General features: G+C 63.2%; 45 protein-coding genes, 1 tRNA gene and 1 rRNA gene (1 of these 47 running past the window's edge). 24 read left to right on the top strand and 23 right to left on the bottom strand.

The features are described from left to right. On the top strand, nt 1-320 hold the final stretch of the coding sequence (locus tag KIH75_RS03890; protein ID WP_219055487.1) for an AEC family transporter. 691 nt of this gene lie to the left of the window's left edge; only the last 320 of its 1011 coding nucleotides appear in the window; the start codon falls outside the window, past its left edge; its stop codon occupies nt 318-320. A gap of 566 nt (nt 321-886) precedes the next feature. On the opposite strand, the gene KIH75_RS03885 is transcribed toward KIH75_RS03890, so the two are convergent. Beyond that, nucleotides 887-1546, bottom strand: a complete 660-nt coding sequence (locus KIH75_RS03885) for a non-canonical purine NTP pyrophosphatase (RefSeq protein ID WP_219055486.1) — start codon at nt 1544-1546, stop codon at nt 887-889. A 123-nt stretch (nt 1547-1669) separates the two neighbouring features. Then, nucleotides 1670-2434, bottom strand: coding sequence for a ribonuclease PH (gene rph / locus KIH75_RS03880; RefSeq protein WP_219055485.1), 765 nt, complete (start codon nt 2432-2434; stop codon nt 1670-1672). Between the two features lie 262 nt (nt 2435-2696). Here rph and KIH75_RS03875 point away from each other — a divergent pair, with 262 nt between their 5' ends. Together KIH75_RS03875 and KIH75_RS03870 are read left to right on the top strand one after the other, a co-directional pair. Continuing rightward, the gene (locus tag KIH75_RS03875) at nt 2697-4019 is read left to right on the top strand and encodes a nicotinate phosphoribosyltransferase (protein WP_219055484.1); all 1323 of its coding nucleotides are present in this window, start codon (nt 2697-2699) and stop codon (nt 4017-4019) included. A gap of 112 nt (nt 4020-4131) precedes the next feature. Next, a complete protein-coding gene (locus KIH75_RS03870) occupies nt 4132-5142 on the top strand; it encodes an aldo/keto reductase (RefSeq protein WP_219055483.1) in 1011 nt (336 codons plus the stop codon). A 156-nt stretch (nt 5143-5298) separates the two neighbouring features. On the opposite strand, the gene KIH75_RS03865 is transcribed toward KIH75_RS03870, so the two are convergent. Next, on the bottom strand, nt 5299-5583 hold the full coding sequence (locus KIH75_RS03865; RefSeq protein WP_219055482.1) for a DUF3039 domain-containing protein: 285 nt from the start codon (nt 5581-5583) through the stop codon (nt 5299-5301). Nucleotides 5584-5707: 124 nt separating this feature from the next. Between KIH75_RS03865 and coaD the strand changes: the two genes are divergently transcribed. The 7 genes from coaD (at nt 5708) to ilvN (ending at nt 11425) form a co-directional block, all read left to right on the top strand. Further along, complete coding sequence (coaD, locus tag KIH75_RS03860; RefSeq protein WP_219055481.1) at nt 5708-6208, top strand: pantetheine-phosphate adenylyltransferase; 501 nt, start codon at nt 5708-5710, stop codon at nt 6206-6208. Next, nucleotides 6201-7052: an ATP synthase subunit B family protein gene (locus KIH75_RS03855; RefSeq protein ID WP_219055480.1), complete on the top strand. Its 852-nt coding sequence runs from the start codon at nt 6201-6203 to the stop codon at nt 7050-7052. The genes coaD and KIH75_RS03855 overlap by 8 nt, the downstream gene beginning before the upstream one ends. 4 nt (nt 7053-7056) lie before the next feature. Then, the gene (locus tag KIH75_RS03850) at nt 7057-7653 is read left to right on the top strand and encodes a YceD family protein (protein WP_219055479.1); all 597 of its coding nucleotides are present in this window, start codon (nt 7057-7059) and stop codon (nt 7651-7653) included. A gap of 108 nt (nt 7654-7761) precedes the next feature. Further along, nucleotides 7762-7956, top strand: a complete 195-nt coding sequence (gene rpmF / locus KIH75_RS03845; protein WP_219055478.1) for a 50S ribosomal protein L32 — start codon at nt 7762-7764, stop codon at nt 7954-7956. Nucleotides 7957-8043: 87 nt separating this feature from the next. Beyond that, a complete protein-coding gene (gene rnc / locus KIH75_RS03840; protein WP_236028023.1) occupies nt 8044-8805 on the top strand; it encodes a ribonuclease III in 762 nt (253 codons plus the stop codon). Between the two features lie 171 nt (nt 8806-8976). Further along, nucleotides 8977-10857, top strand: coding sequence for an acetolactate synthase large subunit (locus KIH75_RS03835; protein ID WP_219055477.1), 1881 nt, complete (start codon nt 8977-8979; stop codon nt 10855-10857). Between the two features lie 13 nt (nt 10858-10870). Further along, complete coding sequence (gene ilvN / locus KIH75_RS03830) at nt 10871-11425, top strand: acetolactate synthase small subunit (RefSeq protein WP_033523350.1); 555 nt, start codon at nt 10871-10873, stop codon at nt 11423-11425. A 1086-nt stretch (nt 11426-12511) separates the two neighbouring features. Here the strand turns inward: ilvN and KIH75_RS03825 are convergent. Then, complete coding sequence (locus KIH75_RS03825; RefSeq protein WP_219055476.1) at nt 12512-13051, bottom strand: hypothetical protein; 540 nt, start codon at nt 13049-13051, stop codon at nt 12512-12514. Between the two features lie 322 nt (nt 13052-13373). On the opposite strand from KIH75_RS03825, the gene KIH75_RS03820 reads away from it, so the two are divergent. Next, complete coding sequence (locus KIH75_RS03820; protein ID WP_219055475.1) at nt 13374-14210, top strand: hypothetical protein; 837 nt, start codon at nt 13374-13376, stop codon at nt 14208-14210. 110 nt (nt 14211-14320) lie between these two features. Here KIH75_RS03820 and KIH75_RS03815 read toward each other — a convergent pair whose 3' ends face one another. Beyond that, nucleotides 14321-16513 (bottom strand): ABC-F family ATP-binding cassette domain-containing protein, encoded by a 2193-nt coding sequence (locus KIH75_RS03815; protein ID WP_219055474.1) that lies wholly within the window; start codon nt 16511-16513, stop codon nt 14321-14323. Between the two features lie 109 nt (nt 16514-16622). Then, nucleotides 16623-17351 carry a type 1 glutamine amidotransferase gene (locus tag KIH75_RS03810; RefSeq protein ID WP_219055473.1) on the bottom strand — a complete coding sequence of 243 codons (729 nt, stop codon included), beginning with the start codon at nt 17349-17351 and terminating at the stop codon, nt 16623-16625. Nucleotides 17352-17453: 102 nt separating this feature from the next. Between KIH75_RS03810 and cysS the strand changes: the two genes are divergently transcribed. The 6 genes from cysS (at nt 17454) to rimM (ending at nt 23889) form a co-directional block, all read left to right on the top strand. Further along, nucleotides 17454-19094 carry a cysteine--tRNA ligase gene (cysS, locus tag KIH75_RS03805; protein ID WP_219055472.1) on the top strand — a complete coding sequence of 547 codons (1641 nt, stop codon included), beginning with the start codon at nt 17454-17456 and terminating at the stop codon, nt 19092-19094. A 242-nt stretch (nt 19095-19336) separates the two neighbouring features. Next, on the top strand, nt 19337-20986 hold the full coding sequence (gene ffh / locus KIH75_RS03800) for a signal recognition particle protein (RefSeq protein ID WP_219055471.1): 1650 nt from the start codon (nt 19337-19339) through the stop codon (nt 20984-20986). A gap of 261 nt (nt 20987-21247) precedes the next feature. Then, nucleotides 21248-22273 (top strand): endonuclease/exonuclease/phosphatase family protein, encoded by a 1026-nt coding sequence (locus tag KIH75_RS03795; RefSeq protein ID WP_219055470.1) that lies wholly within the window; start codon nt 21248-21250, stop codon nt 22271-22273. A 206-nt stretch (nt 22274-22479) separates the two neighbouring features. Next, nucleotides 22480-22947: a 30S ribosomal protein S16 gene (gene rpsP, locus KIH75_RS03790; RefSeq protein WP_033523357.1), complete on the top strand. Its 468-nt coding sequence runs from the start codon at nt 22480-22482 to the stop codon at nt 22945-22947. Nucleotides 22948-22989: 42 nt separating this feature from the next. Beyond that, nucleotides 22990-23223 (top strand): RNA-binding protein, encoded by a 234-nt coding sequence (locus KIH75_RS03785; protein ID WP_003827435.1) that lies wholly within the window; start codon nt 22990-22992, stop codon nt 23221-23223. Between the two features lie 51 nt (nt 23224-23274). Next, nucleotides 23275-23889, top strand: coding sequence for a ribosome maturation factor RimM (rimM, locus tag KIH75_RS03780; protein ID WP_219055469.1), 615 nt, complete (start codon nt 23275-23277; stop codon nt 23887-23889). A gap of 18 nt (nt 23890-23907) precedes the next feature. Here the strand turns inward: rimM and KIH75_RS03775 are convergent, their stop codons facing one another. Beyond that, on the bottom strand, nt 23908-24819 hold the full coding sequence (locus KIH75_RS03775) for a LysR family transcriptional regulator (protein ID WP_219055468.1): 912 nt from the start codon (nt 24817-24819) through the stop codon (nt 23908-23910). A 121-nt stretch (nt 24820-24940) separates the two neighbouring features. Between KIH75_RS03775 and KIH75_RS03770 the strand changes: the two genes are divergently transcribed. After that, nucleotides 24941-26419: an aspartate ammonia-lyase gene (locus KIH75_RS03770; RefSeq protein WP_219055467.1), complete on the top strand. Its 1479-nt coding sequence runs from the start codon at nt 24941-24943 to the stop codon at nt 26417-26419. Nucleotides 26420-26506: 87 nt separating this feature from the next. Further along, nucleotides 26507-27412, top strand: a complete 906-nt coding sequence (gene trmD / locus KIH75_RS03765; protein WP_219055466.1) for a tRNA (guanosine(37)-N1)-methyltransferase TrmD — start codon at nt 26507-26509, stop codon at nt 27410-27412. 65 nt (nt 27413-27477) lie between these two features. On the opposite strand, the gene rsmD is transcribed toward trmD, so the two are convergent. The 3 genes from rsmD to rpmB form a co-directional block, all read right to left on the bottom strand. Then, a complete protein-coding gene (gene rsmD, locus KIH75_RS03760; protein ID WP_219055465.1) occupies nt 27478-28065 on the bottom strand; it encodes a 16S rRNA (guanine(966)-N(2))-methyltransferase RsmD in 588 nt (195 codons plus the stop codon). Nucleotides 28066-28075: 10 nt separating this feature from the next. Continuing rightward, nucleotides 28076-30490 (bottom strand): ATP-dependent DNA helicase RecG, encoded by a 2415-nt coding sequence (locus tag KIH75_RS03755; protein ID WP_219055464.1) that lies wholly within the window; start codon nt 30488-30490, stop codon nt 28076-28078. 162 nt (nt 30491-30652) lie between these two features. After that, nucleotides 30653-30847: a 50S ribosomal protein L28 gene (gene rpmB / locus KIH75_RS03750; RefSeq protein WP_219055463.1), complete on the bottom strand. Its 195-nt coding sequence runs from the start codon at nt 30845-30847 to the stop codon at nt 30653-30655. A 264-nt stretch (nt 30848-31111) separates the two neighbouring features. Here rpmB and KIH75_RS03745 point away from each other — a divergent pair, with 264 nt between their 5' ends. The 3 genes from KIH75_RS03745 (at nt 31112) to KIH75_RS03735 (ending at nt 34115) form a co-directional block, all read left to right on the top strand. Continuing rightward, on the top strand, nt 31112-32152 hold the full coding sequence (locus KIH75_RS03745; protein WP_219055462.1) for a PfkB family carbohydrate kinase: 1041 nt from the start codon (nt 31112-31114) through the stop codon (nt 32150-32152). A gap of 59 nt (nt 32153-32211) precedes the next feature. Next, the gene (locus KIH75_RS03740; RefSeq protein ID WP_219055461.1) at nt 32212-33423 is read left to right on the top strand and encodes a DUF2974 domain-containing protein; all 1212 of its coding nucleotides are present in this window, start codon (nt 32212-32214) and stop codon (nt 33421-33423) included. Nucleotides 33424-33494: 71 nt separating this feature from the next. Further along, on the top strand, nt 33495-34115 hold the full coding sequence (locus tag KIH75_RS03735; protein WP_219055460.1) for a TetR/AcrR family transcriptional regulator: 621 nt from the start codon (nt 33495-33497) through the stop codon (nt 34113-34115). A gap of 155 nt (nt 34116-34270) precedes the next feature. Here the strand turns inward: KIH75_RS03735 and KIH75_RS03730 are convergent, their stop codons facing one another. From KIH75_RS03730 to KIH75_RS03710, 5 genes are all read right to left on the bottom strand, one after another. Then, entirely contained in the window at nt 34271-35404 is a 1134-nt protein-coding gene (locus KIH75_RS03730) for a D-alanine--D-alanine ligase family protein (protein WP_219055459.1), read from the bottom strand. 16 nt (nt 35405-35420) lie between these two features. Further along, complete coding sequence (locus KIH75_RS03725) at nt 35421-36419, bottom strand: NAD(P)H-dependent glycerol-3-phosphate dehydrogenase (protein WP_219055458.1); 999 nt, start codon at nt 36417-36419, stop codon at nt 35421-35423. Between the two features lie 114 nt (nt 36420-36533). After that, entirely contained in the window at nt 36534-37415 is an 882-nt protein-coding gene (locus KIH75_RS03720) for a lysophospholipid acyltransferase family protein (RefSeq protein ID WP_219055457.1), read from the bottom strand. Between the two features lie 142 nt (nt 37416-37557). Continuing rightward, on the bottom strand, nt 37558-38883 hold the full coding sequence (murA, locus tag KIH75_RS03715; protein WP_219055456.1) for a UDP-N-acetylglucosamine 1-carboxyvinyltransferase: 1326 nt from the start codon (nt 38881-38883) through the stop codon (nt 37558-37560). Between the two features lie 185 nt (nt 38884-39068). Continuing rightward, nucleotides 39069-39779: a hypothetical protein gene (locus tag KIH75_RS03710; RefSeq protein WP_219055496.1), complete on the bottom strand. Its 711-nt coding sequence runs from the start codon at nt 39777-39779 to the stop codon at nt 39069-39071. Between the two features lie 251 nt (nt 39780-40030). Here KIH75_RS03710 and KIH75_RS03705 point away from each other — a divergent pair, with 251 nt between their 5' ends. Further along, nucleotides 40031-40885: a hypothetical protein gene (locus tag KIH75_RS03705; RefSeq protein ID WP_219055455.1), complete on the top strand. Its 855-nt coding sequence runs from the start codon at nt 40031-40033 to the stop codon at nt 40883-40885. A 98-nt stretch (nt 40886-40983) separates the two neighbouring features. Here KIH75_RS03705 and KIH75_RS03700 read toward each other — a convergent pair. The 6 genes from KIH75_RS03700 to KIH75_RS03675 form a co-directional block, all read right to left on the bottom strand. Next, nucleotides 40984-41057: transfer RNA gene (locus tag KIH75_RS03700), tRNA-Gly, on the bottom strand. Nucleotides 41058-41101: 44 nt separating this feature from the next. Then, nucleotides 41102-42109 carry a biotin--[acetyl-CoA-carboxylase] ligase gene (locus tag KIH75_RS03695; RefSeq protein WP_236028022.1) on the bottom strand — a complete coding sequence of 336 codons (1008 nt, stop codon included), beginning with the start codon at nt 42107-42109 and terminating at the stop codon, nt 41102-41104. A 113-nt stretch (nt 42110-42222) separates the two neighbouring features. Then, nucleotides 42223-42723 (bottom strand): holo-ACP synthase, encoded by a 501-nt coding sequence (locus KIH75_RS03690; RefSeq protein WP_219055454.1) that lies wholly within the window; start codon nt 42721-42723, stop codon nt 42223-42225. A 167-nt stretch (nt 42724-42890) separates the two neighbouring features. Beyond that, entirely contained in the window at nt 42891-52223 is a 9333-nt protein-coding gene (locus tag KIH75_RS03685) for a type I polyketide synthase (RefSeq protein ID WP_219055453.1), read from the bottom strand. Nucleotides 52224-52311: 88 nt separating this feature from the next. Continuing rightward, nucleotides 52312-53889 carry an acyl-CoA carboxylase subunit beta gene (locus tag KIH75_RS03680; RefSeq protein WP_420829170.1) on the bottom strand — a complete coding sequence of 526 codons (1578 nt, stop codon included), beginning with the start codon at nt 53887-53889 and terminating at the stop codon, nt 52312-52314. Nucleotides 53890-53894: 5 nt separating this feature from the next. Next, nucleotides 53895-55742 (bottom strand): ATP-binding protein, encoded by a 1848-nt coding sequence (locus KIH75_RS03675; protein ID WP_219055451.1) that lies wholly within the window; start codon nt 55740-55742, stop codon nt 53895-53897. Between the two features lie 167 nt (nt 55743-55909). Here KIH75_RS03675 and KIH75_RS03670 point away from each other — a divergent pair, with 167 nt between their 5' ends. Beyond that, nucleotides 55910-56506, top strand: coding sequence for a biotin transporter BioY (locus tag KIH75_RS03670; protein WP_219055450.1), 597 nt, complete (start codon nt 55910-55912; stop codon nt 56504-56506). Between the two features lie 880 nt (nt 56507-57386). On the opposite strand, the gene rrf is transcribed toward KIH75_RS03670, so the two are convergent. Beyond that, nucleotides 57387-57503: ribosomal RNA gene (rrf, locus tag KIH75_RS03665) — 5S ribosomal RNA — on the bottom strand. Then, nucleotides 57490-57671 (bottom strand): hypothetical protein (locus KIH75_RS03660; protein WP_219055449.1); only part of this gene is annotated, 182 nt, incomplete at its 5' end. The genes rrf and KIH75_RS03660, both read right to left, overlap by 14 nt.

Below are 57671 nucleotides of genomic sequence, written 5' to 3'. Positions count from 1 at the left end.
CGATGCTCATGGTGGGTATGCTGATGGACTTGCCCGCCTCGCACCGTGATGTGAAGGATGTGCTGACGGTGATCGGCTGGCGCGTGCCATTCGCGATCGCGTTCGCCGCCGCCGCATGGTTCCTGCTGCCGTTCTCCGCGTCGATCCGCGAAGCCGTGGCGCTGTGCTGCCTCGCGCCGATCGCCGTGTTCTCCACGCTGTTCACCGACCGGGTTCTGGGCAACGCCAAGCTCGCCGGATTCTCACTGACCATCACCGCCGTGCTGAGCCTGATCATGATGACCGGCGCGCACTATCTCTTCGCCGCAATGGGCATGTGATTCCGCGTCTCCCGCACTCCGACCCCACGCCCCGGCCCCGCATCTTCCTCTCCTCCACCCCAATCAAAATCAGACAAAAACAGCCCAAATCTGTCCGATTCCGGTAATGAGTGACACGAGGGGAATAGCACAGCTACAGGCTCACCCGCTTATTCAACCGAAATCAGACAAAAATGGGGGAAATTTGTCTGATTCCGGTAACGCACACCCCAACCGAAATCAGACAAAAACAGGGCGATTTTGTCCGATTCCGGTAATGAGTGGCACGGGAAATAGCACGGCTACAGACTCACCCGCTTATTCAACCAAAATCAGACAGAAATGGGGGAAATTTGTCTGATTTCAGTAACGCACACCCCAACCGAAATCAGACAAAAACAGGCCGATTTTGTCCGATTCCGGTAATGAGTGACACGAGGGGAATAGCACGGCCACAATTCACCCGCTTATTCAACCGAAATCAGACAAAAATAGGGGAAATTTGTCCGATTTCGGTAATGCACGCCCCAGCCGGAGCGACGCGCGAACCAGCGGAAGTTGGAATGACGCGCGAACCGGCGGATGTGTCAGAACAGGGCGCGGACTGCGGGGACCAGGGCCTTCAACGCCTTGCCGCGATGGGAGATGGCGTTCTTCTCCTCCGGGGTCATTTCGGCCGATGTGAGTCGTTCACCGGCCTCAACGGCGCGCGCGGGCTGATCGCCCGGCACGAACAGCGGATCGTAGCCGAAACCGTTCGTTCCGTGCGCCTCATGCAGCAGCACGCCCGGCATCTCGCCGAGCTCCACGGTTTCGGACGCGATCGGGTACGGCGCGGCATCGGCCTCGCCCGGCACCACCAGCGCGGCGGCGCAGCGGAAACGGGCGGTGCGCCTGGCGTCCGGAATATCGGCCAGCTGGGCCAGCAGCAGCGCGTTGTTGGCCTTGTCGTTGCCGTGTTCGCCGGCCCAGCGCGCGGACAGGATGCCCGGGGCCGCGCCCATCACATCCACGATCAGACCGGAATCGTCGGCGATGGCCGGGCAACCGGTACGGGCGGCCACGTCACGCGCCTTGAGCAGCGCGTTCTCTTGGAAGGTGACGCCATCCTCCACCGGGTCGGGAAGATTCAGCGAACCGGCGGAAACCAGTTCCACCTGCTCGGCCGTCTCGCCCAGATCCTCGGCGAGAATGCGGCGGATCTCCTTGAGTTTGCCTTCGTTATGCGTGGCGACGATGATGCGCATATTGTCTCCTTTGATTCCGTTTCCGTGATTCCGTGTGATTCCGTGTGATTCCGTTCGGCATTCTCACGACCATGAACGTCATGAACGTCATGAACGTAAACGCCGATAACGCCGAACCGGCGCTCAGTCCTCGGCGAGCGCCGCGCGCTGAGCCTCCTGCAGTTCCTTGTTGCCCTTCTCGGCCAGGTCGAGCAGCGTACCAAGCTCCTCGCGGGTGAACGGGCGATGTTCGGCGGTGCCCTGCAGTTCGATGAACGCGCCGGAACCGGTCATGGCGACGTTCATGTCGGTCATGGCGGAGCTGTCTTCCGTGTACGGCAGGTCGAGCATGGGCGTGCCGCTGATCACGCCGACCGACACCGCGGACACGCAATCAGTGAGCACCTTCTTGGCGGAACGGATGAGCTTATGCTGCTCCGCCCAGTCCAACGCGTCGGCCAGCGCCACGTACGCGCCGGTCACGGAAGCGGTGCGCGTGCCGCCATCGGCCTGCAGCACGTCGCAATCGATCTGGATCATGTTCTCGCCCAGCGCCTTCATGTCGACCACACCGCGCAGGCAACGCCCGATCAGACGGCTGATCTCGTGCGTACGGCCGCCGATCTTGCCGCGGACGGATTCACGGTCGGTGCGTTCGGCAGTGGCCCTTGGAAGCATCGCGTATTCGGCGGTGACCCAGCCCAGTCCGGAATCCTTGCGCCAGCGCGGCACGCCGGCGGTGAAGGTGGCCGTGCACATGACGCGCGTATTACCGCATTCGATGAGCACGGAACCTTCCGGAGCGTCCGTGAAATGACGCGTGATGCGCACCGGTCGCAACTCGTCGACCTTGCGACCATCCGCACGGACAATGGAACGTTCACCCAACATATCTGTGATTTCAACCATGCGCCCCAGCTTACGCGCACGCCGTCCTCACGCCGTCCTCACGCCGTCCTCACGCCGTCAAACCCCGCACGCCCGCGCCCACTTCCACACCCATGCCAACGCCCGCTCCCGCGCTCCCCGTTCGCGTGGCGAGCTTTCCCGTTGCGCGAGAGCGTTCCACGGCTTACAGTCTGAATAACATTTAGTCGGGGTGACTATCAGTCGCCCATCCGTCGCCTGACGGCCGCCCCGACCACCAGTCACCACGAGACAGGACAGAAGAATGGTGGATTATTCGCCGGCTCTTATGACCGACATGTATGAGTACACGATGTTGGACGCCTGCCTGAAGGACGGCACCGCGAACCGCAAGTGCGTGTTCGAAGTGTTCACCAGGCATCTGCCCGCGGGCCGGCGTTACGGAGTGGTCGCCGGAACCGGCCGTATTCTCGACGCGCTCGAGCGTTTCCATCTGGACGGCGAGGACCTGAAATTCCTGGCCGACCGCAAGGTGGTGAGCCCCGAAACCATCGACTGGCTGGAGAACTTCCACTTCTCCGGATCCATCAAGGGCTACCGCGAAGGCGAGATGTTCTTCCCGAACTCCCCGATCTTGCAGATCGAAGGCACGTTCGGCGAGTGCACCCTGCTGGAGACGCTGGTGCTGTCGATCCTGAACTATGATTCCGCGGTCGCCTCCGCCGCAAGCCGTATGGTCAGCGCCGCGAAGGACCGTCCGTGCATGGATATGGGCGGACGCCGCACGAACGAATGGTCGGCCGTGGCCGCCGCACGCGCCGCCGTGGTGGGCGGATTCCAGGGGACCGCCAATCTGCTGGCCGCACAGCTGTACGGCTTGAAGGCGATCGGCACCGCGGCGCACTGCTTCACGCTGGTGCATGACGATGAGCGCAGCGCCTTCGAATCGCAGATTGCCGCGCTGGGCAGGAACACCACGCTGCTGGTGGACACGTACAACATCGAGGAGGCCGTGAAGACCGCCGTCGAGGTGGCCGGCCCCGAACTGGGCGGCGTGCGCATCGATTCCGGCGACCTTGCCTCCCTGGCGCAGCGCGTGCGCAACCAGCTGGACGCGCTGGGAGCCACGAACACGCGCATCACCGTCACCAACGATCTGGACGAGTACGCGTTGGCCGCGCTGCAGACCGCGCCGGTGGATTCCTACGGCGTGGGCACCATGCTGGTCACCGGCTCGGGCGCACCCACCTGCGCCATGGTGTACAAGCTGACCGAGCGCGAGGGCGCGGACGGCGTGATGGCGCCGGTCATGAAGAAGAGCAAGGACAAGGCCACCACTCCGGGCCGCAAGCTCGCCTACCGTTCCTACGAATACAATCTGGCCGACGCCGAGCATGTGATCTCCGGTTCCGAGGAGAAGCTCGCCGGTTACACGCCGGATGAGGGTTGGAAGGATCTGCTGGTCGATTACGTCGATCATGGTCAGATCGATTCCAGCTGGCAGGGTCATGACGCGATCATGCGTGCGCACGACTACCGCGCCGCGGCGCTGAACGAACTGCCGATCACCGCGCAGAGCCTCATGAAGGGCGATCCGGTCATCCCCACCGAAATCACCGTGCTGTGACCGCCGCCGCGGGGAAGTCGGGAACCCATCGGGACACTCCCCGGCTTCCCCGCGGTCTCTCCCGCGCTACCATAGGTTCGTCCATCCGATCATTCCAATGAAGGATTGCATCATGTTCGAACCGACTACCGTATACACGCCTTCCCCCAGCCGTTACGACTCCATGGACTACCGCCATTGCGGCACATCCGGCCTGCGGCTTCCCGCCATCTCGCTCGGCTTCTGGCATAATTTCGGCGATCTGACCCCTTACGAGCATATGAAGCAGCTCGTGTTCACCGCCTTCGACAACGGCATCACGCATTTCGACCTGGCCAACAACTACGGCCCCGAACCGGGTAGCGCGGAACGCAACTGCGGCAAGCTGCTGCACGACTATTTCGGTCATCATCGCGACGAACTCATCGTGAGCACCAAGGCCGGCTATGAGATGTGGCCCGGACCGTACGGCGATCTGGGTTCGCGCAAATACATGCTCGCCTCGCTCGATCAGAGCCTGACGCGTCTCGGCCTCGACTACGTGGATATCTTCTACCACCATCACATGGATCCGGACACCCCGCTTGAGGAGACCATGGGCGCGCTGGCCACCGCGGTCGCCAGCGGCAAGGCGCTGTACGTGGGTCTGAGCAACTATGACGGTCCGACGCTGGAGAAGGCCACCGCGATCCTCGACGAATTGCATGTTCCGTTCATCATCAATCAGAACAAGTACAACATCTTCGACCGTACGGTGGAGCGGAACGGTCTGAAGGAGACCACCAAGCGGTTGGGCAAGGGGCTGATCACGTTCTCGCCGCTGGCCCAAGGTCTGCTGACGAACCGGTATCTCGACGGCGTGCCGGCGGATAGCCGTATCGCGTTGGATCCGCGATTCCTGCAGAATTCCGCGCTCACGCCGGAACGCCTGCAGCAGATCCGTGAGCTGAACGACATCGCCGCCGAACGCGGGCAGACGCTGGCCGAAATGGCGTTGGCCTGGCTGCTGCATGATGACGCCGTCACCACGGTGTTGGTCGGCGCTTCCAAGCCGCAGCAGATTCTGGACAATATCGGCGCGATGCGCAACACCGAGTTCAGCGATGAGGAGCTCGCCCGCATCGACGAGATCTCCCAGCGCTGACGCACGGCCGCACGGCGCAATCACCGCCAATCACGGCTGATAACCGGTCAGCAAACGGCCAACAACCGGCCAACAACGAACGAGGCCCGTTCGCGCACGGCATATGCGCGAACGGGCCTCGATTCGTCTTGGGGAGGTTCGCAAGCCCGGCGGGCGTCAGCGGAACATCTCCTCGTAGATGCGCTTGCAATCCGGGCACACCGGGAACTGGGAGGGGTCGCGCTTCGGCACCCAGATCTTGCCGCACAACGCCACCACCGGCCTGCCGGTCATGCGCGATTCGGCGATGCGATCCTTCGAAACATAATGCGCGTAACGGTCCGCGTCGCCATTGTCGGAACGCTGGGTCTCCTCCTTGACCTCGGGACGTTCCAGAACCGACGTGCCCGCGCCGGAATCCGGCGTGGACTGCGGATCGCCGTCATTGAGATACGTGTTCATTGCGATAAGCTCCTTACGCGTTCGTCATACCGACTCCATGTCATACCGACTTCCATCATAATGTTTTCTCGTCTCCCGCGTCGCGTACGCCGTATCCTGCCGTATGAAGAGGTAGGCTATTCGTATGACCAAAGCAGTATGCCCCGGCTCGTTCGACCCCGTAACCGCCGGACATCTTGACGTAATCGAGCGCAGCACGCGCTTCTTCGACGAAGTGCATGTGGTGGTCGCGGTGAATGCGGCCAAAACACCGATGTTTTCGGCGCAGGCCCGCGTGGACATCATCCGTAGGGCGTTGGCGGATCGAGGCTGCGGAAACGTGGTCGTCTCGTCCACCGACGGACTGATCACGGACTATTGCAGACAGGTGGGAGCCAGCGTGATCGTGAAGGGATTGCGCCAGAACGGCGACTATGAAGCGGAACTGGGCATGGCCCTGGTGAACCGTCAGATCGCCGGCATCGAAACGCTGTTCCTACCCGCGAATCCCGTGCTTGAACATATTTCAAGCTCCATCGTCAAGGATGTCGCACGCCACGGCGGCGATGTGACGGGCATGGTGCCGGATTGCGTGATACCGATGTTGGAAGAGGCGCTACAGAAGGAAAGGATCTCCCATGAGTGAGCAGAACGATGTCGAGCACCCGACCGGATATGTGGATCTGACCGGCGACCCGGTGGTCGACATGACGGATAACGAGAACGCGCCCGCACAGACCGGCGCCGCGCCCATGCCCCCGGCACCGGCGCCCATGCCGCCCACGGGCACGGCCACGCCGTTGAGCGAGACGGTCGCATCCGAACCCGCATTTGACGGCGACGCAACCGACGATGCGCCCAAGAGCGGCGAGCCCTCCTTCAAATCGCCGTTCCCGCTGCCCGACCTGCGGGAGAACGCCGAAGACGACGAGGATCCGAGCCACAACGAGTTCACCACCGTATACGACGTGATCGGCAAGCTCGAAGACACGCTGAACGAGGCGAAAGGCGGATTCTTCTCCCCCGGTCTGGTGAAGGTCGACCGCGACGCGCTCATGGCCAATCTCGACGAGTTGAAGAAGATGCTGCCCGTGCAGCTCGAACGCGCGTCCGCGCTGATGCGCGAGGCGGAACGCCGTTTGGAAAGCGCGCAAACCCAAGCGAACGCCATCGTCGCCGCCGCCCAAAGCCGCGCCGCCGACACCATCAAGGAAGCCAACGACCAGGCGCAGTTCCTCGCCGGTCAGGAAAACGTGACCGAATTGGCCAGGCAGAAGGCGCGCACCATCCTGAACACGGCACAGGCCAAGGCGGACCATCTCACGCAGGGCGCCGACGACTATTCCGCCAAGGTCATGGAAGGCCTGCGCCAGCAATTGACTAAACTCACCAGCGATGTGGATGCCGGTCTGAACGTGCTGCATGAACGCCAGCGCGCCGCAGCCGAGCAACTTCCGCACGTGGACCAGAACGACTACCCGGAGGCCTAGCACCATGCCGCATATCGAAAATTCACCTTGGACCGTACCCGTCGCGCAGGTCGCGTCGCGAGCCGGGCAATCCAAGCAGATCGACGCCGACTTCCCCGCGCCCAGCGGCATCGGCGACGAGATCATCGGCGTGAAGGAAGGCGAACCCGTGCACGTCAACGGGTCGTTCGACTCCATCGTCGACGGTCTGGTCTTCAACGCCAGCATCAACGCCCCCGTACACGCCGAATGCACCCGCTGCCTGAAGCCCATCAAGCGCGATTGGACCACGCATGTCACCGCGTTCTTCCCGTACAAGGACGAGCGTGACAACCGCAACCAGCCGGATGAGGTGGACATCATCGCCGGCGAGGAGGAGTCCGAAGACACCTACCCGCTGTTCGACAACGGCGCGTTCGCCAATCTCGAAGCACTGCTGCGCGACACGCTGGTGGACGAACTGCCGTTGCAGCCGCTGTGCCGCGAGGATTGCCGCGGCCTGTGCTCCCAGTGCGGCGTGGATCTCAACGAGAATCCCGATCACGCCCATGAGACGACCGACATCCGTTTCGCCGGATTGGCCGAATTCAAGGCGAAACTGGAAAGCGAACAGCAGGACTGACCGCGACACGCGTGCCGGCGCAAGGACACGAACGACATTTGTACGCACGTTGCGTTAAAGTACTGAACGCTTAAGCTCAAATGTTCGAACGAAACAGAGGATACTGAAATGGCACTGCCTAAGTACAAGACCTCGCGCGCCAACACTCATTCGCGTCGCGCGAACTGGAAGGCGACCGCTACGGCTACCGTGAGCTGCCCGAACTGTGGCGCTCCGTCCCTGCCGCACGTTGCTTGCCCGAGCTGCGGTTCCTTCCGCGGCCGCGTCTACCGTGAGGCTATCCAGTCGATCCACACCAAGTGAGTCACGCTGGACAAGCATGAATAAAGCCCTGCCATCGACGGGTGGCGGGGCTTTTCATTATTCCAAGGAAGCAGAAGACAGAAAATCATGACAGACGAAGCACAGCACAAGGACGAAGCACAGCACAAGCCGTCCGTGCGCACCTATAAGCGCGGCGACGACGACAAGCTCCCCACCGACGAACTGCTGGAGGCGCTCGGCACCACCATCAGCCCCGATCTGCTGGTCCAAGCGCTCACCCACCGCTCCTTCGCGCACGAGCACCCCGGTTCGAAGCATTACGAACGTCTCGAATTCCTCGGCGATGCCGTTCTGGAACTCGTGTCCACCGAAACGCTGTTCCGTCTGCATCCGGATATGAGCGAAGGCGAACTGGCGAAGATGCGTGCGAAGGCGGTGAGCGAGGAGGCGCTGAGCGCCATCGCCCGCACCAAACTGCATGTGGAACCGTACATTCTGCTGGGACGCGGCGAAGCGGCCCAGGGCGGCGCGCAGAAAAGCTCGATCCTGTGCGACATCGTGGAATCGCTGATCGGCGCGACGTTCCTCGAACACGGCATCGACGGCGCACGCGAAGTGGTGCATCGTCTGATCGACGATACGCTGGCCGAAGTCGCCACCGAAGGCCCCGCGTTGGATTGGAAGACCTCGCTGACGGTGAAGGCCCACCAGCTCGGCAAGGGCGAACCGGTGTACCATATGGCAGTTTCCGGCCCGGAATACGCGCAGATGTTCACCGCACGCGTCTCGCTGGGCGCCGAGGAGGAGATCCTAGGCGTGGGCAAGGGGACGTCCAAGCGTAAGGCGCAGCTGGCCGCCGCGGCGGACGCATGGAAGAAGCTCGGCTGAGCCAACCCTGTATTTTCCCTTGTATTGCGCGGCTTACGGCGTGAATGTCCACACCGTAAGCCGCGCAACGCAAATGTTGGCTCTTTGAATAGACTTGGAAGACAAAGCGCAACAACCGGCCACGAGCCGGCGGACGCATGAAACATAGCATAAAGAGATGTGAGAGGAACAATGGCTCTACCTACCCCTCTGCAGGCATTCAGCGCCGTGCCCAAGGAACCGCACGACGATACGCAGACCATCATCGATGGCGAGAAAATGACCGGCGCGCAGGCGCTGGTCCGTTCTTTGGAGGATCTGGGCGTCGACGACGTCTTCGGCGTTCCGGGCGGCGCGATCCTGCCGGTGTACGACGAAATCAAGGATGACACGAAGTTCCACTTCATGCTGATGCGTCACGAGCAGGCCGCCGGCCATGCCGCCGAAGGCTACGCTCTGGCCACCGGCAAGGTGGGCGTGTGCATCGTCACTTCCGGCCCCGGCGCGACCAACATGATCACCCCGATCGCCGACGCGAACATGGATTCCGTGCCGATGGTCGTCATCACCGGTCAGGTCGGCGTGAACGCCATCGGCACCGATGCGTTCCAGGAGGCCGACATCGTGGGCGCCACCTACCCGATGGTGAAGCACTCCTATCTGGTGACCAGCGCCCAGGATATTCCGCGCGTGCTCACCGAAGCTTACTACGTGGCCAATTCCGGCCGCCCCGGCCCGGTCGTGGTCGATGTGACCAAGACCGCGCAGACCGGCGACATGTACTACTCCTGGCCGCAGCGCATGATCCTGCCCGGCTACAATCCGACGACCAAGGCGCACGGCCGCGTGCTTTCCGACGCCGCCAAGCTGTTCTCGCAGTCCTACCGCCCCGTGCTGTACGTGGGCGGCGGCGCGACCCGTTCCAAGGCCGGCGATCTGATCAAGCAGCTCGCCGATCTGACCGACGCGCCCATCGTCACCACGCTTCCCGCCCGCGGCATCGTCCCCGATTCCGACCCGAAGGTGCTCGGCATGCTCGGCATGCACGGCACCATCGCGGCGACCGGCGCGGTGCAGCGCTGCGACCTGCTCGTCACCATCGGCGCCCGTTTCGACGATCGCGTGACCGGCAAGCTCGACACGTTCGCGCCCGCCGCGCGCGTGATCCACATCGACATCGACCCGGCTGAAATCGGCAAGAACCGTCAGCCCGACGTACCGATTGTGGGCGATGTCTCCACCGTGCTCAAGGATCTGATTCCCGAGATCGAACGCTCCCAGGCCATTCATGGCAAGCCGAATCTGAAGCCGTGGTGGAACGCCATCGACGAGTGGCGTGCCAAGTACCCGATCACGTGGGAGGAGCCTACGGACGGTTCGCTCGCGCCGCAGTGGGTGGTCAAGCAGCTGTCCGATCAGGCTGCGGACGATACGCTGTGGGTGACCGGCGTCGGCCAGCATCAGATGTGGGCCGCGCAGCTGATCGATTTCAAGCGTCCGAACTCCTGGATGACCTCCGGTGGTCTCGGCACGATGGGCTACGGCCTGCCCGCGGCCATCGGTGCCGCGGTCGGCGGCAATGGTCGTCCGGTGTGGCTGATCGACGGCGACGGCTCCTTCCAGATGACCTCCGAGGAGCTGGCCGCCGCGTTCTTCGACCATGCTCCGGTGAAGATCGCCCTGCTGAACAACTCCGTGTACGGCATGGTCCGCCAGTGGCAGACGCTGTTCTACGGCCAGCACTATTCCGCCACCAACCTGCTTGACGGTGAGGCGCACGGCGAGGATGGCGCGAAGATGGAAGCCAACGGCGATATGCCCGTCGAAGTGCCTGATTTCGTCAAGCTGGCCGAAGCGTACGGCTGCGTCGGCATGCGCGCGTTCAGCAAGGAAGACGCCATCGAATGCATCAAGAAGGCGAACGAGATCAACGATCGCCCGGTGCTGATCGACTTCCGCGTGTGGAAGGATGCCATGGTGTGGCCGATGGTCGCCGCCGGCGCCTCCAACGACGATGTGACGTACATGCCCGGTATCAAGCCGTTGCGCGAAGATATCGCCGGCGAGAACTGAGAGGAGAGAACCCATGCCTCAATATCCTGCATCCCAGCCTGGCTCCGAGCGTCACACGCTGTCCGTGCTGGTGGAGAACCGCCCCGGCGTGCTGGCCCGCGTGGCAGGCCTGTTCGCGCGTCGTGCGTTCAACATCAATTCGCTGTCCGTCTCCCCCACCGAGCGCCCGGACATCTCCCGCATCACGGTGACCGCCGACGTGGATGCCATTCCGCTGGAGCAGATCATCAAGCAGCTCAACAAGCTGCTGCATGTGCTGAAGATCGTGGAACTCGACCCGCGTTCCACCGTGGAGCGTGAACTCGTGCTCATCAAGGTCGCGGCCGACGTCTCCTGCCGTTCCGACGTGCTGGAGATCGTGCGCATGTTCCGCGTGCGTGTGGTCGATGTGAATCCTGAATCGCTGACCATCGAGGCCACCGGTTCCGAAGACAAGATCGAGGCGCTGCTCGGTCTGCTGGAGCATTACGGCGTGATCGAACTGGTGCGTTCCGGCGCGGTCGCCGTGACCCGCGGCCCGAAGGCGCTGAGCGAGAAGGTGCTCGGCTCCGAAATCACCGGTCGCTGATCAATTCGGCAAACCTATTCCTTAAGGCTTTCCCGTTCCATTCGGGAAAGCCTTTTTTGGTTGGTTCCGGTGAAGGTCGGGATGACCGGGAGGGCTCGGTCGGCCTTTGCGGGGGCTATCTCGCTTATTTATGGCGGATTTGGGGGTTGGGATTTTGCCAGGTGGCTTATCTATGGCACGTAAAGCGTGATACCGCGGGTACTGGGCGCGGAATTGCAACGTTTGTACTTGGGTTTTCCGGGTTTGGGTGCCATATATAAGCCACCTAGTATTTTGCAAACCCCGAAATCTGACCCGAATAAGCCAAGTAGCCGCCTGTCCGCCCCCTCGCCCCGTTTTCAGACAAGAATGGGGCAATTTTGTCTGATTTCGGGAGCGCAGGGGCCATTCAGGGAAAGTCATTCAGGGAAAGTACGGCAAGCTCAACCGGAATCAGACAAAATCGGGCCAAATTTGTCCGATTCCGGTAGCGGGGATTGTTCAAGGAGAAGCGGAACGAATCCGCTTGGGAAACCGAGGACAGATCACATACCGAAATCAGACAAAATCGGGCCAAATTTGTCCGATTCCGGTAAGGAGAGCCGTTCAGGAGAAGCTTAGGCTGGACTGAACCGGAATCAGACAAAAATAGGCTGATTTTGTCCGATTCCGGTAGTGAGGGCCATTCAGAAGGAAACGGGGCAGACCCTCTGAGGAGACCGAGGGCAGGCCACATACCGAAATCAGACAAAATCGGGCCAAATTTGTCCGATTCCGGTAGTGAGGGTCGTTCAGGAGAAGCTTGGGCTGGACTGAACCGGAATCAGACAAAAATAGGCTGATTTTGTCTGATTCCGGTAGTGGGGAGCTGTCCAGGAGAAGACGGGACAGATCCGCTTGGAAAACCGAGGGCAGGCCACATACCGAAATCAGACAAAAATGGGCCAAATTTGTCCGATTCCGGGAAAGTGGAGGCTGTCTGTTTAAAGAGTCTGGGATGAAGCCAACCGAAAGCAGGCCACATACCGAAATCAGACAAAATGAAGAATGGTCACTGTCCCTGATAATTCCGATAGCCCATCGAGCAAATTGAATTATCATTTCCATTTACTCATGATGGTTTTCCTTTACTTCATATACGGAAACGATAAGATCCGTATTGTCTATGTTGATAATGGATAATGAGGTTGCTTTAGGGAAATCCTTCGCCGGAAGGGAGATTGTTTCTATTCCGTTAGACGTGCAGGACTCCCTAGTGGTCAGCGTGTGTGGCTGTCCGTCTTTGTAGAGAACAAACGAATAAGGAGCTTGCTCCTTCTGTTTGCACATGGATACGACATAATACATGTTGTTGTCATCAACTGGTTTTGCAAACGAAATAGCGTCGTCGCCATGCACGGATTTCGCACCCAGCTTGTTCACTAGACTCAGTTCATCCGAATCATTGAGATCATCGATGGCAACACGGTCAAGAGCGTCCACGGTAAAGGCTTTATACGCCTGTTCTGTGGCATCATCATTCTTGCCGCTGCTCTGCACGGAGCCGTCGTTGGAACGTTCATGTGTGGCATTCGCGCAGCCGACACATGAGCACAATAACAAGGCAGACAACAAGCAACAGGCACTTCTTCGCGCCACTTGATTCATAATGCACCCCCATTGGTTTCCACAAGAACAGCTAAAGTTTCTTGTAACGACAAGAATATGGCATTGACGCATGGAATGCCACATCGCTGTCACACGAATGGCTAACTTTTCGGGCGCTAGACTGGATGGGGATTCCAGGGAGGGGATTCATATGCGTAATGGCTGTTTTCAGAAAAACGTCGCGTCTTTGTTATCCGCACTTAGTCGAGCTGAATTCCCTGTATCTCTCTGGCGTTCAGCAAATCTCAGCCGTTGCCGCGATGCAGGCATCGTTATCGGGACGGGTAAGCGGCCGGCTTATGCGTAGTTGGGGAATGTGACGATGACGATTGATTCCGTCCATGCGATTGCGGGGCTGTGCATCGGCCTCGCACTTATCGCGCTGCCTTGGCTGCTTCCATGGGATTCAGGGGAATATGTGCGGTGCACGCAATGCCTCAAATATCATCAGGCATGCAGCCGTATATGCCCAGCCTGTCTTGCACCCGATTCCGCAGCAACCAGCGGGCCGCGATATGCGCGCATTCTCACCGCACGCACGCGCGATACGCGCATTCAGCTGCTGCTTGCGGTCGTTGAGTTCCTTATCTGCGTGATGCAATGCGCATTGCCTTGCCTGATTATCGGAAGCACCGTCAGCAAAACCGGGTTGCCGGCGTCTTATGGCATTGATTGGAGTACCAAACTCGCGTTCGTTCTTATGATCGTTCCGTCTGCCGCCTGCTGGTATGCGTTTCTCGGATCCGGACTGCGCGGGGAACAAAGCTATTCGCCCACGCGCCCGATGATGCTCCGCCGCGGAACGCCGTCCGTTATCAAGGAGCTGCTTTCCGGCCTTTCCTATGCGATCGCGCAATTGGCCTTGCTGTGGTTCGTGTTCCGCCCCATGCTGATTGCCAACGGCGCATCGGCTCTCCTGTTGGAAAATGGCAGGCCTCTGGTCGCGTACGGTGTTGGAGCCATCTGCAATGTTGTCTTATTCACGATTTCCTGTTGCGTGGCACCTTGCACGTTCGGCACGTTCCAACACGTGCCGCGTGGAGGGTACAGCATCGACCCAGCGACCAACGCCATGGAAATCTCGCACGAACCCTCAGGGTTCAGCATCGCCAGTGCGCTGGACCTGGCACAGAACCTGCTCGACGATCTCCTTCGCTAGGTAATCGTCAGGCGCCCCATCAGACCGGCGGCGATGTCCTGATGGGGCGCCTGACCGCCGACTTCGCGAAAGCCTTCAGCCGAGATTTGAAGAAGAAGGCTGCGTAACAACTACTCCAGCTGCTCGGAGAGCTCCATCCACTCCATTTCCAGGGTTTCGGACTCTTCGGCGATCTCCTGCAGCTGCTCGTTGAGCTTGTTCAGGCCCTCGTAGTCGCTGGGATCGTGCGCGGCCATCCGCTGTTCAAGGTCGGCTTTCTGCTCTTCGAGTTTGGCGAGTTTGCGCTCGATCGCGGAAACACGACGGGACGCCTCATGGAAGGCCTTGCCGCTGAGCTTCGGGGTTGCGGAAGCGCTCTTCTGATCCTTCGCCGCACCCGTTTCGCCAGTTTCGCCGGAATCTCCGGAATCGGCGGAACTACCGGAATCGGCGGAAGCGTTGCCGGTGGCATTGCGCTTATTGTGCCCGCCCGTCTTCTCGTCCGCGAACGGATCCTTGCCGTTCTTGATGGCCTCGGTCATGTCCAGATAATCCTGCACGCCACCGGGCAGATGGCGGATCTTCCCGCCGATCAACGCGAACTGCTGGTCGGTGACACGTTCGAGCAGATACCGGTCGTGGGAGACGACGATCAGCGTGCCCGGCCAGGTGTCGAGCAGATCCTCCATCACGGCGAGCATATCGGTGTCGAGATCGTTGCCGGGCTCATCCATGATGAGCACGTTCGGCTCGTCCAGCAGGATGAGCAGCAGCTGCATACGGCGCTTCTGGCCGCCGGAAAGATCCTTGATCGGCGTCATGAGCTGCGCGGATTCGAAACCGAGGCGTTCCATCATCTGCCCTGGCGTGGTTTCCTTGCCGTCCACGATGTAGCTCGGCTTGTAGCGGCTCAGCACTTCCTTGATCTTGTACTTGCCAAGCTTCTCCAACTCGTCGAGGCGTTGCGAGAGCACCGCGAACTTCACGGTTTTGCCGATATTCACATGGCCTGCAGTCGGGGTGATCGTGCCGTCGAGGATCTTCAGCAGGGTCGATTTGCCCGCGCCGTTCGCGCCGACGATGCCGAAACGGTCGCCGGGGCCGATCAGCCAGGTCACGTCATCGAGGATCTTACGCCCGGTGACGGTGATCTTCTGTGCGGCGGAGGTGACTTCGGGCGCGGTCTGATCATCATCCTCACGGTCGGCGTCCTGCCGCTCCTCCGCTTCGGCCTGAGCGCTGTCCGCGGCCTGTTGCGCACCGGCCACTCCGGCGTCCACCAGGCGCGGATCGGCCAGATCATCGACCGCCACTTCGACGGAACCATGCACCTGCGGTTCGGCGTACATGGCCGGAACCACGTCCACGCGGGAGGCGGATTCCTCCATGCTGGCCACATCCGGGTCAAAGGACGCCTCACCCTGCGTATGTTCGAAGATCTGCGTCACGTCGATGAGGTCGACCACCTGCTTGCCGAGGCGGGACGTGGCCATCTGCTTCAGTTCGAGCGTATTGCGCATGGGCGGCACGTCGGCGATGAGCTCACGCGCGGCCTTCACATGGAATTTCTGCTTGGTGGAACGGGCGCGAGCGCCGCGCGACAGCCATGCGAGCTCTTTGCGGGCCAGATTGCGGCGCTTGGTTTCGCGCACGTCGGCCTGACGGTCGCGTTCCACGCGTTGCAGCATGTATGCGGAGTAGCCGCCTTCGAACGGTTCGATTTCGCCGTCGTGCACCTCCCACATGGATTCGCACACCTCGTCGAGGAACCAGCGGTCGTGGGTGACGAGCAGCAGTGCTCCCTGCCCTTTGCCCCAACGGTTCTTCAGATGTTCCGCAAGCCAGTGGATCGTCACGACGTCCAAATGGTTCGTGGGCTCGTCGAGTGCGAGGATGTCCCAATCCTTAAGCAGCAGGCGTGCCAGATCGGCGCGGCGACGCTGGCCGCCGGACAGCGATCCGATTTTCGCTTCCAGGCTGATGCCGCCGAGCAGCGCTTCGACGATTTCACGCGATTTCGTTTCCGCCGCCCACTCGTAATCCGCACGTCCTTCAAGCGCGGCTTCGCGCACGGTGGCGTTGTCGTCGAGCGGGTCACGCTGGTCGAGCATGCCGAAGGTCAGGCCGTTGCGCATGGTCACACGGCCGGAATCGGGTTCCTGGGTGCCTCGGAACAGGTGCAGCAGCGTGGATTTGCCATCGCCGTTCCTGCCGACGATGCCGATGCGGTCGCCTTCGAAAACGCCTTGCGTCACATCGGTGAAGATGGTTTTGGTGGCGAAGGCGAGCGATACGTGTTCAAGTCCCAAATCATAAGTCGGCATAATGCACCAATGTAGTGGTATGGCGGAACACCGCGCCTTGATGATTCCCTAACGCTTCCTATGCGTTTGTTCCCTGCTTCTTACGCTCACCGCGCACGGCGGCGCCGCGTTACCGTGCCAGGGACGCGGCGTAGGAGTTGCAGCGTGCCGCGAAGCCGGAGAACACCTGATCGGCGAGCGGCTGCAGTTGTGGATCGTATGCGGCGAAATCCTCGCGCAGTTTCGATTTCGACCCGCCTGCCGCTTTCAGCTCCTTGACCATGCTTGGTTCGTCGAGCCATTCCTCCAGCAGCGTGGGGGTGACTTCCAGATGGAATTGCAGGCCGAGCGCGGAACCGAATCTGAAGGCCTGATTCTTGGTGTTGGCGGAACGTGCGAGCGGCTGCGCGCCTTCGGGCAGCGATACCACGTCGTTATGCCAGTGCAGCACGTCGATGCTTTTGTTCCACATGGAGAAGTAGTCGTGCTTGTCGATGCGTTTGATGGGTGCGAAACCGATTTCCGGTTCCTTGCCTGATTTGAGTTTGGCGCCGAGCGCCGTGGCGATGATCTGATGCCCCAAGCAGATGCCCAATACCGGCTTGTTCACGGCGATCGCGGCGCGTACCAGTTTCGCTTCCGCCTTGAGCCCCGGGTATTTGTCGAAATCCTGCGCCCCCATCGGGCCGCCCATGAGCACCACTCCTGCGAGATCGTTGAAATTCGGCAAGTCCGGCTTTTTCGTTCCGGCGATGTTCACGATCTGATAGGGCAATTCCATGTCGTCAAGGCTGTCGAAGATACGCCCTGGTTTCTCCCACGGAACATGTTGCACAATCAGCACCTGCGGTTTCGTCATACCCCCTATTGTGACACGACCCACGTAAACTGCAAACGTTTGCCGTGGTAACGGGAGACCGCCCGCATGCCTTGTCTGGTTTCATGCCTAGGCTGGGGTGCTATGGCAAACACTCAGGAACCGCAGGATTTCAACGCTTCCGTCATGCCGAGCACGCTTGTCTCGGCCCGCGTGGCCAAGGCAGCCGCCGGACTGAAGCTGTACGATACGGCATCGCATGCCGTAAGCGCATTCACACCGATCAAACCTGGCGAAGTGGGCATGTATGTCTGCGGCGCGACGGTGCAGTCCTCGCCGCATATCGGCCATATCCGCGCGGCCGTGGCATTCGACATCGTGCGCCGCTGGTTCCTCAAGCTCGGCTATCAGGTGACGTTCGTGCGCAACGTGACCGATATCGACGACAAGATCCTCGACAAGGCCGCTGCGGCCGGCCAGCAGTGGTGGGCGCGCGCCTACTACTACGAACGCGAGTTCAACCAAGCCTACGCCGATCTGGGCGTGCTGCCGCCGACCGTCGAACCGCGTGCGACCGGCCACATGGCCGACATGATCGACATGATCCAGCGCATCATCGATAACGGCCACGCCTACGTGGTGCGCGACGAAAACGGTGAACCGACCGGCAACGTGTACTTCGACGTGGCGTCCTGGCCGCATTACGGCGAGCTGACCCACCAGAAGCAGACCGCCGTGGCCGACGCCGCCTCCGAAGTGGCCGACGCGATGGGCCCGTCCGTCGACAACGCGGGCGACGACAAGTACAACCCCGTCGACCCCGCGGACGCCTCCCCCGACAAGCATGATCCGCGTGATTTCGCACTGTGGAAGGCTCCGAAGGATTCCGACCCGCTCGACGCACGTTGGAACACCCCGTTCGGCACGGGCCGTCCGGGCTGGCATATCGAATGCTCCGCGATGAGCCACCGTTATCTGAAGGACGGTTTCGATATCCACGGCGGCGGTCTCGACCTGCGTTTCCCGCACCACGAGAATGAAATGGCGCAGACCCGCGCGGCCGGCTACGATTCCGCCGCCCGCTGGATGCATTCGGCATGGGTGACCGCCAAGGGCGAGAAGATGTCGAAGTCGCTGGGCAACGGCCTGTCCGTGCCGACCGTGCTGGCCGAGAATTCCGCTTGGGTGGTGCGTTACGCCCTGGGCGGCGTGCAGTACCGTTCGATGCTGGAATGGTCCGATCAGACGCTCGCCGAAGCGCAGTCCGCCTACGAACGCGTCTCGAATTTCATCGAACGTGCGGGCATCGCCGTCGGTGAACAGCCCACGCGCGCCGAAGTCGTATCCGTTCCCGCCGACGATCTGCCGGCCGATTTCGTCGCCGCGATGAACGACGACATCAACGTGTCTGGCGCCACCGCCGCCATCTTCACCGCCATCCGTTCCGGCAACACGCTGCTGTCGAAGCTGGCCGATCATGCCGATTCCGCCGAAGCCAAGGCCGAGGTGCGTGCCGCGCTGCTCAACGTGCGTGCCATGCTCGACACCTTGGGTTTGGATCCGCTGGCCGAACCGTGGGCGAACGGTGCCGCCGGTGGTGCCGGGGAAGGCGAATCCTCCGAGCATGATGCGCTCGACGCCCTGATCTCCGAACAGCTGCAGGCGCGCGCCGAAGCCCGCAAGGCCAAGGACTTCGCGAAGGCCGACGCGATCCGTGACGCGCTGAACGCCGCCGGTATCGCCATCGAGGACGGCCCGCAGGGCTCCACCTGGTCCCTGCAGTAACGGCAACACGGCAGGCATCCGCGAATTAGCGACCCATTTGGACGAAATCCGGCTCTTTTTCGTCCAAATGGGTCGCTTTATTATCGGTTTCGTCCGAATGGACCACACATTCGCCCATCCGGCCGCAGGTACCCGACGTCATGCGACCGCATGTGCCCAGCGCCACCCGACGCCACACGCGCCGACCACCGGCACGGCACGGGCCGGATATTTCCCGCGCGGCGGCTAGACTTGGGAACATTATGGCAGCATTTAGTTCTTTGACAGACAAGCTCTCCGGCGCGTTCAAGCACCTGAAGAGCAAAGGTAAGCTTTCCGAATCCGATATCGACGGCACCATCCGCGAGATCCGCCGCGCCCTGCTCGACGCCGACGTGGCGCTCGACGTGGTCCGCTCCTTCACCGCCCGCGTCCGCGAGCGCGCGCTCGGCACCGAGGTCTCCGAGTCCCTCAACCCCGCGCAGCAGGTCGTCAAGATCGTCAACGAGGAGTTGACGGACGTTCTGGGCGCCGGCGTGGACCGCCCGCTGAACTTCGCGAAGAATCCGCCGACCATCATCATGCTCGCCGGTCTTCAGGGTGCCGGTAAGACCACGCTTGCCGGCAAGCTCGGCTACTGGCTGAAGGATTCCGGCCATACGCCGCTGCTGGTCGCGGCCGATCTGCAGCGTCCGAACGCGGTGACGCAGCTGCAGGTGGTCGGCGAACGCGCCGGCGTTCCGGTGTACGCGCCGGAGAAGGGCGTGCAGTCCGATGGCGGCGAGGATGTGATGGTTCCGGGCATGACCACGGGCGATCCGGTGAAGGTCGCGCGTGATGCGGTGGAGCTGGCCAAGCAGAAGCTGTATGACACGGTGATCATCGATACCGCCGGTCGTCTCGGCGTCGATGAGGAGCTGATGAAGCAGGCCCGCGATATCCGCGATGCCGTGCAGCCCGATGAGATTCTGTTCGTGATCGACGCGATGATCGGTCAGGACGCCGTGCAGACCGCCAAGGCCTTCGATGAGGGCGTCGATTTCACCGGCGTGGTGCTTTCGAAGCTCGATGGCGATGCCCGTGGCGGTGCGGCGCTGTCCGTGGCGTCCGTGACCGGCAAGCCGATCCTGTTCGCCTCCACCGGTGAGGGTCTGAAGGACTTCGAGGTCTTCCACCCCGACCGTATGGCTTCTCGCATCCTCGATATGGGCGACATCATGACGCTTATCGAGCAGGCGCAGAAGCAGTTCGATGAGGAGGAGGCTCGTAAGGCCGCCGAGAAGCTGTCCGAGGGTTCCTTCGGTCTGGATGATTTCCTCGATCAGCTGCAGCAGGTGCGTAAGCTCGGCCCGATGAAGAACCTGCTGGGCATGATTCCCGGCATGGCCGCGCATCGTAAGGAACTTGAGCAGTTCGATGAGCGTGAGGTCGATCGTACCGAGGCCATCATCCGTTCCATGACGCCGGCCGAACGTCGCGATCCGAGCATCATCGACGGTTCCCGTCGCCGCCGTATCGCGTTCGGTTCCGGTGTGACCGTCTCGCAGGTGAATGCGCTGCTGCAGCGTTTCGAGCAGGCTGCGAAGATGATGAAGCGCGTGTCGAACAACAATGGTGGCGGACTGCCTGGATTCGGTGGCCCCGCCATGGGTAAGAAGGGTAAGAAGGGCAAGAAGAAGAAGGGTTCCAAGTCCGGTAATCCGATGAAGCGCGAGGCCGAGGAGAAGGCATTGCGCGACAAGCTGGCCGGCAAGCCCTCCGGTGGCAATGGCGGTTCCGCGTTCGCCAAGAAGCCGCAGAATCCGGCTCTGCCCGCCGGTCTGCAGGATCTGATGGGCGATGCCGATGAGAACGGTATGCCCGACCTGCCGCCGAATCTCGGTGGCGGTGTCGCGGGCTTGTTCGGTCGCTGATCGACCGCACGGCCGTAACGTATGGTAAAGCCGGATGGGGAGTCGCTCTCCATCCGGCTTTTGCATACCCCGCATTCCGGGCTTACGGCATTCCAGGCTTCCCAGACATTCCATGCATTCCAGACGGGTCGCCCGTACGCCGAAATCACCCATATCGTTCCCCTTCGGGCCGAGAACACAGATACCACACAAGCGAGCCGCTAGAATACCCAAAGGCGTGCGGCGAGAACCGTCCGCGCATTCCAACCGACTGGGGGTTGTATGACGATCGTGCTTGCGGTGCTGGCCGTACTGCTGTGGTGCTGGCTGCTGCTCAGCTGCCTGCCCGCCGGGGTCGAGGCCCATTTGCCGATGCCGTATCTCATCGCGCTGGTTCCGCTGCTGTGGGTGCCGTCGCTGGTGTTGGCGGCGGTGTCCGCATACTGCGGGGCGTGGGGGATGACGTGCGCGTTCCTGCTGGCCGCCCTGATGTCGGTGGCGCGTCTGTGGCCGTACTGGCTACCGAAGCGCAAGCGTGGAACATCCCGTGAAACATCTTCGTCGGTTGATGATGACCAAACCGCCGCAGCCGGAACGCTGCGCGTCATGACGGTGAACTGCCGATTCGGCCGCGCCGACGCGGAAGCCATCGTGCGCGAGGTGCGCGAACGGCATATCGACGTGCTCGCCACCCAGGAAACCACCGCGGGGCTCGTCTCCCGCCTGCGTGAAGCGGGCATCGACGACGTCCTCCCCTACCATCAGTCCGGCGACGACAAACCCACCGACAACGGCGGCTTCAACATGCTGTTCTCACGGTTCGCGCCAAACCGTTCCACCGCCAGCGCAATCGAGATTCCCGCGGCGGACGTGCCGTCGATGACGCTCGACCTGCTGCCCGAACCCGGCGGCACGGGAGCTGGCGAACCGCACCATGTCACGTTCGCGTCGGCGCACCCGAAGTCGCCGATGCGCGGGTGCCCGGAATGGTCCCAAGGCATCCGGGCCCTGGGATCGGTAGCGAAACTCGTCGCGGACGACCCGCAAGGCATCGCCGTGGTGATGGGCGATCTCAACTCCTCCATCGAACACCCCAGCTTCCGCGCCCTGCTCGCCTCCGGTTTCCGCGACGCGAGCCGCACCCAGGCGACCCGGTTCACCATCACGTTCCCCAGCTGGCTGGTATGGCCGCACATCGAACTCGACCACATCCTGTTCACCCCGGGCCTGCGCCCAAGCGGCGTGGAATCCTTCATCGTTTCCGGCACCGACCATTACGCGCTCACCGCCACGCTCACGCTCAGCTGAACCGCGCCATCGTCGCGCCATCGCCGCGTCATCGCGACGCCACCGGGCACCCGCGCCCACGTCCGCCCCCACGCGCTATAATAGGCCAGTTATTCACGTGCGCGTGGCGCCCTCTACACCCCGTGCCGTGAGGAACGAGTGGGTTTCGGATTCCGTGCCCCACACAGAAAACGAAACGCACACCCCTACATATAAGGAGAGCCATTTTGGCAACCAAGATTCGTCTGAAGCGCATGGGTAAGAAGTTCTACGCGTTCTACCGCGTGGTGATCATGGATTCCCGCCAGAAGCGTGACGGCCGTGCCATCGAAGAGATCGGTACCTACAACCCGAACACCCAGCCTTCCACCATCGTGATCGATTCCGAGCGTGCTCAGTACTGGCTTGGCGTCGGCGCCCAGCCGACCGAGCAGGTGAAGAAGCTCCTCCAGATCACCGGCGATTGGCAGAAGTTCAAGGGCATCGACGGCGCCGAAGGCACCCTGAAGACCGCTGTGGCCGGCCCGGATGCCGCCGCTCGCGTCGAGGCCGTGGAAGCCGAAGCCCAGAAGCTCAAGGCCGCCAAGTCCGAAGCCGAGGCCAAGGCCAAGGCTGAGGCCGAAGCCGCCGCTGCCGCCGAAGCTGAAGCTCCGGCTGAGGAAGCCGCTGAAGAAGCCCCGGCTGACGCCGAGTGAGCTGAGCCCTAGCGCAAAGCAAACGAGAAAGGCTGACTGATCATGCTTGAACAGGCTGTGGAGCACCTTATTAAGAACATCGTCGATTTTCCCGATGATGTGTCGGTGAAGTCCCGCGAGAACGCGCGCGGCGAAATGCTTCGCGTACGCGTGAACCCCGAGGACATCGGCCGTGTGATCGGTCGTTCCGGCCGTACCGCCAATGCGATTCGCACGGTGGTGCAGGCGTTGAGCGACCACAAGGTCCGCGTCGACATCATGGACGTGCGCCGCTGATTCCACGTCGGATCGGCGCCTCATCCGTACCGATGGGGTAGACTGCACAACATGGCAGATCAGAACATGCATGAGAACCCTCAGCAGCGTGAGCTGCTGAGGGTTTGTCGTATCGGCCGCGCCCAAGGTATGAAGGGCGAGGTCACCGTACAGGTATTCACCGACGAACCGGAATGGCGTTTCGAGCCCGGTTCGGAACTGTTCTCGCAGGACGGCGAACAGCGGTATGTGGTGGAACGTTCCCGTACGTTCAAGAACCGATGGATCATCAAGCTTGAAGGCTGCGACGACCGTGACGCTTCCGAAGCGTTGAACGGCCTCCAGCTGTACGGCGAGGCCGACGATCCGGAGGAGATGCTCGAAGCCGACGAATGGTATCCGAAGGATCTCATCGGCCTTGAGGCGCGTATGGAGGAAGACAACGAAATCGGCGCGCCCGCCGGCAAGACGATCGGCAAGGTGGTCGATGTGATCGACTCCCCCGCCCAGTCGCTGTTGAAGATCCGTTTGGCGGAACCGGTCGAAACCGGTACCGCGTCCGACGGCACGCCGATCGTGGAGAAGACCGCGCTGGTGCCGTTCGTGGACGAACTGGTGCCGCAGATCGACCTGGAGGAGGGCTATCTGACGCTCGACCCTCCGGGCGGTCTGATCCCCGGCCTGTGACGCACGGCGAAGCCCGTATCAGGCGGCTTCGCCGGTCACCTTGTTCAGCAGCATATTGACCGCGAGATCGGCGAGATGCGCGGCGATGGGCGAAAGCTCCCAATTCTCGCGCCGGACCAGCGCGAAAGTGTCGTAGATCGGGTACTGCAGGGTCGTGACGTGGATGTTCGACGGGAAATGCGCCGATTGCGCCACGGCCTGCGGCACGATCGAATCACCCAGTCCACGCGAGACGAGCGACATCGCCGCATCCACCGATTCGACTTCGATGTCGGGTTCCAGCGTCACACCGAAACGCTGCGCCTGCTGGGTGAGCTGCAGTCGCGTCGGATCCTCCTCGCCGTGGCGGGCATCATAGAGGATCAACGGTTCCTTGGGCATGTCGATCGGGCTCATCGGCTGCACGCAACGTTCGGGCTTGCTGCTGGCCCACAGGATCTCGTGGCGCATCAGCGGCTGGATGTGCAGGCCCTCGGTCGGCACCGGCAGGCAGAGCAGCCCGGCCTCAAGCACGCCGTTGCGCACGGCGTCGGCCACTTCGAAGGAGTTCTGGCCCAGCAGCCGGATGCGCACGTTCGGATGCGCTTCGCGGAACACCGCGGCCAGTTCGGAAAGATGATAGTAGTTGGCGTTCTTCAGGATGCCGAACGACACCGTGCCGCCTTCGCCGGTGCTCAACGCGGTCAACGCGCTGTCCGCCCCCAGTTCGGCGTCGAGCAGGCGCTTCGCCCACGGCATGAGCGCCTGGCCGGCGGTGGTGAGCACCAATCTTCGCCCTCGGCGTACGAACAACGCCATGCCGTATTGGTCCTCCACCTTGCGCACCAGTTCGGAGACCGTCGGCTGCGTAAGACCCATGTATTCCGCGGCTGCGGTGAAGGATCCCAGCGTCGCGGCAAGGTAGAACGCTCGTATCTGGGTAATAGTCATAGGTTAATCCTATGGGATACGAAGGATATCCACCTCTTGTACGATACATAACTTGCGCTTAAGGTGAGCCGTGTTTTCAGCAATCGTCCAAGCGACGCCACAAGCACGAGAGGACACCATCATGGCATTGGCACAGCACACCGCAACACGAACCGCAGCACGCACCGCGACCGCCGTCGAATCCGCGGACGCTTCGAGCCTCGAATCGCAGCCCACCCGAATCGAACACGACTGCATCGGTTCCATGGCGGTTCCCGCCAACGCCTACTGGGGCATCCACACCCTCCGCGCCATCAGCAACTTCCCCGTCTCCGGCATCACCGTCAGCGACCATCCCGAAATCATCCACGCCTACGGCAATGTGAAGCGCGCCTGCGCACGCGCCAACCGCGAGCTTGGCGGCATCGACGCCTACCAGGCCGAACTCGTCGACCGCGCCTGCGCCGACGTGATCGCGGGCAAACTCGACGACCAGTTCCCCATCGACGTGCTGCAGGGCGGCGCCGGCACCTCGACCAACATGAACGTCAACGAGGTCATCGCGAACCGCGCCCTGGAACTCGGCCACTACCCGCGCGGCGAATACGAGATCATCCACCCGAACGACACGGTGAACAAGTCGCAGTCGACCAACGACTCCTACCCCGCCGCCGCCCGCCTCGCGCTCATCGACGCCTCGCGCACCCTGATCGACAGCACCCGCAAGCTCAGCGCCTCGTTCTCCTCGCTGGCGCAGCGCACGATGACGGTGGTCACGATCGGCCGCACGCAGCTGCAGGACGCCGTGCCCATGACCTTCGGCCAGGAGTTCGGCGCGTTCGCCACGCAGCTCGGCTCCGACGCCGCGCTGCTCGAAAGCCAGCATGAACCGCTGAGCGTCGTGAACCTCGGCGGCACCGCCATCGGCACGGGCATCTGCGCCGACGTGCGCTTCCGCAATCTCGCGGCCAAGCATCTCGCCAAACTCACGGGTCTGCCGATCCGCCCGGCCTCCGATCCGGTCGGCGCGACCAGCGACGTAAGCGATTTCGTCACCCTGTCGGGCGTGATCAAGCGCACGGCGCTGCACTTGGGCAAGATCGCCAACGATCTGCGCCTGCTGGCCAGCGGTCCGCGCGCCGGCCTGTCCGAAATCCAGCTGCCGGCACGTCAGGCCGGATCCTCGATCATGCCGGGCAAGGTGAACCCGGTGATCCCGGAATGCGTGAACCAGACGGTGTTCATGGTGATGGGCATGGATACCACCGTTTCCTACGCGGCGGAGGCCGGACAGTTGCAGCTCAACGCGTTCGAGCCGGTGATGCTGCACGCGATGCTCGACGGCATGCATATGCTGGCCCGCGCGATGGATACGCTGCGCGAACGTTGCGTGAACGGCATCAAGGTGAACAAGGAGGTCGGCATGGAGGAAGCGATGCGCTCGTCCTCGCTGGCCACGTCGCTGGTCGATTACGTGGGCTATGAGAAGGCCGTGAAGATCGCCAAGGATGCGTTGGAGAAGGGCATTACGGTGCGTGCCGCGGCCGATCGCGACGGCAGCATCCGCCCGGAGATCCTCGATTCGATCCTCGACCCGCGCGACCTGACCCGCGTGTACTGACGCGCATAACCGAACCACACGTGGGGTGGCGGCTGCGGACCGGCCGCCGCCCCACGTATTCCTGCACTCCGGTTACTCTGGGAAACTATGAGAATCGACATCGTTTCCGTGTTCCCCGAGTATTTCGACGTGCTGAACCTGAGTCTGTTCGGTAAGGCGCAGACCAAAGGCCTCATCGAGGTGAACACGCATAACCTCCGCGACTGGACGCATGACGTGCATCATTCCGTGGACGATACGCCGGTGGGCGGCGGCGCGGGCATGGTGATGAAGCCCGTGGTGTGGGCGGAATGCCTTGATGAACTGCTGGGGCCGGATCTGCGGGAGCCGGTTCCGGTCGATGATTCCGACGAATCCGATACAGCCGAAGCGCCTGAACCTGCCGACGCAACCGAACCGACCGAATCGACCGATGCTATGGAAACCGCGGACACGACCGCGAAACGGCCGGTCCTGATCTTCCCGAACCCTTCCGCTCCCCTGTTCACCCAGCGTGACGCCACCGAGCTCAGCCGCGCCGACCATCTGCTGTTCGGCTGCGGGCGTTACGAGGGGTACGACGCGCGTATTCCCGACTACTACCGCATGCGCGGGGTGGATGTGCGCGAATATTCCATCGGCGACTATGTGCTCAACGGCGGCGAGGTCGCCACGTCGGTGATGCTTGAGGCGATCACGCGCCTGATTCCGGGATTCATGGGTAATGCCGAGTCGATCGTGGAGGAATCGTATACCGGCGACAACGCCCTGCTGGAACACCGCCAGTACACGAAACCGGCGGAATGGCGCGGCATTCGCGTACCCGACGTGCTGCTCTCCGGCGATCACGGCAAGGTGGACCGGTTCCGCCGCGACGAGGCGCTGACCCGGACGAACGAGATCCGCCCCGATCTGATCGAAGCCCTGGATTGCCGGAAGCTCGACAAGGCCGACCGCAAAACCCTTATGGCGCTCGGCTGGGAGGTCAGCGCCGAGCACCCGCGCAAACGCTAAGCCTTGCCTGTCTCAGAACCGGGTCAAACCCCGACAACAGCCGGAAACCGCCGCTTCCCCATCGTCTATTCCGTGCTCTCCTGCGCCGATTCGATGTAGAACACGGCGGTTTCGCCATAGGAACGCGACTGGGTGATCTCCCAGCCTTCGGGTGCCGTCGGTTCGTCGGACCGGGCGGAACGTTCAAGCATGATCACGCCATGCGCATCCACCCATCCGTTGGCGACCAGATCGGCCAGCAGCTGGTTGCATGCCTCGGTTTCGAACGCGTACGGCGGATCGATGAACACCACGTCGTACGGCGCGTCGGCGGTTGCGGCGGCGAGCGCCTCGGCTTTGCGCACCAGCACCCGGGCGCGCAGGTCGGCCGACCATGACCGGTTGCGTTTCAACTGTTTCAGGGTTCCGGCGACCAGTGCCGCCGCGGGTTTTGAAGCCTCCACGGCCACCAGTTCGCGGGCGCCACGGCTCAACGCCTCGATACCCAACGCGCCGGTGCCCGCGAACAGGTCGAGCACCCTCGCATCGTCCAACACACCCCACGAGTCCAGGTGCGAGAAGATCGCTTCCTTCGTGCGGTCGGTGGTGGGTCTGGTCCCCTGCTTCGGCGTCGCCAACGCCACGCCTTTGAATCGTCCTGAAATTACGCGCATACGCCTTAGCCTAGTTGCTAGTCAGGAAGGCCTCGTTGCCGCGCGTGAAATCGAGTACGGCGCCGGCGAGCTGTTTGCTGCCTTCCAACTGCGGATCCTCGGCCAGCAGTCGTTCGGCGCGGGAACGCGCGTCGACGATCAGATCGGCGTCCTGCACCACGCGCAACAGCTTCAGGCTTGAACGCATACCGGACTGCGTGTCGCCGAGCACGTCGCCGGCTCCGCGGAATTCCAGGTCGGCCTGTGCGATCTGCGCACCGTCGAGCGAATCATGGATGACCTGCAGTCGCGCTTCGGCGGGCGATCCCGCTTCGGCGCGGGAGATGAGGAACGCCCAGCTGTTGGTGCCGCCTCGCCCGACACGGCCGCGAAGCTGATGCAGCTGGCTCAGCCCGTACCGGTCCGCGTCGAAGATCACGATGCAGCTCGCCTGTTTGACGTCCACGCCGACTTCGATCACGGTGGTGGAGACGAGGACCGGCGTCTTGCCGGACGCGAAATCGGCCATGACCTGCGTTTTGACCTCATCCTTGTCGCGGCCGGTGAGCGTGGCGAACTTGATACCTTGGAATTGCGGCAGTTTCTGCAATCGTTCCGCGATTTCCGCAACCGTATGCAGCGGCGGGCGCGCCTGCGCCTCCTCGCCGTCATCGATCGCATACGGGTCGAGCGCCATATCGTCGTCGGTTTTGCCGCCTTTTTTGCCGTCGGACGTGTCGTCAATGCGCGCGCACACGATGTAGGCGCGTTCGCCCGCGTCGATATGCGAACGGATATGCGTGAACATGCTCGCCATGGTGCGCCCATCCTCCTCGTTGATGACGAAGGTGCGGATCGGCTTGCGCCCGCCCGGCAGTTCGGTGAGCCAGGAGATGTCGAGGTCGCCGAACCAGGTCATGGCGGCGGTGCGCGGAATGGGCGTGGCGGTCATGATGAGCATGTGCGGCGTACTGCCGTCGGCCGGCTTGGTTTGCAGGCTTTCGCGCTGTTCCACGCCGAAACGGTGCTGTTCGTCGATGACCACCAGCGCGAGGTTGGAGGCTTGGAACGTCGAGGAGAACGCCGCGTGCGTGGCGACGATGATGCCGGGCTCGCCGCTGGCGGCCATGGCGTGTGCCTTGCGACGGGCGGCCAGTTTCATGCCGCCGGTGATCAGCGTGACGGGTATCGGCGGCGATTCCAGACCTTGGGTCAGCGTTCGGATGGTTTCGGCGTGCTGTTCGGCGAGGACGAGCGTGGGCGCGACCAACACGGCCTGATACCCGGCTTCGACGGCTTGCAGCATGGCGGCGAGTGCCACCACGGTTTTGCCGGAGCCGACCTCGCCTTGCAGAAGGCGCTGCATGGGGTGGTTCCTGGCCATGTCGCTGCGGATGCTGCCGATGACTTCCCGTTGGCCTTCGGTGAGTTGGAAGGGCAGTGAGGCGATGAACCGGTCCACCAGTCCTTCACCCTGATCGTCGCCTCCGTTGCCGGCGCAGACGTGCGCCGGTGTGGTGCCGCTGGCGTTGCGGGCCTGCAGCAGCGCCGTCTGGCAGATGAACGCCTCCTCGTAGCGCAATGTGCCGATGCCTTTGTGGAAGGCTTCGACGGATATGGGGTCGTGGATGGCTCGGAAGGCTTCGGCGCGATGCATGAGGCCGCGTTCCGCGCGGATGTGTTCCGGGAGGATGTCGGGGATGGCTTCGCCCAGGGCTGCGGCGAAGCGCTGCTCGTCTTCGGCTTCGAAGCCTTGCAGCGGGGTTCCCGCCGAGGCCAGGTCGACCGTTTCCCGGCCGCCCAGCATGTTCAGCAATCCGACGATGGTTTCGTGGATGCGATCGCTCGACAGTCTCGCCGACGCGTGGTAGACGGGGCGTGGGCGGCAGACATGATCCAACCCTTCCTTCACCGAAGCCACGTCGTAATGCCGGGTGTGCGTCTGGGTCGGCTCAGCCGCGACCGGCTGTACGTCGAAAGACCGGATTTCGGCGGGCGCGACGGTGACGATGTCGGGATGTGTGAATTGCAGCTGCCCCATGTATTCGCTGGGCATGCCGCTGACGATCACCTGCGTGCCCACGGCGAGCCGCATGGCCATCCAATCGACGTACCCTCTGCGGTTCGAGAAGAACACGAGCCTGGCCATGCCCGCCGGCATTCCCCGGGTGGCGGCGAAGGCGGAATCCTCGACGACCGCTTCGAGACGGTACCCCCGTCGCGCGTTCATCGGAATCACGCGGCTTTGCGTCACGACGGCGGCGAACGCCATGGCCGTGGCCGGACGCGCCTCCCTGATGGCTCGCGGCGGCACCGGGTCGCCCACGCGGAACGGATAATAGGTCAGCGCATCGCCGACGCTGACGATGCCGAACGATTTGAGCGTGGATACCCTGCGCGTATTGCTCAGTAGCGAACCAATGGGGGTGTCCAACGAAATACTCATACGTCCCATACTATCCATACCCATACTGGCTTCCGCGCCACCGTCCCCCGGCGCTCGGCACGGCCTTGCCCAAGCGCCCCGGATCTCACTTATGCGCGCAAATACAGCAAAACCCCGCCGAGTCGGAACTCGAACGGGGTTTCAACGCGATGTATCTCGCACTCACGCGACCACGCGCTGAACCTTGCCGGCCTTGAGGCACTTGACGCACACGCGGACGCGAACGTTTTCGCCGTCAACGGTGGTGTGCACCGGCTGGAGGTTCGGGCGGAAGGTGCGCTTGTTGCGGATATGCGAATGGGACACGGTGTATCCGACCTGCGGACCCCTGCCACACACTGCACAACGAGCTGCCATGATGGTCTCCCTACGTTTACATTGACTTGCAAGTCTGCGTAATCCAGACCGCACGTTACCGAGCGGCTGAACACACAACTTCTCAACTATACAACCACCCCAGACAATTGGCAAATGGCCGGAAGGACATGGACTCGGGACATCACCGCACATGTTCGTTCACAGCGCAAGCTCCCATCAAGCTTCCAGTTTACGGACTTAGAATCCTGAACAATAACTTGGGATAATCCGATTATTCTTCGACATGTCATCAAGGAGGATAGTATGCGACTCGGCACGATCATTCCCCGACGCAATGGCGGCAGCGCAGCCGATAAACCCACGGTGATCTCGTTGGGACAGGTATGGATGGACGTCATGCTGGACGTGGACGAAATGCCACAGGCCGGCGATTTCGCGATGACCAGCCACACCAAGCCCACACCGGGCGGCAGCTACCGCATCCTCGACGCGGCCAGCCGCATGGGCGTCAAAGCGCAGCATGCCGGCGTGATCGGCGACGGCGTTTGGGCGACGGCGATCAGGATGCTTCTGCGCCGCAACGGCATCGACCATATCGGCATGAACATCGACGACGAGGATTCCGGATTCCGACTGGTGTTCCAGGACGAGGACGAGCGGAAAACCTACATCGCGCATTACGGCGCGGAGGCGAGCGGCGACGAGCACACCTTCGACGCGATCAACCCTCCCCACGGCGCCGTGGTGCATATCGGCGGCAACACCCTCATGAACCAGACGGCTGCGGGCCTCGACGCGTTCATCCGCCGCGCGGGCAACGATCCACGCAAACGCGACTGGACGCTGGTGCTCAACTCCACCAACGCGCTCAATCAGGTGAGCGACAAGATGATCGAGGATCTGGTGCTCGCCCGCCCGATCTGGTCATGCAACAGGCAGGAGGCCGGCACCCTCGCCGACAGGCTGGGCGTGCATATCGACGAAAGCTCCACGATGACGGTGGGCGGCGGATTCGACAAGACGATGAAACTGCTGTGCGAGGAGCTCGGCAACGCGCTGCGCGCGCCGCTGGTGGTCCGCGCCGGGTCGAGGGGCGCCTGGGTGCGTCAGCCGGGCGGCCAGGTGGAGCATATCGAAGGATTCCCCACCAAGGCGGTGCATACGCGTTCCGCCGGGTCGTGCCATACGGGCGTGATGTGCGCCATGCTGGCCAAAGGCTGGTCGCTCACCGATGCGGTGCGCATCGCCAACGCGGCCGCGTCGCTCGCCATCAAGAACAGCGATTACGGTGTGCCGGTATGCCCCAGCTACCAGGAGGCGATGGCGCTGCTGGAAGCGCAATGACACCCGGTTCGGCCAAGCGACCGTAGAATAACGGTGTACGCAAGCTGAAGGGAGCGATCGTGGGCAATATCATCGATTACGCGCGCGAGGAGCAGCGTTCGTTCGAGGAACTCCCGTTCAACGAGGTGGACGCTCTGATCCTGGCGCAACTGGCGTATGAGGATATTCCCACGCTCGTCCCCGATCTGGACGACGAGCGCAACGCCTACGGCACGTTCTTCGCCAGGATGCGCAATTTCAAACCGGACCGGCATCATCCGCTCCAAAGCGCGAAAACGCTGTTCCATGCACCGTTCTCACCCGTCACCCTCAAGCAGATGGATGAGGTGCTGCACGGCGGGGCCGACGTCGCCTGCCAACATCAAGTGCATGCCGTCAACTTCACCGACCCCGCGATCACCCATTCATTCGTGCGCACCGTGGCCGGCAATCCCCGATTCTCCGGCCTGCATGTGGGCGCGTTCGCGGAACGCTTCGACGCCGACGAGCAGACGCAGACGGCGGCGCTCACCTTCATGCTGCCCGACGGCACGCTCGTCCTCTCGTTCCGCGGCACCGACGATTCGCTGGTGGGTTGGAAGGAAGACTTCAACATGGCCTTCCAATACCCGGTCCCCTCCCAGCGGATGGCAGCCGAATACGTGTGCGCGGTGGCGAAACTCTGGCCCGGCAGCATGATCCTGACCGGGCATTCCAAAGGCGGCAATTCCGCCGTGTACGCGGCGATGGAAGCCCCGGAGGCGGTACGCAAGCGCATCACTGCGGTGTATTCGCTGGACGGCCCCGGATTCCCCGAATACGTGGTGACCGGCGAACGCTACCTGTCCACGGTGGAACGGGTGTCGAAAATCGTACCTGACTCCTCGATCATCGGCATGGTGTTGGAAACGCCGGAACCGTGCGTCGTGGTCAAAGCCGACTGCGAAGGGCTGATGCAGCATTTCGCGTTCGCCTGGCAGGTCGACGGCGACGCTTTCGTGCGCGTGAACGACATCGCGCCCAGCTCCCACGAGTTCAACTCCTCGTTCAACCGTTGGATGACCGGTTTGAGCCGTGAGGAACGCGAACATGCGGTGGACGCGCTGTTCCAAGTGATCCGCGCCAGCGGAGCCACCACCTTCTCCGGGCTCATCGCCTCGATGCCGCTCTCGTTGCCGAGCATGATCGGCGCGATCGTCGGTCTGACCCCGGACGAACGCAAACACCTGTTGGAGGCCATGCGCATGCTGGCCGCGGCCGCCACGGCCCGAAATCGAAATATCACCAGATAGTCCCAACAGCTAGTAGTATTGATGTCTAGTTATCGAAAAACATCGAACGGACAATTGTCAAAGGAGCAACGATGCCCCGTCCTCGCCTTGATTGCGACACGCCTTCAGCCATCCAACGCATGATCGACACCTTCTGGCAGCTGCTCAGCGAACGCAACTACCGGAGCATCACGGTCACCGACATCGTACGCAGAGCGAACGTGAACAGAAACTCGTTCTACTACCATTTCAACAAGCTCGACGAACTGGCCTACCGCGCCATCCACGATGAAGTGAACCGCTCGCCGCTGGTGCAGAGCGGCGGCGCCGGCAACGTGCCGGACCTGCAGCATTGGCGCAGGCACGTCGGCGAACTCATCTCCACCGATGAGGAACGCAAACGCACGAGCCGCCTGACCATGATCGTCGGCCCGCACACCGACCCCGTACTGTATTCGGCCTTCCACGACAACGAGCGCGAAGCCCTGCTGCTTGTACTGGGACTCGCGCCCGAGGATGTGGATTCACGTACCGATCTGATGCTCGACTTCATCATCGGCGGCATCATGGGCATGCTGAGCCGCTGGCTGCAGATGAACGAAAATCGCGACACCAGCCCCTTGGCGGATGATGACGCCACCGCGCTCGCCGTCCGCGTCTACGCCCTGCTGTTGGAGAACTGCCTGCCGACCGGGCGGAAAGCCGCGCACTGATTCCGTAGGCCCGAGTCACGCGGATCGCGGGAAACGCGGGATCCTCGGGAACCGTGGAAACCGCGAGAAACCGCACGCACCGCACATATACAGTGGAGGGTCGCCCGAAATTCGGACGACCCTCCACTGTTGTTTCCGCTGTATGTTCAGCCGACTCAGCGCAGCACGCCTTCGATCAGGCGCGTGATGAGCTCGGTGTAGCCGATTCCGGACGCCTCCCAGGCCTTGGGGTACATCGAGATCGGCGTGAATCCCGGCATCGTGTTGATCTCGTTCACCATCACCGTGCCGTCGGGAGTGACGAACGTGTCGACGCGGCTCAGGCCCGCGCCATCCACCGCCTTGAACGCGCGGCGGGCCACGTCGCGCACATCCTCCAGCACGCTCACCGGCAGGTTCGCGGGCACTTCCACATGCGATGCGGAGGAATCCATGTACTTGGAGTCGAAATCGTAGAACTGGTCGTCGCCCTGATCGCGGTGATCCAGCACGATCTCGCCCGGCCAGCTGACCTCGGGCTCGTCGCCCGGAGCGGCGCACAGCACGGCGCATTCGATCTCCCTGGCGTCGATGCCCTGCTCGACCAGCACCTTCCAGTCATGTTTGCCGGCCTCGGCCACCGCGGCACCCAAAGCCGCAATCTGCGCCTGCTCATCCTCGACCTGATCGACCTTGGTCACACCGAAGCTGGAACCCGCGCGGGACGGCTTGACGAACAGCGGGTAGGCGAGCTTGGCCGCCTTCGCCGCCTCGTACGCCGATTCGCCAGTGGCGGTACGCGCATCGACCATGATGCCGGGCGCGGTGGGAATGCCCGCGGAATTCAGCACGATCTTGGTGTAATGCTTATCCATGCACGCCGCGGACGCGAACACGCCGCAACCGACGTACGGCACGTTCATCATTTCCAGCAGACCCTGCACGGTGCCGTCCTCGCCGTACACGCCGTGCAGTACGGGGAACACCGCGTCGATATGGCCAAGGGAGACCACATGACCGGGCTGGTCGGGATCATCCGCGAAGAAACCATCCTGGCCGAGGGAAACATCCAGCGTGACCGCGCGCGAACCGGGCGTGGCGACGACTTCCGGCAGGGCACCGCCTTCAAGGCTCCAGCCGCGCGGATCCTCACCGTCGACGACCCACTTGCCGGCCTTGGTGATGCCCACGGGAACGACGTCGAAGCGTTCGGAATCAATCGCCTTCAGCACGCCGGCTGTGGAGATGCAGGAGATGGAATGCTCGTCGGCACGACCGCCGTACAGCACCATGATGCGTTTCTTAGCCATATTCTTCTTGGTCCTTTCACTCGGCGGTGATATTACCGTCGAATAGTTGCGCCAGCATGTCGGCGCAGGAGATGCCTTCCTCAAGTACACGGTTCATGGCGTTGGCCAGCGGCGTGGGCACGCCGTACTGTTCGCCGAGCGCGACCACGGCGGCCGTGGTCGGCACGCCTTCGGCGACGCCGTTGCTGACCTTGGCCGCCTCATCGGGGGTCAGGCCCTTGCCGAGATTGGCGCCGAAGGTGTAGTTGCGGCTCAGCGGGGAGCCGCAGGTGGCGATGAGATCGCCCACGCCGGCGAGACCGGCGAAGGTCTTCGGATCGGCTCCGGCGGCTTCGCCCAGCGCGGTGAGCTCGGCCAAACCACGGGTTTCGATCATGGCGGCGGTGTTCTCGCCGTAACCGGCGCCACGGGCCATGCCCACGGCCAAAGCCACCACGTTCTTCAGGCTGCCGCACATTTCCAGGCCGATGACATCGGTGGTGACGAACGCCTTGAAATAGTCGGTGGTGCAGGCGCGGGCGACTCTTTCGGCGTTGGCGAGATCGGCGCATCCGACCACGGTGGCCGCCGGCTGGCGCACGGCGATCTCCTTCGACAGGTTCGGGCCGGACACGGCGGCGAAATGCGCGGCATCCAGGTCGAGCGATTCGCGCACGACCTCATCCATACGCTTGTTGGTGCCGCGTTCGATGCCCTTCATCAGGCTCACCACGATCGCGTCTTCGGGGATCAGTCCCTTGAACTCGGTGAGCGCCACGCGGGCGAACTGCGCAGCGATGGCGACCACGACGATTTCGGCGCCACGGACCGCTTCGGCGCGATCGCCGGTCGCGGTCATATTGTCCGGCAGACGGTCCACGACCGGCAGACGCACGGCATTGCGATGATGGTCGCGGATGCCTTCCACGATCTCCGGTTCGATGGCCCACATGGTCACATCATTGCCCGCGTCGGCGAGCACCTGCCCGAAGGCGGTGCCCCATGCTCCGGCGCCCAGCACGGTAACATTCGTCATTTGTCCACTTCCTTATCCTTGCGCGTGGATGGTTCGATACGTCGTTCCGCAACCCATGCGATGCCGACGCCCGGCCGTAACGGCCCGACGCCACGCATGGCCACGGAATCAAGTTCAGTCGGTGACCCGCTTCATCGTGCGGAAATCCCAATACCCGTCCGGTGCCTTCTCGCCACGGATCTCCTCCATGATCTGAGTCATGCGCACGCGGATGCGGCGGGTGAGTTCGTCGGCGTCCTCGGCATCCGGCCATTCGCCCCACGAATCCTGATGTTCCAGCAAATCCGCATAATCGAGACGGGTGTCGTAGCACATCACCACGTTCTTGCGTGGCCACGGCCACAGATGGTTGATGCTCGCGGCGCCCCACGTCACGGCGCAGAACAGCGGAATCTGCTTGCCGCAACGGCGCGACGCCTCCAAGGCGATCATGCCCACGCCGTTCTTCATGCTCATCGGCCACTTCTGCGGGTCACGGGTCACCGTGCCTTCGGGCCATACGGTGAGCGGACGCCCGGAGGTGAGAATGTCGACGGAGGTCTCCTCGATCGCCCGCGCCTGGCCGCTGCGGCGGCGGACCGGCTGCATGCCCACGGCCTGGAACCATTTGCCGATCAGCGGCCATGTCGCCATTTCGGCTTTGGCCATGTACCTCGGGCGGCGGCCCTGATGGAACAGCGAAACCATCGGCACGAACACGTCGTACATGGTCACATGGGTGGCTGCGGTGATGAACGGACCGGTTTCGGGGATGTTCTCCAATCCCCATGCGCGCACCTTGCTGCGATTGTGCAACACCACGTCGCATCCGGTGAGCAGACGCCTGGTCACCTTGGGATTCTGCGCGGCGATCTCCGCTTCATTGACGGTGCGCGGCTCGTTGGGCAGATCGTGCAAGGGTTCCACGAGATGATGATGCTGCGCGAGCTTCGCTACCTGCTCGTCGCTCAACGGTTTGACCGCCGAACGCGGCGAGGGTTTTCCTTTGGATGCCATGCCTTCTATTGTGCCCCACACGGTGCCCTAGCGGGCGACCGATTCGATTCGTCGATTCGTTCGCGGATCCGCCATGCCTGCGCATCGATCCGCACAATGATGAGGGCCCGTACCGCAACGGCACGGGCCCGGAGAATATCCGTCAGTCGAAATCCGCGCCCAACGCTTCGAGCTTGCCGCGGAAGTCCGCGTAGCCGCGATCGATCAGGCTGATGCCATGCACGTCGGACGGGCCCTTGGCGGCCAGTGCGGCGATGAGATGGCTGAAACCGCCACGCAGATCCGGCACGTCGATGTCGCGCCCGGTGAGCGGGGTCGGTCCGAAGATCACCGCGGAATGCTTGTAGTTGCGCTGCTGGAAACGGCACGGCAGCGATCCGAGGCATTCACGGTACAGCTGCACGGTCGCGCCCATCTGCACCAGCGGCTTGGTGAAACCGAAACGGTTCTCGTACACGGTTTCGTGCACGATCGACAGGCCCTTGGCCTGGGTCAGCGCCACCACGAGCGGCTGCTGCCAGTCGGTCATGAAACCGGGATGCACGTCGGTTTCGATGGCGACGGGCTTCAGATCGCCGCCCGGATGCCAGAAGCGGATTCCCGAATCGGTGATGTCGAATTCGCCGCCGACCTTGCGGAACACGTTGAGGAAGGTCATCATCTCCGGCTGGGTGGCACCCTTGACGAAGATGTCGCCGTGGGTGGCCAGCGCGGCGGAAGCCCAGCTGGCGGCCTCGATGCGGTCGGTCAGGGAGGTGTGCGTGTAGCCCTTGAGCTCCTTGACGCCTTCGATGCGGAAGGTGCGGTCGACGTCGACGGAGATGATCGCGCCCATCTTCTGCAGGACGGCGACCAGATCCATGATCTCGGGTTCGGTGGCGGCACCGGAAAGTTCGGTTTTGCCTTCGGCCAGGACGGCCGCGAGCAGGGTCTGCTCGGTGGCACCCACGGAGGGGTACGGCAGGTGGATCTTCGCGCCGTGCAGACCGTGCGGTGCGGTGATGTGGATGCCGTCGCGATGCTCCTTGTTCACGTCGGCGCCGAGCTTGCGCAACGTGTCCAGATGGAAGTCGATCGGCCTGCCGCCGATGTTGCAGCCGCCGAGCGCGGGGATGAACGCCTCGCCCAGTCGGTGCAGCAGCGGGCCGGAGAACAGGATCGGAATACGCGACGATCCGGACAGGGTGTCCACGTCGGCCACGTCGGCCAGATTGACGTTGGTGGCGTCGATGGTGACGGTTCCGTTATTGCCGTCGAACGCCACGTCAACGCCGTGCAGACGCAGCAGGTCGGAGACCACGTACACGTCGCGGATCTCGGGAACGTTCTTCAGGACGCTCGTACCGGGTGCAAGCAGCGCGGCCACCATGGCCTTGCTGACGAAATTCTTCGCGCCACGCACCTTAATCGTGCCATTCAGCGGGCGGCCGCCTTCAACGTGCAGCACGTCTTCTTTGTTCTCAGCCACGAATCAACCTCTCTTGCGTTTGCAGTGACTCCAAAACACTGCTGTCTAGTTTGCCATATCTCATGTGAGTACGTCGTGAAATACGCTGAACTCGTCAGCGCTGAGCGCAACATCACAGCATACCCTGCCGCCGGGAGTTCCGAACGCTTCCCGATTCGCGGCGCCAAGCCGCATGACCCGACCGATCAGACGGTGCCCAGCAGGCCGCCGAACAGCACGATCAGCAGCGCACACGCCTCGAACGCGAAGAACATGATGAACGAAGCCCAGCTGCGGGTCAGCACGTTGAGCGGGGAATCCTTCTTGATCACCACAAGCAGGCCGATCCAGACCACGATGAACGCCGCGACGGCGAGACCAGCCGCGATGATGCCGAGATTCGCGGCGTTGGCAATCGACGAGGACGAGCCGTACACCACATACGTGGAATACCAGAAGTCGAAGCGCAGCAACGCGAGTCCCGCGATGAACTGTTCGGCGGCGAGCGCGAGCGCGAACAGGATGCGCCACAGCCAATGCGCGGAGTCGACCACCGCCAGACCGAGGCAGGTCAGCGCGGCCAGCGTGGCCGTCCAGGAGACGAATGCCATGCCTTGCGGCGTAAGCATGCTGAAATGCTCGATCACCCACGCGGTGTGCCCCACGGCGAGCATGCGCCCGGCACCGTACGGCACGACCACCGCGACGAGTACGCCGATGATGTACGCGATCCACCGCTTGGGGTGCGATTTGCTGCGTTCGATGTCGGCCAGGGAGAGCTCGGTTTCGGGGATGGTGGGGTCGGGATGCTTCGATACCTCCACGGTCTCGACCTTGCCGCCGATGATTTCCGTCGCCTCGTTGCCCGAACGGGTCGTTTCAGCGTACGCGTTGCCGTCATGCGTGGTTTCAGCCATGCCGCCCCCGAAGATCTTGAATCGTCTGTTTTCTTCCAGCATAGTATTGCCTCCCGCTGGAAGCCGTGCGTGAAACATGGTTACGTCGAACACCATGGCGGACTCCTTATGCAGTGGTCACGCTATGCACGAGACAACAATGGGCACGGTTACAATTGACGCCGAAATCACGATATGGCGAGAGCAAAAACATGCTAAAGCGTGGACGATGTTAGAAGGTTTGTTGCAATGCTAATCCTATTGAACTTCCTGTGGACGATGGCAGCCTTCGCTCTGTTCCATTGGTCAAAGAGATTCAAAGGCACGGGCTGCGGCCCATACATGAAATGCACCCACTGCCGTTTATGGTATCAGGCGTGCGAAGTGGAATGCCCCACTTGCTGCGTGAACGGCCATGCCGCAAAGCGATCGACAACGATTCTCCCGTGGACCAACTCTTTGGACGAAATAATCTGGCATATGACAACGTCCTGACGGAGAACAACCGTGTGAATGCATCGAAAAGGAACGCTAAGATCCTCCGCTACCTCGCCATCGCCCGCTTCTTCGTTGTTATGGGATTCTTCGGAATTACAGGACTTTGCCTTCAGAACAACTGCGTGGGTTTCGACGCCTACAACGGAAGTAACGTTAATCACCGTTACGATGTGTATGTGACCCTCATAGGCTGGTTCCTTTACGAAATCACATCATCGTTCTATCTTCTGGGCGATGGTTCGGCCACACGGCAAGGGCCTGGCGCTCTGGCATCCCCTATCGCTCAACGTTTTGCAAGCCCGTTCTATGACAGCATGGAATGGGTTCTTCAAGGCAGACGCCATGCAACAGTTGCGGCAATGTGCGTTTATGCTGCGGCTGGGGTTGCGAATCTTGCCATTGTGACCATTTGGCTCTACCTAGGCATATACCCCTCGCACCCGGTCACCGGTTCCGTTGGCGAATCTGGTGTCGCTCTGCATATTCTGATGCCGGCTGCCGGAATGTACGCAATGAACATTATGACTTTGTTCGTCGAATCGCACGTTGGGTTCATGGTCGAGGAGCCTCAGCTCAATGTTCCCGAAGGCGGCTGGCGGGCATCCTCCACACCACCCATGCTCCGATAATCTTAGTCGCGCAATGTCTGAAGCCACCGTCAAGTGTCGTCCGAAAACGGAAGAGGCCGCGAACCCTTGGTTTTCCTTGGGTTTCACGGCCTCATGCGTGGAGCGGATGACGGGAATCGAACCCGCGTAATCAGTTTGGAAGACTGAGGCTCTACCATTGAGCTACATCCGCGTTGCCCCTGGCATCGCGTACGCGATGACGAAAGACGTGTGCCATTATACACAAGGTTCGGGCAATACGCCCACATCGGCGGTGCGAATCGTGTGAATGGCACCGTCCTGGGTGCGCAGATCCAGCGACGCGTCGGCGTTCAGGGCCACCGCTTCACCTTCCATTTCAGTGCCGTCGACGAAATGCGCCACGGCGTGGCGGCCCAGCGTATAGCAGATGCGTGCCGTCTCATCGTGCGCCCGCCCGGCTTCGCGCACGCGATCCGTTTCGAGATGACGCAGCCTGGCGCCGAGCGATGCGGCGATATGCGCGGCGATGATGTCGCGCAGCGTTTCCGGGGCAGGCAGCGGCGCGTAATGCAGTTGCAGGGATGTGGATTGCGATGTGGGCAGATGCTCGGCGGGAATGGCGAGATTCAAACCGATGCCGAAGATGATGGCGATGCGGTCGGGGCTGGGGTCGCGGTCGGGGTCGCCATCGCGCTCCCCCGACCCGCCACCCTGCTGCAGGGGCGCCATTTCGGAGAGGATGCCGCCGAGTTTGCGGCCGTCGAGGAACACATCGTTGGGCCATTTGAGCATGAATCCACTATCCGTATCCTGACCGATGCCGTGGGCAATCGGCGTTGCGCCGCACTCCCCCATCGCTTCGCGCAATCCGTCGACGGCGGCGAGGCCGGCGGTCATCTGCAACCAGCCGTTGATCGACGCGTCCGTGGCCAGCGAGCGCGGCACCGATGCCACGAAAGTGACGATGAAGGATTCGCCGGGGCGGCTCACCCACGCGTGGTCGAGTCTGCCTCGCCCGGCGATCTGCACGTCGGCCGCGATGACCGCGATTTCGTCGCAGCCCGGCCGCAGATCGCCGTTGAGCAGGAGTCTGCGCGCCTCGCTGTTGGTCGAGTCGATGCTGCGGTAGGCGATGACACGGCTCGCCGCACGTTCGGTGCGAGGCATGGTCGGGGCCGTCTCGTCGACTGTTTCGTCTGATGCCAAGGTTGCAGGCACGTCCGCGTTCATGCTCATATTCGTACGCTCGTTATCGTTCATCATTCCGGTTTTCCGTTTCGTCGTTCCATCCGTATCGTTCCGGCCGTTTCGGCTATTTCGACCGTTCCAGCCGTTTCAACCGTTCCAGCCGCTCCAAGTCGCGCTGCATTTTGCGTCTACTCATCGCATACCCGCAGCATGGCCATCGCGGACGCGATGGGCCCGTCATGCGTTAGGGAGATATGGAAGGCGAATACGCGGGCATCCGCATCGACACCGCCGTTCCCGCCCGCACAGCCCAGCGAACGCCGGACCGCTTCCGTAACCGCGTCGGAAAGCGCGACGCGCGGGCAACCGTGCGAATCGTCGAGAATCTCCACCTCACGCCACGGGAAATCGTCGATGGTATACGGGTAATCACCGGCACCGGCACGCGCCGCCACGCCGGACGGCAGTTGCGCGATCGCCTCGCACCACGCTTTGAGCACCGCCTCCTTGCCCGCCCATCGGGCGGCCAGATGCACGGCTTCGCCATCGTTCTTCACGCGCGCGCGTTGCGCCGTCTGCCGCAGTTCGCGGGCGGAGAACAGGCCGCGCATGCGCGAACCCGGCTCGCCTAATTGCCGAGCGAACGCCGTGACGTCCACCACATCATGCCCGAGTCCCATCAGCTCCATATTCCGCTGCCTTTCACCCGTTCCTACCATTCCTGCCCATCCTACTGACTACTGGCCGCGCGACTTCCATCGCACGATCCGCCCGAATGCGGCAAGCGCCGCGAACGCCCGCCCCGAAAAGGGGAACGGGCATCCGCGGCGCTTGCGATCATCGGCCGAGGCGGAAATCAGGCCTCGAAGTAGCCGGAGGCGCCCAAGCGCGCATCCGGGTCGAGCAGCATGGCCTTTTCGACCTCGTGCGAGTCGTAGCCGCGCTTGTCCTCATGGAAGCGACGGTTGTCGATCGGCTCGTACAGGGCGGCACGGCCCATCATGCCCTCCTCAAGGCGGCGCTGGCCGGCAGCCAGACGCGCGTCGGCACGTTCACGCCACTGCTGCAGCGCTTCGGCACCGGCGGTGTTGGCCACGGCGGCCTCGAACGCGCCCGGGTTCACGATCGCGGCGAAGCCGGAGACGTGGCCGAAACCGAGCGAGGTGGCCAGGCCAGCCTTGACGGAGCCGACGTGCAGCGGCTTCCTCAGCCAGACCATGTGGTCGTCGCGAGCGAGCTTCGGGTCGACGCAGTCGAGCGCCGCGTTCGCCGGAATCACGCCGGACTTGAACAGCTGGGTCAGGCCGTTCACCTGGAAGATGCAGGCACCGCCCTTGGCGTGGCCGGTGAGCGTCTTCTGCGAGATGACGAACAACGGGTTGCCGTCGGTGCGTCCGATGGCGTGGGCCAGCGTGTTGTGCAGCTCGGATTCGTTCGGATCGTTGGCATTCGTGGACGTGTCGTGCTTGGAAACCACGGCGATGTCGTCCGGCGTGACGCCAAGCTTGGCGAGATCACGCACCAGCTTGGAATCCTTGCCACCCATGCCTGCGGCGAGCGCGCCCAGTCCCGGAGCCGGGATGGAGGTGTGCGCGCCGTCCGCATAGGAGTGGACGAAGCCGATCACGCCGGCGACGGGCAGGCCGAGCTTGAGCGCGATGTCACCGCGGGTCAGCAGGATGGTGCCGCCGCCCTGCGATTCGACGAAGCCGCCGCGGCGACGGTCGTTCGCACGGGAGAAGAAGCGCGCGTCGATGCCCTTGGCGTACATCTCCTCGGAGTTGGCGGTGGCGTTCATGTTGCCGAAGCCGATCACGGATTCGACGCCGATGTCGTCGATCGCACCGGTGACCACGAAGTCGGCCTTGCCGAGCGCGATCTTGTCGGCGCCTTCCTCCAGGGAGACGGCGGCGGTGGCGCAAGCGGAGACCGGCTGGATCATGTTGCCGTAGCCGCCGATGTAGGACTGCATCACGTGCGCCGCGACGACGTTCGGCAGGGCTTCCTGCAGGATGTCGGTCGGAATCTCGTGGTTGAGGAAGCGATCCAGGTAGAGCTTGCGCATGGAGGACATGCCACCGAAGCCGGTGCCCTGGGTGGACGCGATCATGGACGGGTGCACCGCCTGCAGGATCTCCACCGGGGTGAAGCCCGCGGACAGGTAGGCGTCGACCGTGGTGACGATGTTCCACAGGGCGATCCTGTCGACATCGCCGACCATGGAGGCCGGGATACCCCACTTGACCGGGTCGAAGCCCTTCGGGAACTGGCCGCCGACGGTGCGGGTCATGGTCGCGCGGCGAGGCACGCGGATCATGGAACCGGCGTGACGGGTCACGTTCCATTCGCCGGATTCGCCGTCCAGCGCGATGGTGGTGTGGGCTTCGTCGAGCTTGACGTACTCTTCGGCGATCTCACGGGTCGGTACGGAGAAGGTCACATCGTGGTCGAGGAAGACCTCGGCCTCCTCCTCGTCGGCGCCATCCTTGTAATCGTCGCCCATGCCCTCCTCGAAGGGGCGGATGCCGGAACGCGCCACGACCTCATCGTGGTAGCGTTCGGCGATGTCCTCTTCGGGCACCAGGTTGCCGTCCACGTCGTACCAGCCCGGCTTCGGGCTGTCGTTCCAAGTCAGCAGACCCATGTTCCAAGCCAGTTCGAGCACCGCGCCGGCGGAAAGGTCGACCTCGCCGTCGGAGTGGATGCCGAGTTCCGCCTCGAAGCGGGTGCGGCCGGAACCCCACGGGCCCAGCTCGCCGACGGAGACGATCACGATCTCATCCTCGGGGCGTGCCGTGACGTTCTTCCAATCGTTCAGATCGACCGGGGCCTGATGCGGGACGTGCGGACTCGGCAGCGCCTTGATGAGCGCGGAGGCCGGCTTCGCATCCGCCTTGGCTGAGCCTGCGGCGTCGGCCTGAGCGGCCTGTTCCGCGTCGGCCATGGCTTCGGCACGCAGCGCCTTGATGTCGATCGGTTCGGAGCCGAGGCCACCGGTCAGGTCGACGTCGAGCGGCGCGGCAATCGCGGTCTCACGGGATTCGCGGGTGGCCAGGTCGAGCAACTTCACTGCGATTTCGGTGGTGGAGTAGGTCTTCAGACCGTGGCGTTCCACAACCTCGACCAGCGGGTCGTTGCCGCCCATCAGGCCGGTACCGCGCACCCAGCCGATCTTCGGATGGGCGAAGGTCACGCGGCTGGACCACACCTTTTCGGCGCGGGCGCGGTTGACGATGGCGTCGAAGGAGCTCTTCACCTCGCCGTAGGCGCCGTCGCCGCCGAAGATGCCGCGGTTCGGGGAACCGGGCAGGATCACGTGCAGCTTGTGCTGGACGTCGGTGTCGGCGCCGATCTTGGCCAGGCCGGTGATGGCACGTTCGACGCCCCAGAGCATGAGACGCGCCTGGGATTCGAACAGTTCACCGGAATCGGCCAAGGTGCCGTGCACCGGCGGGGCCGCGAACGGGAAGAACAGGCTCGGCTCGTAAGCCGGCTTGAGGATCGTGGTGGTCGCGCCGGAGGTCTTCTTCTGGACGTTGCCGACCCAATCAACCAGCGCATCCACATCACGGTAGCTGGAGAGGTTCGCCGGAACGAGCCACAGCTTGGCGTCGCCCGCCGCATGTTCGCGGTAGGTCTGCTTGGCCCATGCCTTCACGCTCGGCTTGAAGCTGTGCGAGGTGGCGACCACGGTCGCGCCGCCGGCGAGCAGGCCGTTGACGACCTGCGCGGCGATGGAGTTCGGGGCCACGCCGGTCACGACGGCGATATCACCCGCGAAACGGCTGTTCGCGGCATCGTCAGAGGCGGATTCCAGCGCTTCGGATGCCACGCGGCCGTAAGCGGCCTTCAGTTCGGCATCCTCGGTCTTGTTCGCATACCATGCGGCTTCGGCGGCGACGGCCTTGCCGAGTCCGACGAAGCTGCCGGACAGCACGGAGGCGTTGCCATCATAGAATGCGCGAGCCAGATCCTCACGTGCGGATGCCCAGCGGTCGTCGAACAGGATGACCTTGCGCGCGTCGAAGCGCGGCGCGACCTGCTTCGGCCAGTCGGAGCCGAGTTCGGCTTCGACGGCGGCGACCACGGCGGCGTTCTCGTCGCCGTTCTCTTCGGCGGCCGGGGCTGCGACGCCGAGCTGGTTCAGCACGAACTTCGCGGTGGAGGCGAGCACGCCGTCGGCGCCGGTCACCTTGGCCGCAAACGCGTCGAGGGCCGCGGAATCAACCACGGCACCACCTGCGGCACCACCTGCGCTCGGCATGGACACGGCCACACCCTTGTCGGAGGCGACCTTCTGCACGGCTGCGTCGATGAGGGCGTTCGCCGCGGCGGCGTTGGAGGCGGCGTCGGTGGGCAGCGACGCCAGGTCGCCGCCACGGGAGCTTGCACCGTCACGGGTTTCGAGCACGAGCGCGGCGACCACGTGGGAGGCCCAGCCTTCGCCGAGCTGCCAGGTGTCGGTCACGCGCTTCTCGACCTGCGCGAGCTTCAGACCGGCAGCGCCGAACAGGCCGCGGATGCGGTCGCGCACGATGTCGGACAGCACCGGACCGAAGGCCCTGTAGTTCGGGGCGACCTTGTTGACCAACGCGCTCAGCGCGTTCACCGTAGCTTCGGCGGCGCCGTCGACGCTGGCCACACCCAGCTCGGAGCTGATGTCCATGAGCAGCTGGTTACGACGCGAGGAGACGCCGTTGGTCAGGGTGTCGGTGGTGTCGGAATCGCCGATCTGATCCGGACGGACCTTGGCGGAGTATGCGAGCAGCATGGCGATGGCGTCGGACGCGTTGAACGCGATATCCGCGACGGCGGCACCGGACGGCGCACCTGCCGGGGTGGCCGGAGCGGCCGGAACCGTGGCGGCTGGCGCGGCGGCAGCCGGAGCCGATGCGGGAGCGGCTGCGACTGCAGCGGGAGCCGCGGCGGCGGGCGCTTCCGCGATCGGTTCATCGTCGGCTTCCGGAACCAGCGAATCGGAATCGGTCATGTACACGCGGCCTTCATCACGGCCCACGTTGTACACGGTCACGTCGCGGCCGGAGAACTGCGGCAGACGCAGGGTCTTGGCACCGAGGTTGGCGAGCGTCGGGGCGTTGCCCAAGCCGACCTCCACGTACTCTTCAACGCCGAGACCGCCCTGTTCGGCGGAGCCGAAGAGCAGAGCCTGGGTTTCGATCCAACGCACCGGGGAGGCGAACTGCCAGCTCAGCAGTTCGGTCAACAGCAGTCGGCCGAGCTTCTGATCGTCCTCGGCGTAGGAATCCCACACCTTCGGATCGTCCAGCGCGGCCTTGATGCGTTCGGACGGCACGACCTCAAGGATCTTGGCCGCGAATTCCTTGGTCATTTCGAACGGCGCGGCGACCAGGTTCGGAATGTAACGGTCGACCAGACGGCCACGGTAGTCGATGTACTGCGGCAGCAGGGCGTCGAGCTTGTCGCGGAACTCCGGCACGCCCTTCCTGAGCAGCGTGGAGTGGAACGGCACGTCGATGCCCGGCACCAGCATGAACGCCGGCTTGCCGCCGTATTCGGCGACGCGACGGGCGGAATCGGCCTTCAGCGCCTTCAAACCGGCGATGGTGCCCGCGACCGCATACTGCTGGCCGGCGAGGTTGTAGTTCACGATCTGCAGGAACTCGCCGGACGCCTTGGACACGGATTCGACGTACTCGCGCACGCCGTCGTCGCCGACGCCGAACTGGTTCGGGCGCAGCGCACCCATGCGGTAGTTGGAGCGCCCCTTCTCGTCGCGCGGGATGAGATGGTGCATGGTGGAACCGCGGTGGAACACGAGTTCGAGCACGGTTTCCAGCGGGATCACACCGGCGAAGGAGCTCAGCGCGTTGTATTCGCCCAGCGAATGGCCCGCGAAGTACGCCGGCCAGATGTCGGCACCGGCTTCACGCAGACGCGCGGTCTGGGCGAATGCCACGGTGGCGAGCGCCACCTGCGTGAACTGGGTGAGGTTGAGCAGGCCTTCCGGATGACGGTAGGTCACGCCGTTGGCGGTGAGTTCCTTCGGATTGTCGCGCACGACGGCGAGGATCGAGAATCCGAGCTTCTCGCGCGTGAGCTTGTCTGCGCGTTCCCACACGTCGCGGGCGGCCGGGGACTTGGCGCGCTCGTCGAGCACCATGCCCTGCTTCTGGATGCCCTGGCCCGGGTAGACGAAGGCGGACTTCGGCGCGCGCACGATGGCGGTGGCGCGGGAGACGATGTTGCCGTCGATGCGGCTGGTCACTTCGAGTACCATGCCGGCGTGGGCGACGCGGCCGACGCGTTCGATGGAAATCTCCACCTCGTCATCGAGCTGCACCATGCCGTACATGTTGTAGGTCCAGCCGGCGATCTCGTAGTGGGCGCCCTTCTCGTCCAGCGCCTGCACGGCGTACTGGGCGGTGGCGGACAGCCACATGCCGTGGACCAGCGGGGCGGCGAGGCCGGAGACGGCGGCGCCGCGATGGGAGGTGTGGATCGGGTTGAAATCACCGGAGGTGCGGGCGAATGCCGTCATCTCGTGGGGTGCGGTCACCTTGACGCGGCGCAGCATACGGCGCGGGGTGCTTTCGATTTCGGCGTCGATGCCACCGTAATCGGGGGCTTCGGGCGGCAGTGCGTCGGAGTAGGCGCGGCCGCGGATGGCGAAACGTTCGGTTTCGTTGGCGAGCACAACGCCGCTGGTCGTGCTGTGGGTCACGTGGATGGTGACGACGCGGCCCGACGCGGATTCGAAGTAGTCTTCGGCCCAGCTGGTGAGACGGATGGTTTCACCGGTGTGCTTGAGCAGTTCGTCCTCGCTGACCTCGAGTTCGATGAGATGGTCGAGGTGGACGGCGTTGAGCAGGCCTTCGATGACCGGGAAGCCCTTGACGTACACGGAACCGAGCGCGGCGTAGATCGCCGGCCAGGCCGGGCCGACGAGCGCGTCCGGCGCGATGCGGGAGGGCACGAGGTCGGCGGGCAGCGCACCGCCGGTCGCGGCCTCATGGTCGAAGCCGAGGTTGGCGGAAAGCGTGTATTCGGCGTGCGCGAGACCGAACGGGTAGGCGGTCTTGTCGTCGGCCGGCTCGATCGCGGGCATGGCGGTGAGCTTGTCGCCGGTGATGGCGGTGTTGCCGATGCCCGCGGTGTCGGCGAGCATACGGTACACGTGTTCCGGCAGGCGGTCACGGTCGACCACCGGGAACAGGCCGGATTCGGCGCCGTCGACGTTCAGCGGGATGACGATGTCGCGCACGGCGTGCTTGGACTTGCCGCCGTCGGGATCGTTGTCCCAGTAGGTGTCCAGATGGATGTCGAGATCGTACTGTTCGACGCTGCCCTTGGCGCCCACCTTGCGGATCTCGTAGTGTTCGTCGCCGTTGCCGGTGCCGAACGCCGGGTTCGCCATGAGATGGCCGACCCAGGAGATGTTCGGGGACTTGCGGATGAACTCCTCGGCGGATGCGGCGGTACCGAGTTCCGCGAAGGCGGCCTTGTCGGCGGCCGGGGAGTCGGCGGCGACGCGCTTGACCATCGCCTGTTCGAAACGGCCGAGGATGTCGGCGACCGGCTCGTCGACGGTCGTGATGCCGGCCACGGAGATCGGGCCGGGGATGATACGCACGGAATCGGCGGAATAGCGGGAGTCTTCGGACTGCCACAGCTGATCCTGGCCCCACCAACGCAGCAGATCGTTGTCGATGACCGGCACAAACGGCATCGGCTTCGGGTATTCGCGCACGAGCACGGGGAACCACGCCTCGTCCATCGGGGTCACCTTGAGTTCGGCGGCCTGCGGGTAGGCGGCCTTCAGCTTGGCGATGGCCGCGTTCGGATCGGATTCGACGTCGGCGCGGGAAGCGAACAGCGAGGCGAATTCGCCGCTCTCCTGTTCGGTGACGCGGGCTTCGATGCGCTGCAGCAGGTGCAGGAAACGGTCGGCGTAGGTTTCGTCGACCCACGGGAAGGAAAGGTCGGCGAAGCGCTGGGCCCATTCAAGGTAGGTCATCGATTCGAGGTCGCCGAAGTACGGCTTGGCGGTGGCGTTGAGTGCTTCGATGATCTCCTCGCGGCGCTTTTCCAGCTCCTCCGGGTGCTTCATCACGCGCACGAGCAGACGGCCGCAACGGGCGGAGGCGTTCTCCAGCTCGTAGATGTCGGCGTGCAGGTGGCTCAGGCCGGAGGTCACGCCGCCAAGCGCCTTGCCGCTCGGAACCCACTGTTCGCCCAGCGGTGCGAACGGATCGTTGCCGTCGCCCTTGGACGGGATGCCTGGGGTGTTCACCAGCATCTGCTTGACTTCGGGGCTGGTGTGCGCCTCCTTGGCGGTCATCACGGCGGTACCGACAAGCACGCCGTCGACGGGCATGAGCGGACGGCCGTATTCCTTGGACCATTCGCCGGTGATGTAGTCGGCGCCACGTTCCGGCGTGCCGATGCCGCCGCCCGCGACGAGCACGAGGTTGGACTGTTCGCGCACTTCGGCGTAGGTGCTCAGCAGCAGATCGTCCAGGGATTCCCAGGAGTGGTGGCCACCGGCGGAACCGCCTTCGACTTCGATGAGCACCTTGGTCGGCGCCACGGCCTTGGCGATGCGCACGACCTGACGGATCTGGTCGACAGTGCCCGGCTTGAAGCTCACGTACGGGAATCCGTCCGCATTGAGCGTGCGAATCAGTTCGACGGCCTCGTCAAGTTCGGGGATGCCGGCGGAAACGACCACGCCGTCGATCGGCGTGCCGCTCGCGCGCTTCTTCGGCACGATACGCTGGCTGCCGAACTGCAGGTTCCACAGGTAACGGTCCATGAACATGGCATTGAATTCGACGGTACGCCCTTCTTCAAGCTCCTCTTCCAGCTTGGCGACATGGCGGTCGAACACGTCGGCGGTCACCTGGCCGCCGCCCGCAAGCTCGGCCCAGTAGCCGGCGTTGGCGGCCGCGGCCACGATTTCCGGTTCCACGGTGGTCGGGGTCATGCCGGCGAGCAGCACGGGGGCCTTGCCGGTGAGTTCGGTGAACGCGGTGCGCACCTTGTCGCCCGCGGAGGTGTGGATGATGCTCGGCGCGAAACGGGTCCAGTTCTGGGTGCGTTCCGGGGTGCTATCCGACGTGGAGAGTTCGGCGCGATCGGCCACGGTGGAGGCTTCCACCACGCCGACACCGGTGCCTTGGGCGACGGTGGTGAACAGCTTGCCCACGGTGGTGCCGGGGCCGAAATCAAGCACCCACAGCGTGCTCGGGTCGGCGGAGCTCATGAGGGCGCGGACGCGGGCGGCCCAATCCACATGGTTGAGCAGCACTTCGGCGGCGAGTTCGCGGGCGTGCGAACCGTCGATGCCGCAGGTTTCGGCCCATGCCACGGTCTGGGCGACCGCGTCGGCCATCAGCGGGCTGTGGAACGGCAGGGTCACGTCGAGGTATTCGAGCACGGGGTCGAACACGCGGCCACCACGCACCTTCTCTTCGCGCAGCTTGGCCTGACGCTTATGCTCCTTGGCGACTTCGACGCCGAACGCGGCGAGGTCCTCCGGGTAGCCGGACAGCACGTAGTGGGTGGCGGAGTTAGTGACGGCCACTGCGATCGGGCCGCGAGCGCCGTCCACGCGTTCGATCAGCGCGTCGACCTGGGCGCGGGTGATGTCTTTGACGGACAGCATCGGGGTGGCTTCGCCGTGACGTGCCGCGAGGCCGAGCTGACGGGCCTGACGGGTGCCGGCGACGCCGATGAGCTGTGCGATGGCGAGGATTTCGTCGATCTTGGCGGCTGCGGCTTCGATGGTGCCGGCCTCTTCGATGGCGCGCACCATGTGCACCGCGAGAATGCCCTGGGAGTGGCCGAGCACGGCGACCGGCTTGGCTTCGGCGGGATTGTAGCCGAGTTCCGCGGCATCGATGAGGGCGCCCAGCTGGGCGAGCGCGATGCCCGGCACACTGGCGGCGGCGTTGGCCGCGGCACCCAGCTTGGCGGGGTTCGGGGTGAAGCCGAACAGGTCGACAGGGCGGCCGGTGGTGGCCAGCAGGTCGGCGCTCACCGGGTACAGCAGGTTTTGGGCGTTGCTCACGTGGGCGTGCAGTCGCTCGTCAAGCACGGGGTTCGCCGTCTCGTCGGCGAGTGCCACCGGCCACGGGGTGGACTGGCCCGCGAAGGCGAGCGCATGCGGCTCGTTGGCGAGTCGATCGAGGAAGAAGGGGTTGCTCATGGTGTTTCCTTACTTGTTTTTCAACATTCTCAAGTCGTGTGTTGTGGTCATGATCGTTGTCCGGCCGGCTGTCGTAGGCCGTGCACGTTTACTGCGGCTGATTGCCGTGATGTTTCTCCGTGTGGCGCACGTGCGTCTTGTTGGCGAGCAGGTTTAGCGAGTTCACGATGGATTCGCGCGTCTGTTCCGGGTCGATCATGGCGTCGATGGCGCCGAGTTCGAGGGCGAGGTTCGCGTTGACGGTGCTTTTCTCGTATTCGTCGACGTATTTGGCGCGTAGCGCTTCCACGTCCTGTCCGGCGGCTTTCGCCTTGTTCAGGTCGTGGCGGTGGATGATATTCACCGCGCCCGCCGCGCCCAGCACCGCGATCTGCGAGTTGGGCCATGCGAAGTTCATGTCCGCGCCGATCGACTTGGAGCCCATCACGATGTAGGCGCCGCCGAAGGCTTTGCGCAGCGTGACGGTGATCATCGGCACCTGCGCGTTGGCGTAGGCGTAGATCACTTTCGCGCCGCGGCGGATGATGCCGGCGTGTTCCTGATCGGAGCCGGGCTTGTAGCCGGGGGTGTCCACCAGTGTGATGATGGGCAGGTTGAACGCGTCGCACATGCGCACGAAGCGTGCCACCTTTTCGGAGGCGTCCACGTCGAGGATGCCGGCGTTCACGTTGGGCTGGTTGGCGACGATGCCTACGGGCTTGCCTTCCACGCAGGCGAAGCCGACGATCGAGGATGCGCCGAACAGTTCGTGCACTTGCACGAATTCGCCATAGTCGGTGATGCAGCGGATCACGTCAAGCATGTCGTAGGGCTGGCGGTCGTTGTCGGGCACGATGGTGGCGAGTCGCTTGGCGACGTCGCGTTCGGCCCGGGTGGGCGCGTAGGCGTAGACGGGAGGCTTCTGCCCGGCGTTGGACGGCAGGTACGCGAGCACGGTGCGCGCGTAGTCGATGGCGTCGGATTCGCCGTCGGCCAGGTAGTGGGCCACGCCGGAGACGGTGCTGTGCACTTCGCCGCCGCCGAGATCGTCCATGGAGATCGTTTCGCCGGTGGCCGCTTTCACCACATCGGGGCCGGTGACGAACATGTTCGAGTTCTCACGGGTCATGATGATGAAGTCGGTGAGTGCGGGGCAGTACACCGCGCCGCCCGCGCAGGGGCCGAGAATCAGGCTGATCTGCGGGACGAAACCGCTGGCACGGCAGGTGCGGCGGAAGATTTCACCGTACTGGTTCAGCGCGGCCACACCTTCCTGGATGCGCGCACCGCCGGAATCCACGATGGCGACGATGGGAATGCGCAGGCCCAGCGCCATGTCCATCAGATGGCAGATTTTGCGGCCTTCCTCGGCGCCCAGCGTGCCACCTTTCACGGAGAAGTCCTGCGCGTATACGGCGACCTTGCGCCCGTAGACTTCACCGAATCCTGTGATCACAGCCGCGCCGGCGTTGCCGTTGTTGATGTCGCCGCCGCGGAATCGTCCGATTTCCTCGAACGTTCCGGTGTCGAACAGCAGGTCGAGGCGTTCGCGCGCGGTGTTCTTATGCTTGGCGTGCTGCTTGTCGCGTGCACGCTCTTCGGCGTTGCGGGCCAGTTCGGCGGCTTTCGCCACGGCCGGGCGCAACGGCTGTCGGGTTTGCGTCTGGGAGGCTGCGATGTCGAGGATGTCGCTCACTGCTTGCCTCCCTTCACGTCCATCGTCACCAACGTGTCACCGGCTTCGACGCCGTTCGCCGGGCCGACGAAGATTTTCTTCACGGTGCCTGCGGCGGGCGCGTACACGTAGTTTTCCATCTTCATGGATTCGAGTACGACGATGAGGTCGCCTTTGGCGACTTCCTGGCCTTCCGCCACGTTGATGCGGGTGACGACGGCCTGCATCGGGGAGGCGATGATGCCGGATTTGGCGGCGTCGCCGTTGTCTCCCCTGTTTTTCTCGCCGGCATGCTGCATCACGCCGCCGCGCAACGGCTGGGTGATGCGCTTGACGTCGCGTGCGCGCGCCGAACCGGTGAGGTTTTCGACGATGTCGAGTGGAACGGTGAGCTTGACGCGCCGGTTGTTCATCTCGATGACGAAGCTTTCGGACTTGCCTGCACCGTTCGCGCTGGCGCCCGTATCACCGCTGACCGAAGCCGGCTGACCGGTTTTGGCTGCGGCGGGTTCGCGGTTGAGATAGTTGCGTTCCAGCCACTTGGTGTGTACGGCGAAGGAATGCCCGTGTTCGGCGGTGAAATCGTCGTTGCGGAAGATTTCCTTGAACAGCGGGATCGGCGTGGGCACGCCTTCGATCACGAGTTCGTCGAGCACGCGGCGTACGCGGGCCACGGCGGTGGCGCGGTTCTGCGCGGTGACGATGACCTTGCCCATCATCGAATCGAACTTCGGGGAGACGGAATCGCCTTCGACCACGCCGGTGTCGACGCGCACGCCGGGGCCGGTGGGCCAGACAATGCGTTCCAGCGTGCCTGCGGCCGGGGTCAGATTGGTGTCGGGATCCTCGGAGGTGATGCGCAGTTCGAAGCTGTGGCCGCGCGGTTCGGGGGCCGGCGTCAGTTCGCCTCCGTCCGCGATGGTGAGCTGTTCGCGTACCAGGTCGAGACCGCACACCTCTTCGGAGACGGTGTGTTCGACCTGCAGTCGCGGGTTGACTTCGAGGAAGTAGACTTTGCCGCTTTCGGTCACCATGAATTCGCAGGTGCCGAGTCCCACGTAGCCTACGGTTTCGAACAGGCGGCGGGAGTATTCACCGAGGGTGGCGACGACTTTTTCGCTCAGGAAGGGCGCGGGGGCCTCTTCCACGAGTTTCTGGTTGCGGCGCTGCAGCGAGCAGTCACGGGTGGAGTACACGGTGAAGTTGCCGTGCGAATCGCGACCGCACTGCGTTTCGACGTGACGTGCGGCGCGGACGAATTTTTCGATGAAGTAGGCGTTCAGATCGCCGCCTTGTAGGGAGTCGTGGCTGGCGAAGAACCTGCGAAGTTCCTCGTCGTCGTTCACGACGGTGATGCCGTGGCCGCCGCCGCCATCGGAACGTTTCATCATGATCGGATACCCGTAGGTGTGCGCGAAGTCGAGCAGTTTGCGGATGCTGCTCACCGGTTCGGACAGGCCGGGAACGGGCGGGACTTTCGCGCGGGCCGCCACGCGGCGGGCGCTGATCTTGTCGCCGAGTTCGACGAGCGCGTCGGCGCTCGGGCCGACCCAGATGGCTCCGCCGTTTACGACTTTGCGTGCGAATTCGGGGACTTCGGACAGGAAGCCGTACCCGGGGTGCACGGCGTTCGCTCCGGTGCGATGCATGATGTCGATCAGCGCGTCCTCGTTGAGGTACGTGTCTTTGTATGTGTCTCCGCTCAGCAGGAACGCCTCGTCGGCAAGATCGACGTATTGCGACTCGCGATCCTGTTCGGAATACACCGCGACGGTGGCTATGCCCATTTCGCGTGCGGTGCGGACCACACGCAGGGCGATTTCGCCGCGGTTTGCAATCAGTAATTTTTTGACAATTGACGCCATAGTGTTAATTATTTACGCCGGTCTTGCGGGCAAAACAATCTGACGCATCACAAAATCGGCGAGAACCTTTTGTGCGGTTCCACAAACGCCACCGTAAGTAATCAGCCGTATTCTGTACTCGGAATTGACGAATTCCCCTAATCTGTCACGCCTAGAAAGGCATTCTCATGCGTAATACCATCGCCTTGATTTCTGCGCGTTTCACCACGTTGTCCCGCAGCCGTATCGGTTCCGTGCTCAAGTCCGTGATGTTCGCCGTGCTGCTGTGGGCCGCCAGCGCCGCGGGCAGCATTCCGATCCCCGGCACGCCCGTGCCGATCACCCTGCAGACCTTCGTGGTCATGCTCGCGGGTCTGATGCTCACCTGGCGTCAGGCGGGCGCAGCGGTCGGCATGTATCTCGCCGCCGGCGCGGTCGGTCTGCCGGTGTTCGCCGGCGGCGCTTCGACCTTGGCTCTGATCGGCCCGAGCGCGGGCTTCCTGATCGGCTTCCTTCCGGCCGCGGTGCTGACCGCCGTGCTGAAAGGCGAGGCTCGCACCGATACCGCGAAGCACACCGCGATGACCGCCGCACGTTATCTGCTGGCCGCGTTCATCGGATGCGTCGTGTTGGATTACGCGCTCGGCTTCGTGGTGCAGTCCGCGATCACCGGCATTTCCATCAAGGTGGTGGCCATCGCTTCCATGGGCTTCGTGATCGGCGACATCATCAAGGTCTGCGTCGCGGCACTGACCGCCGCCGGCCTGTCCAAGCTCAACCGCTGACGGCTTCCCGTCATATAGATCTCCTCTTAGGGCCAGCCGATTCCGGCTGGCCCTTTGTCATGCTCCCAGCCACTCTTTCATTGTTGCGATCCGGCACCCCGGCGCTCCAACATTCAGCACACAGTCCAATGGCGTAACCGGCATCGTCGCCGGTATCTTCCTTCTCCCGCTTATCCCAAGCCGTTACGCCCTCCATACGCCCCTGCAGCGCGGCCAATGCCATTACCTAGTGTCTTTTTCCCGGATGTGCCTATCCCCGTTCCCAAGCCGCTCCCAGCCCATTCCCGCCCACTATCCCGCCTTGGCCCCGCTCTTCCCACACTGGCCTGCAGACTTGACGCGATATGCCAAAAGGATTGATTTTCGCCCTCATCCGAGGAGCCAAAGCCAAGAACCGGAACGTGGACGCAACACGCAGCAGGCATACAGGAAAGAACACCGATCTGCCCACTCCCCTGAAGATATGCGAAGCCCCTTGGGCGCGAGGAATGCGCCCGGGAACAGGAAATTACATGCGGAAGAGGAAACACCCCCGGAAGATCCCAAGCATGCACGGATAAGGAGAGGGGATACCTGAGCTCAGCAAAAGGGGTCCTGCCGGGACCAGGCGGATATCGGAGGCCGGGACACCATGGAGGCGCACGAATGCCTCCGGGGCACGTAAGGCGCGTGCGCCCGACCCGGACGGTACCAAGCCCGCCCGGATACACGAGGGCCCCGGGACATGCGAAAGGCACGCCCGGGGCCGAGTACACACGGAACAAAAACCAGGGGATCCCGGCAACCCCCGCAAGGGAACCGGAAGGAAAACACGGGACAAAAAAGAAAGGATCCCGGGAACCCCCGCAAGGGGCTCGACCGGGATCCGATCCAACAATAAAAGCGGCGACGTGCTACTCTCCCACACCCTCTCAGGTGCAGTACCATCGCCGTGCAAGGCCTTAGCTTCCGGGTTCGGAAAGGGACCGGGCGTCTCACCTTGGCTATGGTCGCCGCAAATCTTCAACTATCACCACCCCACAGGGGGTGATGGCAGGCGGCGGTTCGGGAACCGGACAATGGACGCGATGAATCGTTCCGTGGATCAAACGGATGCTCCCTATCATCGGGAACAAGCCGAAGGACGCAATACGGGCAACACCAAAAAAAACTTGATGTGATTGTA

It is taken from the genome of Bifidobacterium pongonis, assembly GCF_019331805.1.
Taxonomy (GTDB): domain Bacteria; phylum Actinomycetota; class Actinomycetes; order Actinomycetales; family Bifidobacteriaceae; genus Bifidobacterium; species Bifidobacterium pongonis.
The sequence above is the reverse complement of the archived record's forward strand: the minus strand, read 5'-3'. Positions and strand labels throughout refer to the sequence as shown.

Excerpts from the sequence above, each read along its gene's own strand:
- KIH75_RS03885 (WP_219055486.1), bottom strand. The coding sequence starts at position 1,546 with ATGCGCATCATCGTCGCCACGCATAACGAAGGCAAACTCAAGGAGATC.
- rph (WP_219055485.1), bottom strand. The coding sequence starts at position 2,434 with ATGGTTGAAATCACAGATATGTTGGGTGAACGTTCCATTGTCCGTGCG.
- KIH75_RS03875 (WP_219055484.1), top strand. The coding sequence starts at position 2,697 with ATGGTGGATTATTCGCCGGCTCTTATGACCGACATGTATGAGTACACG.
- KIH75_RS03870 (WP_219055483.1), top strand. The coding sequence starts at position 4,132 with ATGTTCGAACCGACTACCGTATACACGCCTTCCCCCAGCCGTTACGAC.
- KIH75_RS03865 (WP_219055482.1), bottom strand. The coding sequence starts at position 5,583 with ATGAACACGTATCTCAATGACGGCGATCCGCAGTCCACGCCGGATTCC.
- coaD (WP_219055481.1), top strand. The coding sequence starts at position 5,708 with ATGACCAAAGCAGTATGCCCCGGCTCGTTCGACCCCGTAACCGCCGGA.
- KIH75_RS03855 (WP_219055480.1), top strand. The coding sequence starts at position 6,201 with ATGAGTGAGCAGAACGATGTCGAGCACCCGACCGGATATGTGGATCTG.
- KIH75_RS03850 (WP_219055479.1), top strand. The coding sequence starts at position 7,057 with ATGCCGCATATCGAAAATTCACCTTGGACCGTACCCGTCGCGCAGGTC.
- rpmF (WP_219055478.1), top strand. The coding sequence starts at position 7,762 with ATGGCACTGCCTAAGTACAAGACCTCGCGCGCCAACACTCATTCGCGT.
- rnc (WP_236028023.1), top strand. The coding sequence starts at position 8,044 with ATGACAGACGAAGCACAGCACAAGGACGAAGCACAGCACAAGCCGTCC.
- KIH75_RS03835 (WP_219055477.1), top strand. The coding sequence starts at position 8,977 with ATGGCTCTACCTACCCCTCTGCAGGCATTCAGCGCCGTGCCCAAGGAA.
- ilvN (WP_033523350.1), top strand. The coding sequence starts at position 10,871 with ATGCCTCAATATCCTGCATCCCAGCCTGGCTCCGAGCGTCACACGCTG.
- KIH75_RS03825 (WP_219055476.1), bottom strand. The coding sequence starts at position 13,051 with ATGAATCAAGTGGCGCGAAGAAGTGCCTGTTGCTTGTTGTCTGCCTTG.
- KIH75_RS03820 (WP_219055475.1), top strand. The coding sequence starts at position 13,374 with ATGACGATTGATTCCGTCCATGCGATTGCGGGGCTGTGCATCGGCCTC.
- KIH75_RS03815 (WP_219055474.1), bottom strand. The coding sequence starts at position 16,513 with ATGCCGACTTATGATTTGGGACTTGAACACGTATCGCTCGCCTTCGCC.
- KIH75_RS03810 (WP_219055473.1), bottom strand. The coding sequence starts at position 17,351 with ATGACGAAACCGCAGGTGCTGATTGTGCAACATGTTCCGTGGGAGAAA.
- cysS (WP_219055472.1), top strand. The coding sequence starts at position 17,454 with ATGGCAAACACTCAGGAACCGCAGGATTTCAACGCTTCCGTCATGCCG.
- ffh (WP_219055471.1), top strand. The coding sequence starts at position 19,337 with ATGGCAGCATTTAGTTCTTTGACAGACAAGCTCTCCGGCGCGTTCAAG.
- KIH75_RS03795 (WP_219055470.1), top strand. The coding sequence starts at position 21,248 with ATGACGATCGTGCTTGCGGTGCTGGCCGTACTGCTGTGGTGCTGGCTG.
- KIH75_RS03785 (WP_003827435.1), top strand. The coding sequence starts at position 22,990 with ATGCTTGAACAGGCTGTGGAGCACCTTATTAAGAACATCGTCGATTTT.
- rimM (WP_219055469.1), top strand. The coding sequence starts at position 23,275 with ATGGCAGATCAGAACATGCATGAGAACCCTCAGCAGCGTGAGCTGCTG.
- KIH75_RS03775 (WP_219055468.1), bottom strand. The coding sequence starts at position 24,819 with ATGACTATTACCCAGATACGAGCGTTCTACCTTGCCGCGACGCTGGGA.
- KIH75_RS03770 (WP_219055467.1), top strand. The coding sequence starts at position 24,941 with ATGGCATTGGCACAGCACACCGCAACACGAACCGCAGCACGCACCGCG.
- trmD (WP_219055466.1), top strand. The coding sequence starts at position 26,507 with ATGAGAATCGACATCGTTTCCGTGTTCCCCGAGTATTTCGACGTGCTG.
- rsmD (WP_219055465.1), bottom strand. The coding sequence starts at position 28,065 with ATGCGCGTAATTTCAGGACGATTCAAAGGCGTGGCGTTGGCGACGCCG.
- KIH75_RS03755 (WP_219055464.1), bottom strand. The coding sequence starts at position 30,490 with ATGAGTATTTCGTTGGACACCCCCATTGGTTCGCTACTGAGCAATACG.
- rpmB (WP_219055463.1), bottom strand. The coding sequence starts at position 30,847 with ATGGCAGCTCGTTGTGCAGTGTGTGGCAGGGGTCCGCAGGTCGGATAC.
- KIH75_RS03745 (WP_219055462.1), top strand. The coding sequence starts at position 31,112 with ATGCGACTCGGCACGATCATTCCCCGACGCAATGGCGGCAGCGCAGCC.
- KIH75_RS03735 (WP_219055460.1), top strand. The coding sequence starts at position 33,495 with ATGCCCCGTCCTCGCCTTGATTGCGACACGCCTTCAGCCATCCAACGC.
- KIH75_RS03730 (WP_219055459.1), bottom strand. The coding sequence starts at position 35,404 with ATGGCTAAGAAACGCATCATGGTGCTGTACGGCGGTCGTGCCGACGAG.
- KIH75_RS03725 (WP_219055458.1), bottom strand. The coding sequence starts at position 36,419 with ATGACGAATGTTACCGTGCTGGGCGCCGGAGCATGGGGCACCGCCTTC.
- KIH75_RS03720 (WP_219055457.1), bottom strand. The coding sequence starts at position 37,415 with ATGGCATCCAAAGGAAAACCCTCGCCGCGTTCGGCGGTCAAACCGTTG.
- KIH75_RS03710 (WP_219055496.1), bottom strand. The coding sequence starts at position 39,779 with ATGGCTGAAACCACGCATGACGGCAACGCGTACGCTGAAACGACCCGT.
- KIH75_RS03695 (WP_236028022.1), bottom strand. The coding sequence starts at position 42,109 with ATGATGAACGATAACGAGCGTACGAATATGAGCATGAACGCGGACGTG.
- KIH75_RS03690 (WP_219055454.1), bottom strand. The coding sequence starts at position 42,723 with ATGGAGCTGATGGGACTCGGGCATGATGTGGTGGACGTCACGGCGTTC.
- KIH75_RS03685 (WP_219055453.1), bottom strand. The coding sequence starts at position 52,223 with ATGAGCAACCCCTTCTTCCTCGATCGACTCGCCAACGAGCCGCATGCG.
- KIH75_RS03675 (WP_219055451.1), bottom strand. The coding sequence starts at position 55,742 with ATGGCGTCAATTGTCAAAAAATTACTGATTGCAAACCGCGGCGAAATC.
- KIH75_RS03670 (WP_219055450.1), top strand. The coding sequence starts at position 55,910 with ATGCGTAATACCATCGCCTTGATTTCTGCGCGTTTCACCACGTTGTCC.